Annotated in this window: 29 protein-coding genes and 1 pseudogene; 13 read left to right on the top strand and 17 right to left on the bottom strand. The window is 64.5% G+C overall.

What is annotated here, in order from left to right; translation table 11 throughout:
- Nucleotides 1-1116, bottom strand: a 1116-nt coding sequence (locus ACRECS_RS21870; protein WP_431585078.1) for an epoxide hydrolase family protein, incomplete at its 3' end; no start/stop codon positions are given.
- Between the two features lie 132 nt (nucleotides 1117-1248).
- Between ACRECS_RS21870 and ACRECS_RS21865 the strand changes: the two genes are divergently transcribed.
- The 4 genes from ACRECS_RS21865 (at nucleotide 1249) to ACRECS_RS21850 (ending at nucleotide 4645) form a co-directional block, all read left to right on the top strand.
- Entirely contained in the window at nucleotides 1249-2415 is a 1167-nt protein-coding gene (locus ACRECS_RS21865; protein WP_431585077.1) for a PAS domain-containing sensor histidine kinase, read from the top strand.
- Nucleotides 2415-2804: a response regulator transcription factor gene (locus ACRECS_RS21860; protein ID WP_431585076.1), complete on the top strand. Its 390-nt coding sequence runs from the start codon at nucleotides 2415-2417 to the stop codon at nucleotides 2802-2804. Before ACRECS_RS21865 ends, ACRECS_RS21860 begins: the two co-directional genes overlap by 1 nt.
- Nucleotides 2795-3487 (top strand): response regulator transcription factor, encoded by a 693-nt coding sequence (locus ACRECS_RS21855; protein ID WP_431585075.1) that lies wholly within the window; start codon nucleotides 2795-2797, stop codon nucleotides 3485-3487. Before ACRECS_RS21860 ends, ACRECS_RS21855 begins: the two co-directional genes overlap by 10 nt.
- Nucleotides 3488-3583: 96 nt before the next feature.
- Nucleotides 3584-4645 (top strand): dipeptidase, encoded by a 1062-nt coding sequence (locus ACRECS_RS21850; RefSeq protein ID WP_431585074.1) that lies wholly within the window; start codon nucleotides 3584-3586, stop codon nucleotides 4643-4645.
- 566 nt (nucleotides 4646-5211) lie between these two features.
- Here the strand turns inward: ACRECS_RS21850 and ACRECS_RS21845 are convergent.
- The 7 genes from ACRECS_RS21845 to ACRECS_RS21815 form a co-directional block, all read right to left on the bottom strand.
- Nucleotides 5212-6090, bottom strand: a complete 879-nt coding sequence (locus ACRECS_RS21845; RefSeq protein WP_431585073.1) for an alpha/beta fold hydrolase — start codon at nucleotides 6088-6090, stop codon at nucleotides 5212-5214.
- Between the two features lie 59 nt (nucleotides 6091-6149).
- The gene (locus tag ACRECS_RS21840; RefSeq protein ID WP_431585072.1) at nucleotides 6150-6626 is read right to left on the bottom strand and encodes an antibiotic biosynthesis monooxygenase family protein; all 477 of its coding nucleotides are present in this window, start codon (nucleotides 6624-6626) and stop codon (nucleotides 6150-6152) included.
- 375 nt (nucleotides 6627-7001) lie between these two features.
- Nucleotides 7002-8453 (bottom strand): efflux transporter outer membrane subunit, encoded by a 1452-nt coding sequence (locus ACRECS_RS21835; RefSeq protein ID WP_431585071.1) that lies wholly within the window; start codon nucleotides 8451-8453, stop codon nucleotides 7002-7004.
- A gap of 11 nt (nucleotides 8454-8464) precedes the next feature.
- Nucleotides 8465-11671, bottom strand: a complete 3207-nt coding sequence (locus tag ACRECS_RS21830) for an efflux RND transporter permease subunit (protein WP_431585070.1) — start codon at nucleotides 11669-11671, stop codon at nucleotides 8465-8467.
- A 116-nt stretch (nucleotides 11672-11787) separates the two neighbouring features.
- Nucleotides 11788-13065: an efflux RND transporter periplasmic adaptor subunit gene (locus tag ACRECS_RS21825; protein ID WP_431585069.1), complete on the bottom strand. Its 1278-nt coding sequence runs from the start codon at nucleotides 13063-13065 to the stop codon at nucleotides 11788-11790.
- Nucleotides 13062-13460, bottom strand: a complete 399-nt coding sequence (locus ACRECS_RS21820; protein ID WP_431585068.1) for a hypothetical protein — start codon at nucleotides 13458-13460, stop codon at nucleotides 13062-13064. The genes ACRECS_RS21825 and ACRECS_RS21820 overlap by 4 nt, the downstream gene beginning before the upstream one ends.
- Nucleotides 13461-13764: 304 nt before the next feature.
- Nucleotides 13765-14376: a TetR/AcrR family transcriptional regulator gene (locus tag ACRECS_RS21815; protein ID WP_431585067.1), complete on the bottom strand. Its 612-nt coding sequence runs from the start codon at nucleotides 14374-14376 to the stop codon at nucleotides 13765-13767.
- A 116-nt stretch (nucleotides 14377-14492) separates the two neighbouring features.
- Here ACRECS_RS21815 and ACRECS_RS21810 point away from each other — a divergent pair, with 116 nt between their 5' ends.
- Entirely contained in the window at nucleotides 14493-14798 is a 306-nt protein-coding gene (locus ACRECS_RS21810) for an NIPSNAP family protein (protein WP_431585066.1), read from the top strand.
- A 55-nt stretch (nucleotides 14799-14853) separates the two neighbouring features.
- Here ACRECS_RS21810 and ACRECS_RS21805 read toward each other — a convergent pair whose 3' ends face one another.
- Nucleotides 14854-15819, bottom strand: a complete 966-nt coding sequence (locus ACRECS_RS21805; protein WP_431585065.1) for a hypothetical protein — start codon at nucleotides 15817-15819, stop codon at nucleotides 14854-14856.
- A 144-nt stretch (nucleotides 15820-15963) separates the two neighbouring features.
- Here ACRECS_RS21805 and ACRECS_RS21800 point away from each other — a divergent pair, with 144 nt between their 5' ends.
- From ACRECS_RS21800 to ACRECS_RS21770, 7 genes are all read left to right on the top strand, one after another.
- Nucleotides 15964-16794 carry a phytanoyl-CoA dioxygenase family protein gene (locus ACRECS_RS21800; protein ID WP_431585064.1) on the top strand — a complete coding sequence of 277 codons (831 nt, stop codon included), beginning with the start codon at nucleotides 15964-15966 and terminating at the stop codon, nucleotides 16792-16794.
- 5 nt (nucleotides 16795-16799) lie between these two features.
- On the top strand, nucleotides 16800-17663 hold the full coding sequence (locus ACRECS_RS21795) for a phytanoyl-CoA dioxygenase family protein (protein ID WP_431585079.1): 864 nt from the start codon (nucleotides 16800-16802) through the stop codon (nucleotides 17661-17663).
- Between the two features lie 317 nt (nucleotides 17664-17980).
- The gene (locus tag ACRECS_RS21790; RefSeq protein WP_431585063.1) at nucleotides 17981-20257 is read left to right on the top strand and encodes a TonB-dependent receptor; all 2277 of its coding nucleotides are present in this window, start codon (nucleotides 17981-17983) and stop codon (nucleotides 20255-20257) included.
- Nucleotides 20244-21146: a hypothetical protein gene (locus ACRECS_RS21785; protein WP_431585062.1), complete on the top strand. Its 903-nt coding sequence runs from the start codon at nucleotides 20244-20246 to the stop codon at nucleotides 21144-21146. Before ACRECS_RS21790 ends, ACRECS_RS21785 begins: the two co-directional genes overlap by 14 nt.
- On the top strand, nucleotides 21139-23031 hold the full coding sequence (locus ACRECS_RS21780; protein WP_431585061.1) for a cellulase family glycosylhydrolase: 1893 nt from the start codon (nucleotides 21139-21141) through the stop codon (nucleotides 23029-23031). The genes ACRECS_RS21785 and ACRECS_RS21780 overlap by 8 nt, the downstream gene beginning before the upstream one ends.
- A gap of 93 nt (nucleotides 23032-23124) precedes the next feature.
- The gene (locus ACRECS_RS21775; RefSeq protein ID WP_431585060.1) at nucleotides 23125-23925 is read left to right on the top strand and encodes a GntR family transcriptional regulator; all 801 of its coding nucleotides are present in this window, start codon (nucleotides 23125-23127) and stop codon (nucleotides 23923-23925) included.
- Between the two features lie 103 nt (nucleotides 23926-24028).
- A complete protein-coding gene (locus tag ACRECS_RS21770) occupies nucleotides 24029-25387 on the top strand; it encodes an MFS transporter (RefSeq protein WP_431585059.1) in 1359 nt (452 codons plus the stop codon).
- Nucleotides 25388-25516: 129 nt separating this feature from the next.
- On the opposite strand, the gene ACRECS_RS21765 is transcribed toward ACRECS_RS21770, so the two are convergent.
- From ACRECS_RS21765 to ACRECS_RS21740, 6 genes and pseudogenes are all read right to left on the bottom strand, one after another.
- Entirely contained in the window at nucleotides 25517-27535 is a 2019-nt protein-coding gene (locus ACRECS_RS21765; protein WP_431585058.1) for a glycoside hydrolase family 97 protein, read from the bottom strand.
- Nucleotides 27536-27611: 76 nt separating this feature from the next.
- The gene (locus tag ACRECS_RS21760; RefSeq protein WP_431585057.1) at nucleotides 27612-28610 is read right to left on the bottom strand and encodes a cupin-like domain-containing protein; all 999 of its coding nucleotides are present in this window, start codon (nucleotides 28608-28610) and stop codon (nucleotides 27612-27614) included.
- Nucleotides 28607-30106 (bottom strand): annotated as a pseudogene (locus tag ACRECS_RS21755) (tryptophan 7-halogenase). The gene ACRECS_RS21760 and the pseudogene ACRECS_RS21755 overlap by 4 nt, the downstream one beginning before the upstream one ends.
- Nucleotides 30103-31641, bottom strand: a complete 1539-nt coding sequence (locus ACRECS_RS21750; protein WP_431585056.1) for a tryptophan halogenase family protein — start codon at nucleotides 31639-31641, stop codon at nucleotides 30103-30105. The pseudogene ACRECS_RS21755 and the gene ACRECS_RS21750 overlap by 4 nt, the downstream one beginning before the upstream one ends.
- Nucleotides 31642-31727: 86 nt before the next feature.
- A complete protein-coding gene (locus ACRECS_RS21745; protein ID WP_431585055.1) occupies nucleotides 31728-35159 on the bottom strand; it encodes a TonB-dependent receptor in 3432 nt (1143 codons plus the stop codon).
- Between the two features lie 468 nt (nucleotides 35160-35627).
- Nucleotides 35628-37091, bottom strand: coding sequence for an MFS transporter (locus tag ACRECS_RS21740; protein ID WP_431585054.1), 1464 nt, complete (start codon nucleotides 37089-37091; stop codon nucleotides 35628-35630).
- Nucleotides 37092-37275: 184 nt separating this feature from the next.
- On the opposite strand from ACRECS_RS21740, the gene ACRECS_RS21735 reads away from it, so the two are divergent.
- Nucleotides 37276-38250 carry a LacI family DNA-binding transcriptional regulator gene (locus ACRECS_RS21735; RefSeq protein ID WP_431585053.1) on the top strand — a complete coding sequence of 325 codons (975 nt, stop codon included), beginning with the start codon at nucleotides 37276-37278 and terminating at the stop codon, nucleotides 38248-38250.
- Here the strand turns inward: ACRECS_RS21735 and ACRECS_RS21730 are convergent, their stop codons facing one another.
- The gene (locus tag ACRECS_RS21730) at nucleotides 38251-39789 is read right to left on the bottom strand and encodes an MFS transporter (RefSeq protein ID WP_431585052.1); all 1539 of its coding nucleotides are present in this window, start codon (nucleotides 39787-39789) and stop codon (nucleotides 38251-38253) included.
- Between the two features lie 79 nt (nucleotides 39790-39868).
- Nucleotides 39869-41273, bottom strand: a 1405-nt coding sequence (locus tag ACRECS_RS21725; RefSeq protein WP_431585051.1) for a short-chain fatty acyl-CoA regulator family protein, incomplete at its 5' end; no start/stop codon positions are given.

The following is a 41273-nucleotide window of genomic DNA, read 5'->3' as shown; positions in this document are numbered from 1 at the left end:
CAGGAAGGTCGCAAGACCGATCGGAGAGTCCGCCAAAGCGGCCGATGATTGCGGTCGATCCCCCATCCAGATGGCGTAGGAAACATGCTTGTAGAGGAAGACCAGCCGTTCATAGGCGACCCTCTCCTCCTCTGACAAACCGGCCGGTGCAGGCGCGCCGGAGGCCGATGCCGAGTCGATCTCCGGTGGAATTGCGCCGGGCATGTTCGTGTGAATGCCAAGCAGTTCGGACGGCGCCTGAACCCCAATGAAATCGGTGACCACAGCGCCCCAGTCGCCGCCCTGTGCCACGAACTTCTTGTAGCCGAGGCGCCGCATCAATGTGGTCCAGGCACCGGCGATCCGCTCCGGACCCCAGCCCGTCGACGTCGGCTTGCCCGAGAAACCATAGCCGGGCATCGACGGGATCACGACGTGGAACGCGTCCTCAGCCTTGCCGCCATGGGCCGTCGGGTTGATCAACGGATCGATGATCTTCAACTGCTCGAGGATCGAGCCGGGCCATCCGTGCGTCACGATCACCGGCAGGGCGTTTTCGTGCTTGGACCGCACATGGATGAAGTGAATGTCCAGCCCGTCGATCTCGGTGATGAACTGTGGATAGCTGTTCAGCCGGCTTTCGACTTTCCGCCAGTCATAGCGATCCCGCCAATAGGCAAGAACCTGCTCGATGGTCTTGAGCGGCACACCCTGACTGAAGTCGGCGACGGTTTCCTTTTCGGGAAGCCGTGCGTTCGCCAGGCGTTGCCGCAGGTCGGCAAGTTCGGATTCGGGCACATCGACTCGAAAAGGACGAACGGCGACGCCGTCGTTGCTGAAGGGAGCAGAAATTTCTTGCGAAATATTGTTGGAAGATTGCGAAATCATGGCAGTTCTCCTTTGCGCCTTGGCGCTGGTCAGCGAGTTGTTCGACTGACGAGGAGCATCTTCCGTTAAATAATGTCCGAAAAAAATGGTACCAAAGGGTGCTGCACACCTAAGTATACTGTCCTCTTTGAGAAAATCGCAGCGAGTATACCAAGGGACCATAAACAGATTGCAAGTTTCGTCCGCTCCGCCCTCCACGATCGCCTTGAGGATAAAATGTAAGTCAGTGCTCCGGGGCTCGCACAGCAATTCTGTGCGTCCGCGCGAGCATCCATCGGAGGTGCAAGCGCCGCGTCATTCGGCGAGGGATACCTATGGACCATCGACGGAAGCCGCTCGACGATTGCATTGTGTCACGCTGAAGCCACCACGAGGACCGGAATGGAGATTCAACCCAGCCGTCAATCGGACGACACAGACCTTCGGCGCGCTTACGTCCATTTGTCCGAAGCGCAGCGGCTGAGCCAGACCGGCAGCTTCACCTGGGATTTCGACAGGGGCGAGCTTCTCTGGTCCGAGGAACTCTGTCGTATCTTCGAGTTGGACCCGGCAACCACCATCACCACGGATTTGGTGGCACAGTTCGTCCATCCGGCGGACTTGCCAGCGTTCGCGGCCACGCTTGAGGGTGCCGCAGCCGGGGTGGACGTCGATCTGCCCTATCGGATCGTGACGGCCAGCGGTGTGCTGAAGCATCTGCATGCTGTGGGACACCGCATCGAGCACGCCGCCGAGCGACCCGTGATCATTGGCGCCGTTCAGGACGTGACGGAGCGCAAGGTCGCCGAGGAAGCGTTGAACAAGGCGCGCGCCGAACTTGCTCATGTGGCGCGTGTCGCGACCTTGAGCGCGTTGACCGCGTCGATCGCCCACGAGGTCAATCAGCCGCTTACCTCCCTCGTCACCAACGCCAGCACCTGCCTGCGCATGCTGGCGTCCGATCCCCCGAACCTGGACCTTGCCCAAACCACGGCACAGCGCACCATTCGCGACGCCAATCGCGCGTCCGAGGTGATTTCTCGACTCAGGGCCATGTTCGTCCGGAAGGAACCGGCGGCTGAAGCGGTGGATCTGAATGAGGCGGCAGCAGAAGTTCTCGCCCTATCTTCAAGCGAGCTGCGGAGCGCCCGGGTCGATGTACAAGCCGATTTCGCTCACGCTCTGCCGAGCGTTCGCGGTGATCGTATCCAGCTCCAGCAGGTCATTCTGAATCTGGTCCTCAATGCCAGGGACGCAATGCTCACGGTCGACGGCAGGCCGCGGACTCTCCGGATTAAGACGGCCCCAGGCGAGTCAGGTCAGATCCGTCTCTCGGTTCGGGACGCGGGCAGCGGGATCGCACCTGAGAATTTCGATCGACTGTTCGACACTTTCTACACCACCAAAAGCGAGGGCATGGGCGTCGGGCTCTCGATCAGCCAGTCGATCATTCAAAGCCATGGGGGACGGCTCTGGGCAGCGTCCAATGCGGATGGACCCGGTGCGACATTTTCGTGCTCGATTCCCTGCGACGTCGCGGGCGCCGAAGCAGTCTCGAAGGATGCATGATGGCAAAGCGTAAACTTGTGTCGGTCGTGGATGATGATGAATTCGTCCGCGAGGCCTTGCCCGATTTGCTGAGATCGTTCGGTCTGGAGGCCCAGCCCTTCTCCTCGGCCGCCGAGTTTCTCGCGTCGGAAAGCCTCGATCGCACCGGATGCCTGGTGCTCGACGTGACCATGCCCGGCATGACTGGCCCCGAACTGCAGCTGGAGCTTGCTACGCGCCACCTCGACATCCCCATCGTCTTCATCACCGCCGATTCCGACGAGGCCCTGGGGTCGAAATTATTGCGGCGAGGCGCCGTGGCTTTTTTGAAGAAGCCTTTCACCGAGACCGCGATGATCGAAGCGGTCCATGATGCGCTTGCTTCCGGCAAGGATGTGCTATGCAATTGACCTCCGTCGCAGATCGCCAACAATGGCCCCTTATCATGGCAACAAAATCAGTCCTGCCAGATGACACGCCGACCGTGTTCGTGGTCGATGACGACGAATTCGTGCGCGAGGCGCTCGAGACCTTGATCGAGGTGGCCGGCTGGCGTGCGCGCACGTTCGAATCGGCCGATCTATTTCTGGCATGCCCGCCGGCGACCGGCGCAAACTGTCTCGTCCTCGACGTCAACCTGCCGGGCCTTAACGGCCTCGATCTTCAGATGGCTATCGCTGGCGAGCGGGGCGACATGCCGATCATCTTCATCACCGGCTTCGGCGATATACCGATGTCCGTGCGGGCGATGAAAGCCGGTGCGGTGGAGTTTCTGACCAAACCTTTCGGCGAGCAGGTTATGCTGGATGCCATTAGCGCGGCGCTGGAGCGTAGCCGGGCGGCTGTCGGTGATCAGGCGGCCTTGCAAGCGCTCCGCAACTGCTATGCGGATCTCAGTCCCCGCGAGCGCCAGGTCATGGCCGGAGTTGTCTCGGGCCGTATGAACAAACAGGTGGGCGGCGACCTTGGCATCACCGAGATTACCGTGAAGAAACACCGCGGCCGGGTGATGGAAAAGATGCACGCACGATCATTGGCCGAACTTGTCAACATGAGCGCCAGTCTTGGGCTTTCCTCCTCGGTGAAGGGATAGGCGTCAGGAAATCGCCGGTCGTCCGCTTTCGCGTCGTTTCGCACCTTGCCCCCTCAACCCCACACAGGCACTCTCCCCAAAAAAGGGGGACCCGCCATGAACCGCCGCACCGCGCTGCAACTGATCGCCGCAAGCCCGCTCGCCCTCACACCGTCGATCGCCTTCGCCGCCGGCTATCCCGAAGAGGCATGGCGCAAGGCGATCGTCATCGATGGGCTGGGCGGGCCGTCGGATCCCGATTCCGTCGAGGGGCAGACGCGCTTTTCCGCGCGGGGCCGGGTCGAGCTGCTACGCTCCGGCACCACCGCGTTCAACGTGACGGTCAGTGATCCCGGCAACCTTCCCGATGCGTTCGAAAAGGCCGTGGCCGGCATCGCCGACAATGATCAGCTGATCGCCGACAATGCCGAGTTGCTGGTCAAGGCGACGCGCGCTGCCGACATCGTCGCTGCCAAGCGCGACGGCAAGGTCGCCCTGGTGTTCGGCTTTCAGGACACCAGTGCGATCGGCACGCAGCTTGACCGCATCACGCTGTTCAAGAACCTGGGCGTGCGCATCATCCAGCTGACCTATAACCGCCGCAACCTGTCCGGCGACGGGGCGCTCGAACGCGGCAATGGCGGCATCTCGGCGCTGGGCCGCGAGACCATCGCCGAGGCGATCGCCGCGTCGACGCGGCCGATGACGATCAGCCATACCGGCTGCCGCGACCTGCATGACAATCCGCGCAACGTCTATGATGCGGAAATGAAGGCGGCGGCCGACAAGGGCGGGGTGGTCGGCATCTACTACATGCCGTTCCTGGTGCCCTCGGGCAAACCGACGCGCGACGACCTGATCCGCCATTTCGAGCATGCCGTGAATGTCTGCGGCGAGGATCATGTCTCGATCGGCACCGATGGCGGCTCCAGCGCGCTGGTGATCGACGACAAGGCACGCGCCGAGCAGCGCAAATTCTACGAACAACGCACCGCCCAGGGCATCGCCGCGCCCGGCGAAGGGCCGGACGTGTTCAACTATGTCGCGGATTACAACAGCCCGATGCGCTTCCGCATGCTCGCCGACGATCTCGCGGCGCGCGGCTGGAAAGCGGCGCGGATCGAGAAGCTGCTCGGGGCGAATCTGATGCGGCTGTGGGGCGAGAGCTGGGGCGGGTAGGGTCGGATCGGCAATCGTTTTTGTGGGGGCTCGTCGCCCGCCATGCCGTCACTCCGGACGATGTTCGGTGCTTATCCCCCGCGAGCAAAGATAAGATGGCGCAGGCCGGGGCCCAGTCGGGAAACAGGCGGTAACTGCTGCCGCGCTTCGGTACTTCGACCTTTCCAACTGGGCCCCGGACTGCGCCGGGAAAGCAATAAAGGGTGGTATGTCCGACGGGATAAGCATGACCCGCTCTGAGACTGAATATAAGATTAACTATCTGATATATAACGAATTATATGGGAATCGTGCCAGGCGTCCGCGGGACAAGATATGGCACATCCGGTGTCCCATATCTCCCGCAGCCCGCGGCCTGCTCTCCTCGGCCACGGCGCCGGCAACGATTCAACCATCGCACAGGATCGGGCATATCATTCCTTGCCGGACTGCAACCGGCGCGCTCTTTCTGATTGTCGAAAACAGCATTGCTGCGGCGCTGCCGTAAGCCGCGGCATCGGGCGCGGTGCAGGTCGACATTATCGACAGGGTCGGCAGGTACGGGCGTCTCGTTGCTCCCCATGCGTCTAAGCCCGATCGGCGTTTCGAAAGACTCGCTCCAGAAAGTCTTCGGTCAGCTCGACCGCCTCGACCAGGTTCGTCTCCAGCAGCCAGTGCCCGCCATCCAGCATGTGCAGCTCCGCCTCGGGCAGGTCGCGCAGATACGCGCGACCCGACGCCTCCGGCATATAGCCGTCCTGGGGTCCCCACAGGATTAGCGCCGGCGGCCGGTGCTCGCGCAGATAGGCCTGATAGCGCGCAAACCACGCCACATTGTCCTTCAGGTCGTAGATGATGCGCGCCGCAATCTCGCGCCGCTGCGCCGTCATCAGCGGCCAGTGCAATTCCCACAGATCGGGCGGGATGCGCGTGGCCAGTTCGGGCCGCACATCGTTGAGGAATTCGTCGCGGAAATGCTCGGCGGTAATCGTTTCGAGCAACTTCGCCACACCCGCTTCACGGTCCAGCGTCCAGATCTGTTTCAAACCGGCATATTTGGGGCCGAGCACATCCTCGTAAATGTCGCCATTCTGGATGATCAGCGCGGCGATCCGCGCCGGATCGCGCAACGCCAGCCTCAGCCCGATCTGCGATCCGAAATCGTGCAGATACAGCGCGAAGCGTCCCACCCCCAGCGCATCGGCAAACTGGCCGAGAAAGGTCGCGAACCCGTCAAAATCATAGGCGAAGCTGTCCGGCGTCGCGCTGTACCCGGCGCCCGGAAAATCCGGCGCGAGCAAGCGCCAGCGATCGCCCAGCTGCGCCATGTAGTTGCGGAACTCGAACGACGAACAGGGATAGCCATGCGGGAGCAGCACGACCGGCGCATCGGCGGGGCCGGCCTCGCGATAGAAGATGTCCACGCCGCCGACGGTCGTCCGGCGATGCTGCACGGGAACGGTCATCCTGCTCTCCTCTTCATGGCATATGGCCGGATCGATGTGGCGCGCATCCCGCACCGGGCTCACCGCAACCCCTGCCGATCCTCCAGGATGCGCAGAATCTCGATCCGCTCGGGCAGCTCGATCAGGAACTCCTTGTCGCGGTCCAGATGATGCACCTTGGTCGGATCGCCCTTGGTAAAGGCGGTCATTGCCTGCATGTCCGCCCAATAGGAGATGGTCACGAACCAGGTTTCGTCCTCGCGATCCTCACGGAACAGCTGGACGCCAAGCGCGGTCTTCTCCAGCGGCGGGATGCCCTCGGCGCGCAGATAGGGCTCGTACCGGTCGGCAACGTCGCGCCGGGTGCGCCCGGGCCAGATTCGCGCGATGGTCGGCTTGGTCGGCATGGCAAGCTCCTTCTTGCAGGCGGAGAGGAGGACGAGGCCCGCCAGGGCGATCCCGCCGCGGGCGATCGCGACGCGCCGGTCGATCGTCCTGAAATCATCGCCGCACCGCTCGTCCGGCGGCGGCTCTTGCGGGTCGCGGTCGGTGAGCATTGTCCTGCTCCTGCTCGATTGCGTCCCCACTTCGACGCATGGGCCGGGCGGGGGTTCCGCTGATTCAACCGCCCTGCCGTTCCTGTCATGCTTTCCGACGAAATTAGAGTCGCGCAGCACCGAAAGACGAGCAGATCATGGCACCCCGGACATTTCCCGATTTTCCCGCAGAGCCTCCGCAAAATTCCCGTTCGGCTCCATCAAAATTCCCGCAGGAATTCCCGCAGATTCCCGCAGAACGCCCAAAAAAGCATTTTCCCGCAGCACGTCCCGCAGCTGCGGGAAATCCTGCGGGAAAATGCCGCTCTGTTGGGCGCATCCGGCGCCCGATTCAAAAGGCGCCCGGCGCGTGAGACGCGGCGGGCCTGCCCGGCCTCAGCGGCCCTTGCTGCCGCCCGCCTTCACCGCGGCGGCCGCCGCGACATCGGCCTTGTCCCATCCGCCGCCAAGCGAGCGGAACAGGTCGATCTGCGCGCTGGCGATGCGCGCGCTCGACGCCGCGAGATCCGCCTGGGTGTCGGCAAAGGTGCGCTCGGAATCGAGCACATCGAGAAAGTCGATCTGCCCGGCGCGCTGGCGGGCGCGGGTGATGCGCATTGCCGCTTCGGCGCCGTCGCGCGCCGATCGCAAGGCTGCGTTGCGCTCGATCTCGCGGGCATAGCTCGACAGGGCGTTCTCGGTTTCCTCAAGCGAGCGCAGCACCGTGCCGTCGAACTCGGCCAGCGCCCCGCGGCTGTCCGCTTCGCTCGCCGCGATGCGGGCGCGTGCGGCTTCCTGGTTGGGGAAGGACCAGCTGATCAGCGGGCCGAGCAACCAGCGCAGCGCCCCGCCGGTGAACATGTCGCCGATGCTCGTCGCGGTCGACCCGATCGATCCGCCAAGCGAGATCTGCGGATAGAGTTCCGCCGTGGCGACGCCGATCCGCGCGGTCGAGGCGGCGAGCCGGCGCTCCGCTGCACGGATGTCGGGACGCCGCGCGAGCAGGGCCGCGCCGTCACCGACCGGGATCGCCTGGTCGAGCGTCGGGGTGGTGGTGCGCTCGGCCGCGGCCGCCGGCAGGTCCTGCGGCGTGCGTCCGGTCAGCGTGGCAAGGCGGAACAGGGCAGCCTGCCGGTCGGCCTCGATCGACGGGACAAGGGCGGCGCGCTGGTCGCGCAAGGTGGTGATGCGCACCAGGTCGAGCTTGGCCGCACGGCCCGCCTCGACTCGCTTGCCGGTCAGGCCGGCCGACTTGTCGAGCAGTTCGACGATGCGCTTCGCCACCGCGAGCCGTTCGGCCGAGGAGGCGGCGTCGACATAGGCGCGGGTGGTGGCGGAGACGACCGAGACGCGCACCGCGTCGGCATCGGCGTCGGCCGCCGCGACATCGCCGCGCGCCGCTTCGATGTTGCGCTTGACCCGGCCCGACAGGTCGAGCTCGTACGAAACGCTCAGGCCGACATCGAACGCGCTGTCTTCAGCGGCACTGCCGGGCAGGCGCTGAGTCTCGGGCGACCGGCCATAAGTGCCGCTCGCGCCGATGCTGGTCTGGGGCAGCCGGTCCGACCGGACGCCGCGCAGCGAGGCGCGCGCCTTGTCGAGCCGCGCCACCGCGACGCGGATGTCGGTATTGGCCGCCAGTGCGTCGGCGACCAGGCCGTCAAGCACCGGGTCGCGGTACAGCCGCCACCAGTGATCGTCGGCGGCCGCCGTGGTGAAGGCGGGGTTGGTCGCGCCGATGAACGGGGCCGCCGCCTTGGGAGCGGGGATCGGCGCGACATAGTTGGGGCCGGCGGCGCAGGCGGCAAGTGCCAGCGATGACAGCGTTGCGAAGAGTATCTGTTTCATATCTGCCGCTCCTATTCGGCGGGCTGAAGTGTGGGTGCCGAGCCTTCGGAGGACTGATTTCCCGAGGCCAAACCGTTCCGGCGCTTGCGGCCAAGCCGCAAGGCCAGTGCCCGGCAAACCACATAGAAGGTCGGCGTGAAGAGCAGGCCGAAGCCAGTCACCCCGATCATGCCGAAGAACACCGCGGTGCCCAGCGCCTGGCGGAGCTCGGCGCCCGCGCCGCTTGCCGTCACCAGCGGCACCGTGCCGAGGATGAAGGCAAAGCTGGTCATCAGGATCGGCCGCAACCGGTCCTTGGCCGCACGCACTGCCGCTTCGATCGGCGACAGTCCGTCCTGGTCCTCGGCCTGCTTGGCGAACTCGACCACCAGGATCGCGTTCTTCGCAGCCAGCGCAATCAGCACCACCAGGCCGATCTGGGTCAGGACGTTATTGTCCATCCCGCGCAGGTTCACCCCGGCCATTGCCGCGAGCAGACACATCGGCACGATCAAGACGATCGCCAGCGGCAAAGTGATGCTCTCATACTGCGCCGCGAGGACGAGGAAGACGAACACCACGGCCATCAGGAAGACCAGGCCAGCGGTGCTGCCCGCCGCCTTTTGCTGATAGGCGATGCCGGTCCATTCATGGCTGTAACCGCTGGACAAGGTGGAGTCGGCGAGCTTCTCCATCGCGACCAGCGACTGGCCCGAAGAATAGCCCGGCGCGGTGTCGCCATCGACCTCGACCGCGGGGGCCAGGTTGTACCGCACCACGCGGTACGGCCCGGTCTTGTCCTTGAAGGTCGAGACCGACCCGATCGGCACCATCTGGCCCGAATTGGACCGCGTCTTCAGATTGGCGATATCGGCGGTCGTGTTGCGGAACGGTGCATCGGCCTGTGCGGTGACGCGATAGGTGCGGCCGAGCAGGTTGAAGTCGTTGACGAACGCGGAACCGAGATAGACCTGCAGCGCCTCGAACACCCGCTCCGGCGGCACGCCGAGCATATTGGCCTTGGTCCGGTCGACATCGGCGAACACGCGCGGGGTGGCGGTTTCGAAGAAGGTATAGACCTGGTTCAGCCCCTTGGTGGTGTTGGCCTTGCCGATCAGGTCAGTCGATGTCTTGGCCAGCTGATCATAGCCGCGCCCTTCCTGGTCCTTGACCATCAGGCGATAGCCGCCGGCCGAACCGATGCCCTGGATCAGGGGCGGCGGCACGATCATCAGCCGCGCTTCGGTGATGTCCGCGGTCGCCTTTTGCGCCTGGGCCATGATCTCGGGGAAGCTGACGCCAAGCTTCTTGCGCTCCTCGAAGCTCTTGAGCGGGAAGTATGCGGCGGCGGCATTCGGCGCGAGCGTCTGCGACGGCCCGTCGAACCCAGCGAGCATCACCGCGCCCTTGATGCCGGCACCGGGCAGGATGCGCGCGGCAACCTTGCGCATCACCGCGTCGGTGCGTTCGACCGAGGAACCGGGCGGCAGCTGGATGACGGTCAGGAAGTAACCCTGATCCTGTGCCGGGATGAAGCCGGTCGGCGTCGCCCAGAACACGCCTGCCGTGATCGCGATCAGCGCGGCATAGGCGGTCATCATCTTCTTCGGCGCCGACACCAGCCGCCGGGTGAGGGCGGCATAGCCAATGCTCAGCCGCTCGAACCCGCGGTTGAAGGCGTTGGCGGCGCGACGCAGCAGCCGCGTGAAGCGGTTGCCCTCGCCCTGCTGCGCATTGGGCTTGAGCAGGATTGCGGCAAGCGCCGGGGACAAAGTGAGCGAGAGGATCAGCGAGATCACCGTCGCGGTAGAGATGGTCACCGCGAACTGGCGGTAGAACGCGCCCGACAGGCCGGTGAGGAACACGGTCGGGATGAACACCGCGATCAGCACCAGCACGATCGCGACCAGTGCGCCGGACACTTCGTCCATCGACTTGCGCGCCGCCTCCAGTGGCGACAGGCCATGCTCCAGGTTGCGCTCGACATTCTCGACCACGACGATCGCGTCATCGACCACCACGCCGATCGCCAGCACCAGGCCGAACAGCGACAGGTTGTTGAGCGAATAGCCCATCGCGGCCAGCACCGCGAAGGTGCCGATCAGCGAGACCGGGATCGCGACCACCGGGATGATCGCCGCACGCCATTTCTGCAGGAAGACCAGGATGACGAGCACGACCAGCAGGATTGCCTCAAACAACGTGTCCTTCACTGCGTCGATCGACTGCGAGATGAACTCGGTCGGGTTGTAGATGACGCTATAGGCAAGGCCCTTGGGGAAACGGGCCGACATGTCCTTCATCGCCGCGTTGACGCCTTCGGCCGCGGCCAGCGCGTTCGATCCGGGGCGCTGGAACACGGCGACGATCACGGTCGGCTTGCCGCTGAGATAGGTGTTGGAGCCATAATCCTGCGCGCCGAGTTCGACCCGGGCGACGTCCGATACCTTGACCTGGCGGCCATCGGCGTCGGTGCGGATCACCACATCGGCGAACTGCTTGGGATCAGTCAGGCGGCCTTGCGTCTCGACATTGAGCTGGAACGCATTGCCGGTGGCATAGGGCGGCTGCCCCAGCGTGCCGGCGGCGACCTGGACGTTCTGCGCGCGCAGTGCGGCAACGATCTCGCCCGCGGTCAGGTCGAGCGCGGCGGCACGGCCGGGGTCGATCCACACGCGCATCGAATAGTCGCGGCTGCCGAACAGCTGCACGTCGCCGACGCCGTCGATGCGGCTCAACCGGTCGCGCACCTGAGTCAGCGCATAGTTGGAGATATAGCCGCGATCGAGCGAATCGTCGGGCGAGACCAGATTGACCACCATCAGGAAGTCGGGCGAGGTCTTGCGCGTGACGACGCCGAGGCGCTGTACATCCTCGGGCAGGCGCGGCACGGCGACCGCGACGCGGTTCTGCACCAGCACCTGAGCGGCATCCAGGTCGGTGCCGATCTTGAAGGTGACGGTGATGACCAGCTTGCCGTCACCGGTCGATTGCGACGACTGGTACAGCATGTTGTCGACGCCGTTGATTTCCTGCTCGATTGGCGCGGCGACGGTTTCCGCGACCGTCTCGGCGCTCGCGCCGGGATAGACCGCGCTGACCGTTACGGTCGGCGGGACGATGTCGGGATATTGCGACACCGGCAGGCTGAGATAGGCGATCGCCCCGACCAGGGTGATGACGACCGCAATCACCGCGGCGAAGATCGGCCGCGTGATGAAGAAGCGCGAGAGGCGCATAAGGACTGTCCTTGATGAAGGAATTTGGTTTTCGGGCCGTCAGCGGGTCTCGCCCGCGCCGGGCGTGTCGAGGGGGTGGTTCGACAGGCGCGGCGCGGACGAAGGGCTATCGATCCTTAGCGCGCGCCGAGCGTCGCCTCGCCCGCCACCGGCAACGATACCTGTGGCGCGGGGGCCGACGCTTCACCGGTGATCTTGCCGGCGCGCGGCTGGACCTTGGTTCCGGGCATGGCCATCTGGATCCCGGCGATCACCACCCGGTCGCTGGGCGCAAGGCCCGAGCGGATGATGCGCAGGCCATCCACGACAGGGCCGAGCGTCACCGGCTTGGCGACGACCTGGTCCTTGGCGTCGACGGTCATCACGACCTTGCGCACCTGATCGGTCTGGATCGCGGCGTCCGGCACCAGCAGCGCCTTGGCGCTGCCCGCGGCGGCGAGGCGCATATTGCCGAACATCCCCGGGGTCAGGAAATAGTTCGGATTGCTCAGCACCGCACGGCCACGGATCGTGCCCGAGCGCTGGTCGAGGCCATTGTCGGTAAAGTCGAGCTTGCCCTTCCAGCGATGCTCGCTCTCATCCTGCAACTGGATCTCGACCGCGGCCGGCTCGGCACCCGGTTGACGCGCACGCTGCGTCTTCAGGTACAAAGCTTCCGATCCGTCGAAGCTGAAATAGATCGGGTCGAGCGCGTTGATCGTGGTCAGCACCGTGCCGCCGGTGCCTTCGCCGCCGGCCACTTGGTTGCCGGCATCGACGCGGCGATCGGAGATCCGGCCGGCGATCGGTGCGCGCACCTGAGTGAATTCGACGTCGAGCGACCGGGCCCGGACCCGCGCATTGGCGGCGGCAAGCGCGGCGGTCGCCGCCTGGACGCGCGCGCGCAGCGAATCGATCTCGCCGGCCGAAATGGCCTCGTCATCGATCAGCTTGGTCGCGCGGCCGAGATCGGTCCGTGCGAGAACAAGAGCGCTCGAGGCGCTGGCGGCATTGGCGCGCGCCTCGGCCAGCGCGGCCGCGAACGGACGCGCATCGATGGAGAAGAGCAGCTGGCCCTTCTGCACGATCTCGCCGTCGCGGAAATGGATGCCGGTGACTTCACCCGCGACGCGCGGCCGGATCTCGACCGTGCGGCTGGGCGCGAAGCGGCCGACATAATCGTCCCATTCGCTGACGTCCCGCACCAATGGAGCCGCGACAGTGACGGCGGCGAGGGGGGGAGCCGCCGCCACTGCCGGGGATTGATCGACGAGCCTGGCGCCGGCCGCGCCGATCAAGGCGAGAGGGAGAATGATCAGTGCCCCGCGCTGCCACCGTGGCAGGCGGGAAAAGCCGTCACGCAGCGGACGGACCGGCGTGCTGTTTTCGGTATCGATCGGGGTGACCATATTCATGCGGCAATCCTCCAGGCGAGCTGACCGACTTGTCCGCCGGTGACGCTCGCAACCAATGTCTCGGCCTGGCCCATGGTGAAGCCGGCCTTCAGGAACAGCGCGACCTCGGACGCCGGGAGCGCATAGCCGCGCTTCCAGGCATGAACCGCGAGGCGGCGCAGCGTTTCGAGCCGGGGCTCGGCGAGATGCGATGTTGTGCCCAGCCCGAACAGGCTGCCGAACGCGCGCGACAGGCGGCTCGGCTCGGACAGGCTGCTGATCTTGTCGCGCTTGGCCAGCGCGATCACGCTCCATTCGATCGGCGAGAAGCTGGCCGGTGCGGTTGCCGGGCGGCGCTCAGCGGCGCGACCCATGACCGGGGCGGCCGAGACGTTATTGATGTCCAGATAAGCCATTGGAAATCCCCTTGAATTAGATCGCACAGCACCATCCGCAGAAGAGCTGTCCTCTGCGCCGCACTGGCCATCAGGCAATGATACGCCGCTCGCGAAAGCACCCATCGGTGCCCACGATCGCCGTCTGAAATCGGTGAAGTGCGACAGGCCGAGACCCGCCGCGCTGGAATTAGTTGTTCGTCATCAGGGGTTCTCCCTAGCCGACCGTCGGGCTCACGGGAGAGTCCAACTTCAATACCAAACGGTATATAACTTTATGCCGCAGTGCGTCAAGCACTTTGTGTACCGCTAGGTATGTTTATTTTTAGCGGGTCGGCCAGATCGATAGGCTGGTGTCGACCAGCTGCTGCAACTGAGCGCATGTCGCGCCCGATCCGGCCTGAACCGACAGCCCCTGGAGCAGGGCATAGAGATAGCGGGCGAGCGCATCGGGCTCGAGCGTCTCGGGCAGATCGCCCTCTTGCTTGGCGCGTTCGAAGCGGGCGATCAGCGCTGCCTCGGACGAGACACGGCGCGCGGCGACATCCGCCTTGATCGATTCAGCACCGCCGCACGACACTGAGCTGATCACGCCCATGCACCCTTTCGGGTCGCATGTGCTCATCTGCATCTCGAGCGCCCCGTTCATGAAGCGCTCGGCCACGCCGCGCGCGGTCGGGGCTTCGAGAGCGGCGACGGTATAGGCAAGCTTTTCACGCTCGTAGAGGTCGAGCGCCTTGTGAAACAGGGCTTCCTTATTGCCGAATGCAGCGTAGAGACTGGGCTTGGTAATGCCCATCTCGGCGGTCAGTTCGGCCATCGAGGCGCACTCGTAACCATTGCGCCAGAACACGCGCAGGGCAGCGGCAAGCGCTTCCTCCGTGCAGAATTCCCGGGGCCGCCCTTTGACCGGCGGAGGGGCTAGAGTCTGTTCCATACCGATCGGTATATAGTAACTCCGCAGCGCACGTCCAGTATCTTTTCGATACCGGGAATGGTTGGAGCCTGCCTTCACGGCTATCAGCCGGCGTACAACCGGTGAGGAAGCCGCCCATGATTACCTGCCATGTCCGCTATGTCGTCGATCAGGACAAACTCGCCGAGTTCGAGATCTATTCGCGCATGTGGCTGGCGCTGGTGCCGAAATTTGGCGGGGTGCATCACGGCTATTTCCTGCCCGCGGAAGGGGCGAGCGACGAGGCGTTCTGCCTGTTCAGCTTCGACAGCCTGGCGGCCTATGAGCAGTATCGCATCGCCAGCGCGAGCGATCCCGAGGTGGCGAAGGCACTCGCCTATGCGAAGGAAACGCGCTGCTTCCTGCGCCACGACCGATCCTTCCATCGGCCGCTCCTGCCCTGAAAACGGGCCGGCACGGGAAACCCATACCGGCCCTGCCGTCATCGAATGATTGGCATCACGGCACGTTGCTGAGCACGCTCTGCCAGTTGGCGGTTTCAGTGAAGATCTCGCCGCCTGAGGCCTTGAACGCCTGCTGGCCGTCGGTCGCGCCTTGCAACTGCCACATCATCCATGCGGTCGGATAGCCGAGATAGCCATGCGCGCCATTGGTGCAGAAGCCGAGGCCCGAGGGGCAGTTCGGCGTGCCCTGGATGTCGTTGTGATTGGGTCCTTTCAGGATCGCCTTGACCTTGTTCAGCGCGGCCGGGGTCGCGTTGTAATAAGCGGTGTTGGAATTGAGCTGCGACCCGAACCATTGCGTATCGGGTGAGATCAGACCGTCATTGGATCCGGAGATATAGAAGATCGAGCCGCTGGTCGCGCCGGTCAGGGTCGCGGTCAGCAGGCAGTTGGTGGCCGGATTGCAAAAGGCCTGTTGCGGGGTTTCTATGGCAATCGCGGTGCGGATGAGATTGGTCGTTTTCAGCATGCCGTTGATCGCACCGCCGGCACCCTGCGAATGGCCCATTGCGCCGATCTTGGTCGTGTCGAGCTGATTATAGAAGATGCTGCCCGAATCGGCATTGCGCGCCTTGATGTAATTCGCGCTGTCGATCACCGTCTGGCCTTCGCCGGTGGTGCCGTCGCGCGTCGCGATGACGACAAAGCCCCATGAGGCGAAATGGCGCAGGAAAAAGGCATAGGTGGCGGGCGCGATCGGCGATGCGCCTGATCCATTGGCCCAGACGATGATCGGATGCTTGAATCCGCCCGCGCCGAGATTGGTCGGGTAATAAATGTCGCAGACGCTGCCCTTGGAATCGCAATTGGCGGCGGTCACGGTCTGCGACACGGCCCAGGTCCCATCGGCATAATATTTCTGCTCGATCGGCTTGGTCGGGAGGTTGGGAGCGGCGAGCCCCGCGGATGGAGCGACCATGACCAGAGTCGTGGCAATAATAGCGGCAAACGCCTTCCTCATCTCTCTCTCCTCATTTTGCGTGACGGTCGCGCCTGACGGCGCCGACGGTTGCCCGCCGCCCGAGTTTTCCGCCCGCATTTTTGTGTGGACTCGATAAAAATTGGTCATAAATATAAAAAAAAATCGAATCAAGGAGAAAGAGCCGTGGTTATATCCGTCGAAGACCGGATCAGCACAGGCGCTGTGGATGCACGAAGCGCGGGCTTTTCATGGCAGAATGTCGCCGCCGACCGGCCACTGCGCCGGCTGACTCCGGCCGAGGCCGACGCGTTTGACCGCGACGGTTTCGTGCTGATCAGTGACGCCTTCACGCCGGAGGAAATCGCTGAGGTCACCGCGGCGATCGACCCGATCGAGGAAGCCTATGAGCGCTTCGTCGCGGAGCAGCAGGGCGGTGAATTCCGTCTGACTTCGGCCGGGACGATCACCTTCGCCGCGCATCTCGTCGCGCGCTCTGAGGTACTGCGTGATTTCGCTGCGCATCCGGTGATCCAGGACCTGTGTCACGATCTCTCGGGCGAGCGGGTGCGGCTCTATTGGGACCAGTCGGTGTACAAGAAGACCGGCAAGAAGCAGGAATTCCCCTGGCATCAGGACAATGGCTATACCTTTATCGAGCCGCAGCAATATCTGACCTTCTGGATCCCGCTGGTCGATGTCGATGAGGAAAATGGCTGCCCCTGGATCGCGCCGGGCCAGCACAAGCGCGGCACGCTTGAGCATTGGCCGACCTCGATCGGGCTGAAATGCCTGGAGAAGGTGGAGGATGCGGTGTGCGTTCCGGCGCGTGCGGGCGACATCATCCTGTTCTCCTCGCTCGCGCCGCACCGCACCGGCCCCAATCTGAAGGATGGGACGGTGCGCAAGGCCTATATCCTGCAATATGCGCCCGACGGTGCGCGGACCCTGACGGCGGAGGGCAAGGAAATCCTGCAGGACGACCCCGACCGCCAGTTCCTCATTCTCGGGAACTGAGCGTGATGCGCGTCGGTCTCGAACTCGGGCGCCTGAAAAGCGATTATGCGCGCGACGGCTTCGTTGCCGTGCCGGGCCTGATCAAGCCCGATGAACTGGCCGGCTATGCCGCCGCCGTCGACCAGGCGGTGGCGGTCCGGAAAGCGCGCGACACGCGCTCGCTGCAGGAAAAGTCACGCTACGAACAAAGCTTCCTGCAATGCCAGTATATCTGGGAGGATTTCCCCGCGGTCCGGCCGCTGACCTTCCATCCCGCGGTGTGCGCGGTGGCGGCGCTGCTGGTCGGGTCCGACCGGCTGAGATTGTGGCACGATCAGGCGCTGTACAAGGAACCGGGCGGTGCGCCGACCCAGGCGCATCAGGATCATCCCTATTGGCCGATTGCGGAATATCGCACGGTCACGGCCTGGATTCCATTCGTCGAGGCGAACAACAGCACCGGCGGTATGGGCTATGTGCCGGGATCGCACCGGCAGGATGCGCGCTTCGTCGACATATTTTCCGGGGAAGACGGCGTTGAGGATCTCGCCGCGGATGCGCGTTTCGTGCCGGCCAGCCCGGGCGATGTGATCTTCCATCATGGGCTGACCATGCACATGGCAATGGGCAATGCCTCGGCAGCAATGCGGCGCGTCTATACTGCGATCTACTTCGCTGATGGTTGCACGCGCAGCACGGACGGCAAGCACCATCCCTCGGTCGACCGGAGCGGTATCCTGCCGGGCAGGGTCATCGATGGCGGTGCGACGCCACTCGCCTGGCCGCTGGCGACCGGTGCCTATCCCGATCCCGTGCCCTGGCCGCAGATCGACGACGCGCGGGCACGGCGGGTTGCCGATCTCGGGATCATCCCGGCGCCGCGGGGCTGATCACGGGCGGTTAGCTCGGCCTTTTGCCGGGTAAAGTCCGCTGTGCGTTTCGGGCTGGATTGATCCAACCCGCTCGCCCTGAGCTTGTCGAACGGCATGGGCAGCGCTTTGGCTTCGACAAGCTCAGCCCGAATGGAAGTCAGGGTATTCCGGTTCGCCCGATGACGTTCCAGCCGCGCTTGTCATCGGAGATCGCACCTCTCGTTTCTGATTTTGACGAACGTGCGCGGCTGCATAATTAGATTGAATCGTTGACATCAATTCAAAATTGATAAATTTATTCGACCCAACAACAAAAAAGATTGGGGAGGATAAACATGTCAAAGATCGGATTCTATCGCCTATGCCTGCTGTCCGGCCTGTCGATCGCTGTGCTGGGGATGCCCGTCACCGCCTCGGCGCAGGATGCGCCGGCGCCGAAGCCGAGCGCGCAGGAGGACGGCAACGACATCATCGTCACCGCGCAGCGTCGTGACGAAAATCTGCAGGATGTGCCGCTATCGGTCGCCGTGGTCGGCAATGCGCAGCTGTCCGCGCTCAAGTTCAACGAGACCAGCGACCTGCAATATCTGGTGCCCAGCGTGACCCTGATCAGTGCTGCAGGCCCGCGCAATTTCGGCTTCTTCATTCGCGGCATCGGTACCAGCACTTTCTCGTCCGAGGCGATCGAGGGCAGCACCGCCTATGTGCTCGACGGCGTGGTGCTCGGTCAGTCGGGCGCCTCGGTTACCGATCTGCCGGATGTCGAGCGGATCGAGGTGCTGCGCGGTCCGCAGGGCACCTTGTTCGGCAAGAACGCTTCAGCCGGCGTGGTCAATGTCGTGACCAAACGCCCGTCAAAGGAATTTGAGGGGCGGGCAAGCGTCAGTTGGGCCTGGCCCGACAATGACCGCCGCTTCACTGCCTATGTCTCGGGGCCGATCACTGACACGCTGCGCTTCTCGCTGTCGGGGCGACGCAATGTGCGCGACGGCTATATCCGCAACATCTATGACGGCCGCAAGCTCAACAACCGCGATGAGTTCGGCTTTCGCGGCAAGCTCGAATATGAGCCCTCGTCCGACCTGACCATCACGGCGATCGGCGACTATTTCAAGCGTACCTCGGATTGCTGCATCTGGACCCTGGCCGAGGTGGCAGGGACGCCCTTGGCTATCTCACCCGAGGGGAAAGCACTTGCCGCGGGGATCGTGCCGGGCCGCGGTAATCTCGAACAGAATGTCGATGGCGACGTCTTCTCGAACGCACGCAGCAAGGGTTTCTCGCTGCAGGGCGATTACCGTTTCGGCGATGGCTATACGCTGACCTCGATCACTGCCTGGCGCGCCTGGCAATCGCATGACGGGCTCGATTCCGATTCCTCGCCGGACAATCTGCTCAACGTGAATTTCACCGATTTCAACCAGCACCAGTTCAGCCAGGAACTGCGCCTGGCATCGCCGACCGGCGGCACGATCGACTATGTGCTGGGCGCCTATTATTTCGATTCAGACGTGATCTCGCGCTCGACCCAGGTCTTCACCAGCGTGCCCTTCAACTTCTTCAGTCGCCGGGTGCGGATCGCTGCCGAGACGCGCAACATGGCAGTGTTCGGCCAGGCCAATATCAACCTAGCCGAACGCTTCAAGCTGATCGCCGGCGCGCGCGTGGTCAATGAACGCGTCCATGTCGACAAGGACCGGTTCGACCCGCGCAACAATGTCCGCGACGCCGCCAGCGCCGACAAGGAAACCACCGCACTGGTGTGGCGTGCGGGCGCGCAATATGATTTCAACAAGGACGCCAATGTCTTCGCCACGGTCACGCGCGGCTTCAAAGGCGGCGGCTTCGACACCAATATCGGCAATGGCATATTGCGCGAGGTCGCACCCGAACGGCCGACCAATTACGAACTTGGCCTGCGAACCTATTGGCCCGAACAGCGGCTGACGCTCAACGCCACTTTCTTCTACACCAGGGTCAGCAATTATCAGACCGCTGGCCGCGATCCGATTGCGCAGACCTATCCGATCGTCAGCAGCCAGGCGAAAACCCGCGGTGTCGAGTTCGATGTGGCGTGGCGGCCGCTCGACCCGACCGATCTGACGCTGACCCTGGGCGGCGCCTATGTCGATGCCGAATGGGGCAGATTCCGCAACGCGCCGTGCTTCGGCGGCCAGACGGTCGGTGAAGGATGCGAACTCCTGCCCGGTGCTCCGCCTGGCTCGGCCGGCATACAGCAGGATTTGACCGGAAAGCCGCTGCCCTTCTCCCCGCACTGGCAATTCAATCTCGGTGGGTCCTACGGCGTGGCGTTGTCGGACGATCTGAAGCTGCACTTCGATCTCGGCGCAAGCTATCGTTCTGAGCAGCTGATTGCCTTCCCCAATAATCCGCGCGCACGGCAGGAGGGCTATACCCTGGTCAACGCGGCGATCGCGCTGGCCGGCAAGGACGACCATTGGAAGCTGTCGGTCTACGCCAAGAACCTGCTCGACAAGGACTATGTGGTCGCGATGTTCTCGACCCCGTTCGGCGCTGCGCGCAGCCTCAGCCAGTTCCGCCCCTATGAATCGCGGCGCAGCATCGGATTGTCGCTCGATGTCGGTTTCTGAACCGCCCGGCATCGACACTGGCACCCGCGACGGGACGACGGCAGCGCCGCGTCTCGCCGCCGGTATGAGTTTCATCACCATCGCCGATTTGCCGGACTGGTCGGCGGGACCGAAGGGCGACACGGCGGCGATCTATACGCGGCTGAAACAGGCCGGATATGAAACCATCCAGACGCTCGATCCGGCGGCGGCGCATGTCGCCGGATTGATCCCGACCGGCATTGCCCGCGTCTTTCACGATCCCGCGGAACTGCGCGGCGTCGCGGCGCGCTGGCGCGACGCCGGTTGCGACTGCACCACGGTGCAGCTCGGCACCGGGGTGGAGGATGACGATCAGATGGCGCGGCTCGCCGAGGCATTGCTCGAAGCGGCGGCGCATGAGGGCCATCCGCTGTTCCTCGAAACTCACCGCGCGACGATGACTCAGGATATCCGCCGCACGCTCGACCTGGTCTCACGCTTTCCCGAGTTGCGCTTCAACGGCGATTTCGCGCATTGGTATATCGGCCATGAGCTGACCTATGGCGACATGGAAATGAAGTTCGACGTGATGCGCCCGGTGTTTGCGCGCACCCGCTTCCTGCATCTGCGCGTGTGCTCGAACGCGATGGGTCAGCTCAGCGCGAGCGACCCGGCGGCCGCGAAGCATCTCGATTTCTTCAAACGCATGTGGACCGAAAGCTTTCGCGGCTTCCTCGCCGCTGCACCCCCAGGAGGCTATTTTACCGTCATGCCCGAACTGCTCCCGCCGCGCTCCTTCTATCCCCGTATGGTCACCGGCCCCGACGGCCAGCCGCGTGAGGAGAGCGACCGCTGGGCTGATGCTGCATTCCTGATCGACACGGCGCACGCCTGCTTCGACGCGGCACGGGAAATGGCCGGTGCTTGATGTCCGGGGGACCCGCTTCGTCGATCGGTCGGGCCGCCATGTGCTGCTGCGCGGGGTCAATCTCGGCGGCGACTGCAAACTGCCGGCGTCGGTATCCGGCACGCATCTGCGCGACGATTTCGCCGATCACCGTACCGTCAGCTTTATCGGTCGGCCGTTCCCGCTCGCAGAGGCGGATGCGCATCTTGCCCGGCTGGCGCGCTGGGGGTTCAACGCGCTGCGCCTGCTCACCACCTGGGAAGCAGTGGCGCATGCCGGGCCGGGGATGCGCGACGAGGCGTATCTCGATTATCTCCGCGCTGTCTGCCTGAAGGCGGCGGCCTGCGGCTTTGCCATATTCATCGATTTCCACCAGGACGTGTGGTCGCGCATGACCGGCGGCGACGGCGCGCCCGGCTGGATATTCGAGGCGGTCGGGCTCGACTTCACCCGTTTCGGCGACGCCGATGCCGCGCATCTGATGCAGCAGCGTTACGACGCCGCGCTTGGCGGGCGCCAGGCGGCTTATCCGCAAATGAGCTGGGGCAGCAATTACCGCCTGCCCGCCAATGCGATCATGTGGACCCTGTTCTTCGGCGGCACGCGTTTCCTGCCCGGTTTCAAGCCCGGCGGCATACCGGTGCAGGACCTGCTGCAGGGCGAGTATCTCGCCGCGATGACTGCCGTTGCCGAACGCGTCGCGGACATTCCCGAGGTGATCGGCTTCGACACGCTCAACGAACCCGATACCGGCCTGATCGGCCGGCCGCTGACCTATCGTCACTGCGAGCGCAGCGCCGAGCAGCCCGAGCCGGTACGGCCGGGGCTGGCGATGAGCCCGCTCGATATGCTGCTGATCGCCGATGGTCGGCCATGCGACATTCCACTGGTGGTGCGGACCGGGCAGGGGTTCGATGTCGCGCCGGCCGGATCTCGCATTGCCAATCCGGCTGGCGTGCGGATCTGGCGTGACGGTGTTGCCTGCCCGTTCGCCGAAGCCGGCATTTATGACGGCGAAACTGCGCTGCGCCCGGATCATTTCGACCGCCCCGATGGCGTGGTGGTCGACCCGGAACGTGACCATGTCCTGCCCTTCTTCCACGCCATGGCGACGGCGGTACGGCGGGTGCGACCCGACTGGCTGGTCTTTGCCGAGGTCAATCCGTTCAAGGCGTTCACCGGCATGGGCTTTCCGGGCGACATGCCCGATCGCTGCGTCAATGCCAGCCACTGGTATGATTTCGCGACGCTGGTGACCAAGCAGGTCGAGCCGCGCCGCGCAACCAGCTATGCCGCGCAGCTTGGTGTGATCAAGCGCCTCGGCGATGCGCTGGGCGAGGGCGGCGCACCGACGCTGATCGGTGAGTTCGGCCTGCCCTTCGATCTCGATAAGGGCGCTGCCTATGCGGCGTGGCGGGCAGGCGATACCGCGCCCTGGCGTGACCATGTCTCGGCACTTGGCGCGATGTACGATGCGCTCGATACGCATCTGATGAGCGGGACGCTGTGGAACTATACCGCGTCCAACCGCAACGATGCGGCGCTGGGCGATGGCTGGAACCAGGAGGATCTGTCGATCTTCAGCCTCGACCAGGCGACGCATGACGGCGATCCCGACAGCGGCGGGCGTGCGGTGCAGGGCTTTGCGCGGCCCTATGCCCGCGCGGTGCAGGGCGTGCTGACCGAACAGAATTTCGACGCAGCGAGCGGCGTGTTCAGGATCGCCTTCGATGCCGATCCGGCGATCGCTGTGCCGACCGAGATCGTGCTGCCGGTGGCGCATTTTCCCGGGGGCGCGGCGATCGAGGCCATGGGGTGTGAACGGCTCGCCGATCCGGCGCCGGGCGTGATTGCCGTGCGTGCGCTGGCGGGCGGCCCGTTGCTGGTTGTCGCGACCGCCCTGTAACCCATGGCTGGCGTGTCACAGGAACATCCGGTTCTGCGGCAAAGGGCGCGTGCGTCGGTTGCAAGGCCGCACAGCCTGTTTACTATGATGCGGGTGCCGACAGATCTTCCCTCAGTAGCCACATTCACCGCGCCCGCGCTCAGCGGGTTCGTCGATGTAGAGCGCAACCCCACCCAGGCGGTCCATTACTGGCTCCGCCGCGACATCGTGCGCGGCGTGTTCAGGCCGATGGAACGGCTCAAGATCGCCGAACTGGTCGATTTCTACAAGGTAGGGCACAGCCCGGTGCGCGAGGCGATCCTGCTCCTCACCACCGGCGGCCTGGTGGTGCATGAACATCAAAAGGGCCACCGCGTCGCGCCGGTCTCGCTCGCCGATTATGCCGATCTGGTCGGAGTTTATCGCCGCATCTACCGGCTGATGCTGAAAATGGCGCTCGACCATGGCGATGACGCCTGGGAAGAGGCCGTGGTGGTGCAGCTCCACCGCTCGCTCAAGGTGCCGAAACTGTTTGACAGCCCGGAGCATCGTGAGACCTGGCAGCTCGCTTATGGCGGATTGCATCATACCCTGCTCTCGGGCTGCGGCTCACCGCTGCTGATGCGGATCTGGACTGATCTCGGCAACCGGATCGAGCGCTATATCAACCTGTTCGCCGATTATGAGGTTGACTTGGCGCTCGACCATCACAGCAAGCATCGCGAGATCGTCGATGCGCTGGTCAAGCGCGATGCGCCGCGGCTCGAGACGCTGGTGCGGGATTTCTTCGAGATGGGAACCTCGTTCCACCAGACCGTCACCAACACGCTTGCCGGGGTTGAGCAGGAGGATGTCGAGGATGCCGATGAGGCGGTCGCTTCTGCCCCGAAGCGCGGGCGGCCGCGCAAGAAATAGCCCGAGGCTGCACGGTCGGCGCGGATATTCTCAAGATTCGATATTTTATTTGGATAATTCGCGATAATTTATCTAGTCTCGCAGAAAATGCGGGAGAGAGACATTGGCGGATTCGGTTGCACCCCGGCTGGGCGTGAAGGGCCTGCTTGGCTTCACGGTCGGCGATTTCGCCTTCAATCTCTACTGGCAGAGCATCTCGCTCTTCCTGCTGTTCTTCTACACCGATGTGGTCGGGCTGAGCGCCGCGGTCGCCGGACTGATCTATATGATTGCCTCGATCTTCGACGCCGCGATCGATCCGGTGATGGGCGCGATCGCGGATCGCACGCGCACGCGCTGGGGCCGGTATCGGCCCTATATCCTGTTCGGCACGCCGTTCGTCGGCATCGCCTTCGTGCTGCTCTATTACCAGCCGCCCATTACCGGGCCCGGGCTGGCCGCCTGGATGCTCGCGACGCACATCCTGTTCCGCATCGCCTATACCGTGGTGTCGATCCCCTACACATCGATGACCGCGCGCATCACCTCAAGCTCGGCGGAGCGCGGCACCATCGCCGGCGGGCGGATCATCTTCGCCACGCTCGCCGGGATCGTCATCGCCGTCTCGACTCAGCCGCTCGCCGCAAAGTTCGGTGCGGGCAATCTGTCGCACGGCTTCCTGCTCGCCGCGGCGATCTTCGCGGTCGTCGCCACGTTGGTGCTGCCGATCGTGTTCTTCTCCACGCGCGAACCGGAAGAGAGCGGTGAGGCCGAGCCGCCGCTGCTGGCCGGCGATTACTGGCGCGCGCTGCGCGACAATCGCGCACTCTGGTCGATCCTGCTGGCGATCTGCGCCGGCGTGGTCTGCTCGACCGCGATCGGCAAATCGATCCTCTATTATTTCAAATATTACCTCGCGGACGAGGCCGGCGGCCGCACCACCCTGACCCTCGTCGCTGTATCGGGCCTGATCGTCGTGCCGATCTGGGTGGCGATCTCGCGTGCGATCGGCAAGCGCAACGCCTGGTTCGCGGCGATCGTCTGGGGGCTGGCCGGGCTCATCTGGTTCGCGCTCAACGATGTCCGCACCCCGGCCGTGGCGACGGGCTTCTTCTTGTGGATGCAGGTCACTGGCCTTGGCCTGGCGCTCGGCTTCTGGTCGATGCTGCCCGACACGGTGGAATTCGGCGAATGGCGCACCGGGCGCCGGACGGAATCGCTGATCTTCGGGCTCGGGCAATTCTTCCTCAAGGTCGCGCTTGGCCTGGGTGCCGGCCTGTTCGGCTGGCTGCTCGACCGGATCGGCTATCATGCCAATGCCGCACAGACCCCGGAGACGCTGGCCAATATGAAACTGCTGATCATCGTCCTGCCGTCGATCGGGCTGGTGCTCGCCGGACTGGCGATGCTGCTCTACCCGCTGCACGGCCGCCGCCACGACGAGATTGTCGAGGAACTGGCGGCGCGGCGGGGTCAAGGTTGATGATATCTATATAAGCAGTTGATATATTTAGATATTGATGGAAATTAGCCCGGGCGGCGACGGAAAAGATATGGCACAACCGGTGTCCCATATCTCCCGCGGCTCATACTTCGAAGCTTGTGCCCAGCCTCATGGCAGCAGCTTGAAGCGCACCGCCGCGCCGCCGCCCGGCGCCATGTCCAGCGCCAGGCTGTCCTTGCTGGTGACGGTCCGCCGCTCGACCACCAGCGCGCCCGGGTTGGTGCGGTAATCCGCACCCGGGCCGTCGCGGTAGATCTGCGCTTCGTACCGCTTGCCCGGCGCCAGGAACGACAGCGGCTGGTCGAGCTTGCGCGCGGTTTCATTGGTCAGTGCGCCCATGAACCAATCCTGCCCGCCGCGCGGCTGGCGCGCGACGATGATATAGTCGCCGATCTCACCGGCCAATGTGCGCGAGGTTTCCCAATCGGTCGGCACGTCGCGGATGAACTGGAACGCGTCGGGCCGCGCCTCGTAATTTTCCGGCAGGTCGGCCGCCATCTGCACTGGCGAATAAAGCACGACATATTCGGCCAGCTGCGTCGCCAGCGTCGATTGCACGCGGTGCGTGAGCTCAGTGCCGCTGCGCGCGATGTCGAAAATGCCCGGCGTGAAGTCCATCGGTCCGCCCAGCATCCGCGTGAAAGGCAGGATCACGACATGCTCGGGCGGGTTGGTCGGCCGGCCCCAGGCGTTGAACTCCTGCCCGCGCGCGCCCTCGCGGCTGATCATGTTGGGCCAGGTGCGGCGCAGCCCGGTATCCTTGACCGGCTCATGCGCGTCGATCGCGATATGATGCGCCGCGGCAACCTGCGCGACATGGAGGTTGTGACGGACCATATATTGCCCCGCGAACCATTGCTTGGTGCCATCGGCGGCGATGATGTCGCCGCTGTGGCGGACATAGCCGGTCTTGACCTCCGACACGCCGACCGACTGATAGAGCTTCATTGCGGCGTCGAGCTGCGCTTCGTAATTGACCACTGCGCCGCCGGTCTCGTTATGGCCGATCAGCTTGACGCCCTTGGCCTTGCCGTACGCGGTAACTGCCTGAAGATCGAAATCGGGATAGCTTTTGGTGAAACTGAACTTGTCGCCATTGGCGATCCAGTCGCCGTCCCAGCCCTGGTTCCAGCCTTCGACCAGCACGCCGTCAAAGCCATATTTGGCCGCGAAATCCATATAGGCCTTCACATTGGCGGTTGTCGCGCCGTGCCGCCGCCCGCTGCCCCAGGTGGTCTTGTCGAGATGCATTTCCCACCACACGCCGACATATTTGCCTGGCTTGAACCACGAGATGTCGGCGAGCTTGCTCGGTTCGTTGAGATTGAGCTCGATCCGGCTGTCGGCGAGCGCCCCCGCGCTGGTGCCGACCAGCACCGTGCGCCACGGCGTGGTGAAGGGGCCGGTCTTGTACGCCAGCGTACCGTCCGGCCAGGGCATCAGCCGCGCGGTCAGCGTGCCCGCCCCATTGCCGGCCAGCAGCATGCTGGGAAAATCGACCAGCGCGGCTTCATGAAAGGAAAGATACAGGCCGTTATCGCCCTTCAGCGTCAGCGGTGTCTCGGCCAAGGTGATACGGCGCGCATCGGTCCTGGTGTAGAGATATTCGTCGCGCTCCTGGCCGAGCGCGTCGTACCACCAGGCCTGATAGGCGCCGACGGTATGGAACTCGGTGCGGTCGGCGGTGACCGACACGGCCTTGCCAGCGGGGATCGCGCCATAGCCATAGCGAAAGCCGATTCCGTCATCGAACAGGCGGAAAGTGACATCGAACGACGCGTTCAGCGGCGTGTCGCCGGTCAGCGATACGGTCAGCTCGCTATGATTGTCGCGGATGACGCGCTGCTCGCCCCAGGGCTGTTCCCAGGTCGTGTCCGACGCGCTGCGCCGCGCCGCGGTGATTGCGGTATAGCGCGCGTCGGGCTCGCCGGCGAAGCTCAGGCCGAGCGCGGAGGGGGCGAGCACCGGCTTGCCCTCCCGGCTCACCGTATAGAGCGCGCGGCCGCCCTCGACCGTGACGCAGACCTCGATCACCTTTGCCGGAGACTGGGCGCATTCGCGCGTTGCGGCCGAAGCAGCGGCCGGTACGCCGAGTGCGGCAAGGACGAGGGCAGGGCGAAGGATCATGGGGAGGAGTCTTTCGTGATACGCGACTGGAAATAGGGTCATGACGATTTGAGAAAGGCCATTTTGAGCTGCTGCTTCAGCGCCGCGCGGACCGCGGGGCGCATCGCCCGAGCGCGCCGCGCTGGTCGACCGGGATATGGTCGACCGCGCCGTCGCTGCCGAAGACATGCAGGTCGAACATCGCCTTCCAGTAAGCGCGCTCCGATGGCGGCAAGTCGCGCAACGCGAGCAACGCGGTCAGGAACACGTCATTGGCGCGCTCCAGCCCGGTGGCGGTGTCGCCCCACCAGTAATTGACCATCGCATTGTACGGATCGCGCGAGGTGACATGATGCCACCAATATTTCGGCATGAGGAGCGCATCGCCCGGCGCGAGATGCGCCACGCGCGCGGCGGCGATCGCCTCGGCATAGCGTGGAAAGCGCGCCAGGTCGGGCGCCTCCGGATCGACCAGCGACAGTGGCGGGGGATTGTCGAGCGGCCCGACATAGAGATTGCCGACTTGCTCGGGCGGGAACAGCACGAAGCGGCGATGCCCGGCGATCACACAGGCGAGATTATGGTCGCGGTCATTATGCGTCTGGGTCCGCACCGGCCCGCCGAGCCACAGGCGCGGACCAACCGTCGGCAGCAACGGCATCGCATTGTCGCGCACGAAATCGGGCAAATGGCTGGCGAGCGGCAGCATCTGGATCGCGACGAACGGGGCGTCAGCGGTGCCAAGCAGGCGTTCGATCCGGTCGAGCGCTTCGGGGATCGACCGCTGGCGCTTGGAAAAGCTGAACTCGCGCAGGTCGGCGGCATAGCCGAAACGCCCGCCGCTGCTCGCCGGCGCTTCCATCACCGGGCCGGCCATGCCGCGATCCATCGCCTTCAGATAGGCGTTGAGCCGCGCCGGCGACTGGCGGCCGGCGGCAAGCGCGGGCCAGGCATCGAACAGGCCGGTCAGCACCACCGGCACGCCGTCGGCGATCAGTGCATCGAGGTCGACCGACGATGCCGCCCGCACCTCGACCGGCGGTAGCTGGTCCAGCGGGTCGCCGTCGGTCCGTCGTTGTACCGCACCGGCGCTCATGCTGCCTCGCTCCGGCAGAAACTGTCGAGATACAGCTCATGCGTCGGCTGCTTCAGCACCTGCTCTCCGACGAAGGCGAGGATGCGACGGAATTCCTGCTTCATCCGCTCGGGCGGGGTGCGGTCGATCGCCGGCGGCCAGCTTTCGGGCATTAGGCCAAGCCCGACGAACAGCGCCCGCCAGCTGTCGAACGAGAAGCTCTCATCTTCCATCGGCGCGATATCGCCGCGCGCCTGAAAGGTTGCGATCTTGTGCGCGAGCGCCTCCGGCAGGGCGGCCTCCCGCGCCTGGGTCCAGAACGGGGAGTCGCCATAGCGGTTGAGAGCATACCAGGCCGACTGGAAGTCGCGGATACGCTCCAGCGAGGACTGCATCAGGCGGTTATATTCGGCGCGCTCGGCGGCGAAGTCCGTGGCTACTGGGAAAAGCTGCAGCAAATGCACCAGGCCGAGCTGGATTGCGTGGAGATCGACACCATGGACCGGGTCGAGCGTGCAGGCGGCCTCGCCGATCGCAACGCAATTGCCTTGCCAGGCGAGATGCCGTCGGCCCGGATCGATCGCGCTAAGGGTGGCGTCCGACACGTTCAGCCCGGACACGGCCGCCATCGCGCGCAGGGCGTCGTCGTCGCTGCTACAGGCGCTGGAATAATGCTGCACGACATGCGTCGCGACCTGACTGGGAAACAGGCCGAGCCAGCCGTCACGCCAGGCGCGGATCTCGCCGTAAGCCGGGACCGACAGGAAGCGCGATGCCTGCGCGCTCAGCCGGCGGTCGATGCCGAACTGCGGCCGCCACTCGTCGCGCCCGACGCCCAGCACCTCGCCAATCAGCAACGCCTCGGGCCCCGTGGCATCGATGAACAGGGTGCCGCCGATCCGGCGCCCGTCGTCGAGCGTGATCGCGTGGATACCGCGTTCGTCATGCTCGGCCGCCACCGTCGCGCTATGGTGAATGACCACGCCGAGGCGCGCCGCCAAGGTCTTCAACATGGCGACATAGGGCAGGGCGGGCAGGTGATAGCCATAGTCGGTGCGGCCGAAAATCTCGGTCGTCTCATCGGGCAGCATCATCCGCCCCTGTTTCGCGGCCGCGGCGGTCAGGCAGAAATCCTCAAGCGCGACGTCGAGCCCGAAGCCGCGCGCCTTGACTCAATAGGGAAAGAAATCATTGCCATCGATCGGCGCGCCATAAGCGCCGCTGGCGTGCATGAAGGACGGTGTCGCGCCGGAAGAGTCGACGAAATTCTGCCCGAACGAAAAACTGCCGCCGGTCGTTCTGAGCAAGGCGGCCTCGTCGAGCCGCAGCTGGTTGTGCAGCGCCTCGATCGCAGGTTGCGTGACGATGACCTCGCCAGGCCGCAGCCGTGTCGGCAGCTCGATCGCCTCGACCGTAACCCCGGCCGGGCCAAGCGCGCGCTGGATCACGCTTGCCGACAACCACAGCGCGGCATCGCGGCCGGCGATCACCACGCGATCGGGGCGCGTGTCGCTCATGACGGGATCCCCGCCCGATCGGCGCCGGCGCAATAGCTTCCCACGAAGTCGCTGTGCGACGGCATCGCCGCCGTGCTGGTCGCGATCCTTCCGGCGAGGTCGGCCAGCCGGGTGTCGAGCGTGTCGAGGTCGAGCGCATCGGCGAGCCGGTTATAGCCGGTCGGCATGATGCGCTGCCCGATCAGCACCGACAGCCAGCTCTCGCGCGAAAACAGGCCATATTGATAATTGGGCGCGGTCGCGCGCGAGCGGAACAGGTCGATCTTGTGCGCCAGGCTATCGGGCAGCGCCATCGCCCGGACATAATCCCAGAGCGGCTCGCCCACGCGCTCATTGGCGACATAGTGCAGCACCAGAAAGTCGCGCACGCGCTCATATTGGAGCTCGGACAGGCGATTGAACTCGCGCGCCAGCCGCGGGTCGATGTTGCCGCGCGCGGTGGCGGGCGGCATCACGTTGATCAGGTCGATGACCGCTGCCTGGACCAGGAAGATGCTGGTCGATTCCAGCGGCTCGAGGAACCCGCTCGCCAGACCTATTGCGATGCAATTGCCCGCCCAGGTGCGCACCCGGCGACCCGGTGAGAAGCGCAGCAGTCGTGGCTCGGCCTGCGCTGCGCCGTCGAGCTGCGCGAGCAACGTCTCGCGCGCGTCATCGACCTCGATGAAGCGGCTCGAAAAGACATAGCCATTGCCAGTGCGATGCTGCAGCGGGATGCGCCAGATCCAGCCGGCCTGCTGCGCGGTGGACCTGGTATAGGGCGTGAAATCACCCGCCCGGTCGCATGGCACCGCAAGCGCGCGGTCGCATGGCAGCCAGTGCGTCCAGTCCTCCCATTCGACCTCGAAAATGCCGCCGAGCAGCAGCGAGCGGAACCCGGTGCAGTCAATGAACAGGTCGCCCTCGATCCGCTCGCCCGATTTGAGCGTAAGCGCGGTGATATCGCCCGACTGCGCATCGCGCGCGATGTGGTTGACCATGCCTTCGATACGGTGCGCGCCGCGCGCCACCGTCCAGCGGCGCAGGAATTGGGCGTAGAGGCTCGCGTCGAAGTGATAGGCATAGGCATAGGTCGAGCGGATCGATTTCGGGTCCTCATTGGGAAATTCGAACGCGTTCCGCTGTGCCGCCGTGACCGCGTAGGAATAGGCATTGAGCGGCGCGACGTCGCGGCCGGCCTGGCGAGCGCGAACCCAGTGATGCTGGAAATCGACCCCGCCCCAGGGCTCGCCGAACACCCCGAACGGATGGATGTAGGAATCGCCCGGCCGGTGCCAGTTGCGGAACTGAATGCCGAGTTTGAAGGTCGCCTGGGTCTCGCGCATGAATTCGGCTTCGTCGATGCCGAGCATGTCGTTGAAGGTCTTGATGTGCGGCAGCGTCGCCTCGCCCACACCGACCGTGCCGATCTCGTCGGACTCGATCAGCGTCACTGCATAATCCGCCAGGTCGAGCCGCCCGATCAGGCCCGCGGCGCACATCCAGCCCGCCGTGCCGCCGCCGACGATGACGATCTTGAACGGGGGCGGGGGCATGATTGCGTCTCCCTGCATGCGCGTGTGTTACCCGACCCTATCGACAAGGAGGCGCCGCCGCCGGGTGCGGCGACGCCTGGGAAAGGTCAGAATTTGAACCGCGCGCCGAACTGGAAGCGCCGGTCGACACGGCCCCAGTTCGAGTCGAGATAGACTGGCTTGGCGCCCGGTGTCTTCACCGTGTCGCCGAAGATCTGCTGCTGGTACACGGTGGTCGTGTTGAGCAGGTTCGATCCCTCGACCGACAATTCGACATATTTGTTGACCGAGAAACGGATCGATCCGTCGAGGAAGCCGGCCGCTTTCTGGAACACCGGCAGGCCGATGCAGCAGTCGAGATTGTTGGTCAGGAACCGCGACCGCCAGTTATAGGCAAGGCGCACGCCGACCGGGCCATATTCGTACAGGCCGACCACGTTGAATGTGTGATCGGAGATACCCGCCAGCCGGTGCGAGTCGATCACCGGACCGCGGCCGCCGCTCACATCGAGCCCGGCGCCCTGGCCGCCGGTGCCGCCGGCATCAAGCGCGCCCACCGCGATCAGGTTCGAGTTGTTGATCCCCGATTGTTTGACCAGAGTGTAGTTAACCTGAGCGCCCAGGCCCTTGAGCGCGCCGGGCAGGAAGTCGAAAAAGGTCTGGTACGCAACCTCGAAGCCATAGAGCTTGCCGCCGCCCTTTTCGTTGCGAGGGCCGCGCAACAATATTGTCTGGGTCGAACCATTGTTGGTGAGTTCGCGCTGGAAGTCACCATAGGCGATGCTGTTGCGGAGCTTCTTGAAAAACGCGCCAAAGGTGAATGAGCTGCTCCTGCCCATATAGCGTTCATAGGTGAGGTCGAACTGATCGGCGAGCACTGGCTTCAGTCCGGCAAACCCCGATTCCGCGCGGAACACGAAATTATATCCGGTGATATTCCCGCCAGCGTCGCGCACGATATAGGGGGAAGTTGCTGTGCCGTCGTACACCGGTGCCTGAATGGCCACGAAATTGCGCAACAGGCCGAAATCCGGACGAGACATGGCGCGTGATGCGGCGAACCGGATGAACTGCTTGCTGTCGAGGCCGAGCCGCACATTCAAGGTCGGCAGGACATTGGTGTAGTCCGTCTTGTAGTTGTTGGGGTCGCTTCCGCCGTTTGCAAAGGCTTGGACCGTGGGTGTCAGAAAGCAGCTCGGATTCATGACCCAATTGACAGGCTTGGGTCCCGAACAGGGCGTCACATTGTTGAAAGTATTCGAATCCGGGAAGCCGATACGGCCTTCGCTGTCGATGCTGGTTCTGATCACGCGGACGCCGATATTGCCCTGGACGCCAATGCCGCCGAAGATCGTCTTGTCGTCCCCGCCGAAGCGCAGCATCGCATAGGCTGCTTTAGTCTTTTCCTTAACCCGCATCACTTCCTGCGGCAGGAAACAGCTATCCGCGATCAGGCCGCTCCGGTCGCAGATCGGCGACCAGCCGGGTGACAGTGGTGAGTTGGTGTTCGGGCCGCTCAGCGACGAGACGAGCTTGTCGAAATTCCTGAGCGTCGGGCGGTTCAGATAAACCAGGTCGCCATTGTCATAGACATCGCCGTTGTAGAAGCCGCTGCCCAGGCTGGTCGATTCCCAGATGCCCGCGCCATAGCCTTTGAAATCGGCATGTGGCTGCGCGCAGGCGGGATAAGCGGCCGGCGTGGTGTTGTCGATGTTGAAGCCCGGGCCGTTGCAGTTCCAGGGGGCGGCGATCGGCGACCAGTTGAAGGTCGAATAGCGCACCGTCTGGTTGCGATCGGCATAGCGCACACCGACCTTGAGTGAATTGAGCCAGCCACCGTCGCCGAATTCATATTCGACATCGCCGCGCAGCGCGAATTCGTCCGCGTCATTGTCTTCCACATGGCCCTGGATGAACGGCAGCCAGTAATTGTGCGGATTGGCGAGACCGCCGGCCGCATAATTGACGTTGGAGCCCGGCAGCAGCTTGACCGTCGGCGTGCCGTCGCGGTTCACACTATAGTCCATGTTCGCCATCGAACCGGTGGCGACCAGGATGTCGTTGTTGTTGGTATGCGCCCAGATCTTCTGCACATCGAGATTGAGGTGTAGCCGGTCATTCACATCCCATTTGATGTTGCCCGAAAGATCCTGGGTCCGCTCGCTGTGGTCGAAGTTGCGGGCCTCGTTCTGGAAATAGAGGCCGTCGCGCAGCGAGGTGCAGGATGAGCCTGCGCCGCAGAAATTAACGAACGGCATACCGGGAACGGCCGAACCGGTGTCGATCGCCGCCTGGACACTGTCGAAACTGCCGCGCCAGCTGCCATGGCCTTGGGTCAGCGTGCCGGACTGCAGCATGCCGTTCGGCCCGAAGACCAGGGCGGGTGTACCGGGCGCCGGGCCGAGGATGGTTGATGCGCGCGGATTGAAGGCGGGCGTGCCGTAATAATTGCCGTCGAAAACCGTGTGCGAGGCGCGTTCGAGCCAGGCGTTGCGATATTTGGAATCATTATATTGAACGCTGGCGCGGAAATCGCCGGTCGGATCCTCATATTGCGCGGCGAGCGCGATACCGCGCCGGGTGCGATCATAATCGACCTGCGAATAGCGGATGCCGTCAGGCGCATAGGCCCAGCCGGTGCCGCCGAACGGATTGGCGGTGCAGCCGATCGTGCCGTCGGCGCTGATGATCGCCTTGCCCTGGGCATCGACTGCGCCGGCCGAGCAATAGGTGTCGATCTTGTCCATGATCACGCTCTCGGTGCGCGTCACGACATGCGAATGGGCATAGTTGGCGAGCAGGCCAAACTTGCCCGCCGCGGTGTCTGCCGAATAGCTCAGGATGCCGGAATATTCATAGTTCCAGTCCTTGGACCGGTCGCCATAGGTCGCCTTGACGTTGCCCGCGACAAGCAGGCCATCGCTGTCGAGCGGCAGGCGGGTGCGCAGATTGACCGTGCCGGCGATGCCGCCCTCGATCATCTCCGCGGTCTGGTTCTTGTACGCGTCGACCCCAGCCATCAGCTCGGGTGAGACGTCGTTGAAGTTGAGCCCGCGCGCCGCGTCGGCCGAGAAGCTGTCGCGACCGTTGAACTCAGTGCGAACCTGCGGCAGGCCGCGGATCAGGACGCCGGCGGGCTCGCCCGAGGGATGAGTGCTGTCGTCGCTCGACTGGAGGCGCGAGACGGTGATGCCGGGCACGCGCTGCAGCGCGGCGGCCACGGACTTGTCCGGAAAGGCGCCGATATCGGTTGCCGAGATCGAGTCGACCACCGTGTCGGCATTCTTCTTGGTGCTTTGCGCGGAAGCAAGTGCCTCACGTACGCCGACCACGACGATGTCGTCGCTCCGGTCCTCGGCTGCGGCATCCGCGACCGGCGCGCTGCCCGATGAGGATTGCGTCTGGGCGGGCGTGTCGGCCACCGCATTGGCGGTCTGGGCCTGAGCGGTGCCCGTCGCCCCCATCATTGCCAGGGCCAGCAACGATACGCCGCCGTGCAGCACAATGCCGCGGGCATGGCCCGAAAACGCGTTCTTCATGACATACTCCCCTGTAGTCCCGCCCCTGTCGGCGCTGTTCGATCAGTCGATAGTGCGTGCGGTTGCGGCCATGGGCTCGATGCGAGCCGCCGGGTTTCGGCGCAGCCGGACGTCAAGGATCCAGGGCGCACCGGCCCGCCCGCGACATGGCGCGACGGCGTGTTCCGGCCATTCGATTGTGCGCGATTTTGCATGCGCTTTCATCATCCCCCTGTCGGATGCGGCGCTTCAGTGGAGCCGTCATCGTCGATTTGCGTAAATTTGCGTAATTTGCGAAGGGATGCAAGCGATTTTTTCGGACGCATCATTTGTTAGAAAATGACTGAAGTCTGGGATTTTTAGTTCAAAATTGCGGAACATCGGTGATTGGCGTCAATTGAGAGAGGCCTGCAAATTTTGCTGTAAAGCGAGTCTATGCAAAAATTTGCATAGATTTTCGAGCGGCTTTTGGATCTCGCGCACGCTGGGTCAGGCTACGAGTCGCCGATCGCCTTCGATGTCGGGGATGGTCACCGCAATGGCCGCACCGATGACCAGCGCGACCGCCGCCAGGCCAAGCGCGAAGATCGATTGCCCGCCGAAAACCTGTTCGACCAGCAGGCCCAGTATCGCTGAGGCGACGAGTTGCGGCAGGACGAGGAAGATGTTGTGAATGCCCATATAGACGCCCATCTTGTCGGCGGGCACGGCACTGGCGACCATGGCATAGGGGGCCGACAGGATCGACGCCCAGGCGCAGCCGATGCCGAGGATCGGGATCCACAGCAGCGAAGGATCGTCGATCAGCAGGAAGCCGGCCAGCCCGACGGCGCCGAGCGTCAGGCACAGGGCATGGCTGTTGCGCCGGCCGATCAGGCGCTCGAGCCGCGGCAAAGTGAGCGCGACCACCGCCGCCACGCCGTTATAGCCGGCAAAGAGAATGCCGACGAGATCGGCGCTCTCGCCATAAGCGGCCGAGCCGACATCGTTGGTGTCGAAATGATGCGCCGCGACGGCCGGAATCGCGTAGACCCACATCGCGAACATGCCGAACCAGGTGAAGAACTGGACGATCGCGAGCCGCCGCAGCACGCCGGGCATCAGCACGATATCGTCGACGATCTGCAGCAGGCCCTGCGGCGCACGTCCCTGTCGCCGCAACCAGGCCGCGGCGAGCTGTGCCAGGCCGAACAAGGCTGCGATGGCGGCGAGCAGGAATACCTCGCGCCGATATCCCTCGATCGCGGTGACCAAGCCGATCACCGATCCGCCAAGCGTCCAGCCGGCGCCCCGCCACGCCATCGCGCCGCCACTGGCCATGGGTATCGTGCTCCGCGACGGCCGGCGCGCCATGTCTGCCATCAGGCTTGCCGGCGGGCGTTCGGAGGTGGTGAAGACAGTCCAGGTCACGGCCGCGATCAGCGTGATGGCGCCGATATAGAAAGCGAAGCGGACCGAGGGTGGGAGGACGCCCGGCGGCGCGTGTCCGGCGACGCCGAACCAGTGCGTCAACATCCAGGGCAAGGCGGAGGCAAACACGGCACCCACGCCGATGAAGAACACCTGCATGGCGAAACCCGCATCGCGCTGTTCCTCGGGCAGCGTGTCGGCGACGAAGGAGCGGAACGGCTCCATCGCTATATTGACCGATGCGGTCAGCACCCACAGCATCACGCTGGCCGACCACAGGGTGGTCGCGTTGGGCATGGCGAACAGTGCCAGCGCGGTGAGCAGGGCGCCGCCGAACAGATAGGGACGCCGCCGCCCGAGCGGGCCCCAGGTGCGGTCGCTCAAATGCCCGACGATCGGCTGCACCAGCAGGCCGGTAATGGGGGCGGCGATCCACAGGATCGGCAGCTGGTCGACATCCGCGCCGAGCGTCTGGAAGATGCGGCTGGTGTTGACGTTCTGCAGGCCCCAGACGATCTGCACGCCGAACAGGCCGAAGCACATGTTCCAGATCTGAAAAAGCGAAAGATGCGGCCTTCCGGCCGGTCTGGCGGGCGCCGCGCCGCTTACCGGTACTGGGTCAGTCGCTTGCAAAGACCCTCTTTCAATGCATTAAGGCGGCGGGAATGCCCCCTCGAATTCCGGTGCGATGGCCAGCGATAGCAACAAAATAACCACCCTGGAAGATTTGGCCAAGCTCGCCGGAGTCTCGGTATCCACGGTGTCGCGCGCGCTGAACGATCAGCCCTTGATCAGCACGCGCACCAAGCAGCGTATCTGGGCGCTGGCGCGCGAGCACCAATATCCGTTCCGGCGATCGATGCCGGCCGGGCCGATCGGTGCGGAAGGATCGATCGCGATCGTGACGCCGCATATGCGCGGCCGGGCGCTGCCGCTGTCGCACCCCTTCTTCCTCGAACTGCTCGCCAATATCGGCGAAGCGGCACGCGCCCGTGACTGCGACTTCACCGTCAGCCATACCGCGCCGGCCAGCTATGACGACCTCGTCCTGACCACAACGACCAGCCGGGCGAGTGGCGTGATCTTTCTCGGCCAGAGCATGTTGCACGAAGCGTTCAACCAGCTGGTCGATACGCCCGCGCGCTTCGTGGTGTGGGGCGCGCAATTGCCGGGCCAGAAATACCGCTCGATCGGGTCGGATAATCTGCTCGGCGGCAGACGGGCGACGCTCCATCTCGCACGGCTCGGTCGGCGCTCGATCGTGTTCCTTGGCGGCAGCGATCCCGAGGCGCTGCAGCGCCGCCGCGGCTATCACGAAGCGCTGAAGGAAGGCGGGATCGAGGCCGATCCGGCGCTGGTGATCCAGGTTGAGTTCGAGCTCGAATCCGCCGATGCGGCGATCAGCCGGTTCCTGCAGCGCGGCATCAAGTTCGATGGCATCGTTGCGTCGAGCGACCTGATCGCGCTGGGTGCGATCCGCGCCCTGCGCCGCGTTGGCCTGTCGGTGCCGCAGGATGTGTCGGTGGTCGGCTATGACGATATGCTGCTCAGCCGGCTGAGCACGCCGACGCTCAGCACGATCCGCCAGGACACGCAGGAAGCGGGACGGCTGCTGGTGTCGAGCATCCTCGACGACAGCCCGAGCCATCATTCGGAGCGATTGCCGACCGACCTGATCGTGCGCGAATCCTGCGGCGGCTGATCAGGGCGCTTCTTCCAGGTCGCGCAAGTCGCCGCCACGCGTTTCGCGCCCGAAGCGCACGATCAGCAGCAATCCGGCCATCGCCGGCACGGTGATCGCCGCGGCGACCGTCGCCATGCTCGGCACCAGCGCATTGATGCTCAACAACTGTGCGAGCAGGCCGCCGCCCTTGGTGCAGGCGGCGACCAGGCCAGTGGTCCGCCCGCGCATGCGCAAGGGAAAGGATTCCGCGGCATAAGGCAGCAGGATCGCGATGATCCCGTTCGATCCGATGATCAGCAATGCGACCGGCAGGACCGGGCTCCCGCTGCCGACCGATTCCAGATGGAACACACCGATCAGACCCGCCACCGTGACAAGGATCATCGCGACCAGTGCCCATTTCGTGCTCCACTGGCTGTACAGGAAAGCGGCGACGCCGATCGTTGGAAACGCGATCAGCGCCGATTGGGCAAGCAGCCCGCTCGACACGCCGACCGAATAGCCCCTGGCGACGAAATCGGCGGGCAGCCACAGCAGCAGCCCGAAATTGACCAGGCCCCAGGCGATCGCGACGATGCACAGCGCCCATAATTTCCCCGCCATCTTGAGTTTGATCGCAGGACGTGGCGCGGCGGTCGGTTCACTGGTCGTGGTCATCACTGCGCCGAAGCGCCGCATCACCTGCTCGGCCTCCGCTCGCCGACCGCGCGCGATGAGGAATTTGGCCGATTCCGGGATCATTCGGCCGAGCAGCAACAGGATCAGCCCGGTCGGCAAGTTCGCCAGCCAGAGAATGCGCCAGCCGAAGATCGGCTGAAGCAGTGCCGACAGGCCGCTTGCCGCGAAATAACCGCCCGCAGCACCAAGCCCGCCGACCAGCACCAGGCTCCAGCCGCGATGGCGGTTGGGCATCATCTCGGCGAGCAGCGCATAGGTCACTGGAAGCATGCCGCCGGCCGCTGCGCCCATCATGAAGCACATGCCGATATTCCAGGCGAGCGACGGCATTGCACCGCAGATCGAGGTGCCGACGAACATCACGGCGGACAGCAGGATCGAGGCCTTGCGGCCATAGATATCGGCGATGATCCCCCACAGCACCGACCCGACCACGGTCCCCATCAAGGCGAAGAATGGGACCAGCGACACGGTTGCTTTGGGCACGCCATATTCGGCAACCATTCCCGGGACGGTGAAGCCGAGCGAGGCGGGTTTCATCACATCGATCACCAGCGCCACGACCAGCACTGCCATCAGCCGCCAATGCGCGGCACTCAGTGGCGCATCCTCCGGCGCGGCGATTTCGATATGCGCGCTGGCCGCGCGCTGCGCGACGAGATTGCGCGGCAACAGGCCATAGGCCGCGACCACCACGCCGATGACGATCAGCACCATGCCGCCGATCATCGTCATGTCCATCGGCATGCCCGACAGGCGATAGCCCATCGACCGTCCCATCAGGAACATTGGCAGATGCAGGACGACGCCGATGGTCACCGCACAGCAACCGAGCATGAATGCCCACACCGCCTGCCGATCGGACAATGTGCTGCCCATGATTGATGTCGCCCCCGCTACCCTGGGCCATCTCGTATCAGAGCGCGATGCTTTGGGATATCGCTGGCACCAGATGTGATCAGGTCACCGGATAGGGGGTGAGCGCGCTGCGATTCTGGTCGATCGCCAGGGCATGGCCGATCGGCGGGAAGGCGCGTTGTGCGCAGGCGGGGCGTTCGCACACCTTGCACCCCGCGCCGATCGGGGTTGCCGCATCCGGATCAGACAGGTCGAGCCCCTTGCCATAGACCAGCCGGCCGGCATGGCGGACGTCGCAGCCCAGGCCGATGGCAAAGGTCTTGCCCGGAATGCCGAAACCGCCATTGCCGCGCCCGACCGTGCGCGCGATCCACAAATAGGTGCGCCCGTCCGGCATACGCGCCAGCTGAGTGAGTACCTGGCCCGGCCGGGCGAACGCCTCATAGACATTCCATAACGGGCACGAGCCACCGACGCGGGAGAAATGGAAATCGGTGGCGGATTGCCGCTTCGAGATATTCCCCGCGCGGTCGACCCGGATGAAGAAGAAGGGCACGCCGCGCGCATCGGGGCGCTGCAGGGTCGACAGGCGGTGGCAGACTGTCTCGAACCCGACGCCGAAATGCCGGCTCAGTCGCTCGATATCGTAGCGCGCCTCCTCCGCCGCGCGGAGGAAATCTCCGTACGGCAGCATCAGCGCGCCGGCGAAATAATTGGCCAGCCCGATCCGCGCCAATGTGCGGGCTTCTTCTCCTCGCAGCGCGGGATCGTCGGTCAGTCGGTCGATCAGGTCGCCCAGTTCGAGCAAGGCAAGTTGAGTCGCCATCTGGAATGCCTGCTGGCCCTGTTTGAGATCGGGCGAGAGATGCAGCGTGCGGCTCACCGGGTCGAAGCGGCGCTGCGCCTGATCGCCATCGTCGAACACCAGTCGCACGTCATGGCGCGTCGTCAGCCAGGCGGACAGGCCGGCATGGACGGTACGCGGGGCCAGGCCGGCATCGGCATAGAGCTGCTCCGCCGCGTCATCGAGCGCGGGGATGTGATTGTGGCGCGCGTAGAAGAAATCGCGGACCTGCTCGAACGGCATGCGCGCCGGCGCATCGCCGATCCACTCATCGCCCAGCCGCGCGGCCATCGCTTCGTTACGCTCGACGCCGTCTCGGTGCCGACGGTGCAGCGACACGAGCGTGCGCGCGACCGCCGGCATGCTCGTCGCCAGCTCGCGCATCTCGGCAATCGACACCGTCTCGGTCTGCGCGCCGTCCGACAATGCCTCGCGCAGATCGGTGACGAGCCGGGCTTCGTCATCGTCCGAGAAGATCTGCACATCGACCCCGAACGAGGCGTTGAGCCGCAGCAGCACCGGCACGGTGAGCGGACGCTGATTTTGTTCGAGTTGGCTCAGATAACTGGTCGAGATATCGAGCGTCTGGGCAAGCGCCGCCTGAGTCAGCTTGCGTTCCTCGCGCAGCCGCCGCAGCCGCACGCCCATAAAGGCCTTGCTC

Origin of the sequence: Sphingomonas sp. (assembly GCF_050725575.1) — a bacterium.
Classification (GTDB): Bacteria; Pseudomonadota; Alphaproteobacteria; order Sphingomonadales; family Sphingomonadaceae; genus Sphingomonas.
Note: the sequence above shows the minus strand (reverse complement) of the source record. Positions and strands in the feature narration are given on the sequence as shown.

What these genes read in the sequence shown, in the direction of transcription:
- ACRECS_RS21765 (WP_431585058.1), bottom strand. Translation starts at nt 27,535, where the DNA reads ATGATCCTTCGCCCTGCCCTCGTCCTTGCCGCACTCGGCGTACCGGCC.
- ACRECS_RS21795 (WP_431585079.1), top strand. Translation starts at nt 16,800, where the DNA reads ATGCGCGTCGGTCTCGAACTCGGGCGCCTGAAAAGCGATTATGCGCGC.
- ACRECS_RS21845 (WP_431585073.1), bottom strand. Translation starts at nt 6,090, where the DNA reads ATGACCGTTCCCGTGCAGCATCGCCGGACGACCGTCGGCGGCGTGGAC.
- ACRECS_RS21730 (WP_431585052.1), bottom strand. Translation starts at nt 39,789, where the DNA reads ATGGGCAGCACATTGTCCGATCGGCAGGCGGTGTGGGCATTCATGCTC.
- ACRECS_RS21855 (WP_431585075.1), top strand. Translation starts at nt 2,795, where the DNA reads ATGCAATTGACCTCCGTCGCAGATCGCCAACAATGGCCCCTTATCATG.
- ACRECS_RS21750 (WP_431585056.1), bottom strand. Translation starts at nt 31,641, where the DNA reads ATGCCCCCGCCCCCGTTCAAGATCGTCATCGTCGGCGGCGGCACGGCG.
- ACRECS_RS21865 (WP_431585077.1), top strand. Translation starts at nt 1,249, where the DNA reads ATGGAGATTCAACCCAGCCGTCAATCGGACGACACAGACCTTCGGCGC.
- ACRECS_RS21810 (WP_431585066.1), top strand. Translation starts at nt 14,493, where the DNA reads ATGATTACCTGCCATGTCCGCTATGTCGTCGATCAGGACAAACTCGCC.
- ACRECS_RS21745 (WP_431585055.1), bottom strand. Translation starts at nt 35,159, where the DNA reads ATGAAGAACGCGTTTTCGGGCCATGCCCGCGGCATTGTGCTGCACGGC.
- ACRECS_RS21740 (WP_431585054.1), bottom strand. Translation starts at nt 37,091, where the DNA reads ATGTGCTTCGGCCTGTTCGGCGTGCAGATCGTCTGGGGCCTGCAGAAC.
- ACRECS_RS21850 (WP_431585074.1), top strand. Translation starts at nt 3,584, where the DNA reads ATGAACCGCCGCACCGCGCTGCAACTGATCGCCGCAAGCCCGCTCGCC.
- ACRECS_RS21825 (WP_431585069.1), bottom strand. Translation starts at nt 13,065, where the DNA reads ATGAATATGGTCACCCCGATCGATACCGAAAACAGCACGCCGGTCCGT.
- ACRECS_RS21805 (WP_431585065.1), bottom strand. Translation starts at nt 15,819, where the DNA reads ATGAGGAAGGCGTTTGCCGCTATTATTGCCACGACTCTGGTCATGGTC.
- ACRECS_RS21785 (WP_431585062.1), top strand. Translation starts at nt 20,244, where the DNA reads ATGTCGGTTTCTGAACCGCCCGGCATCGACACTGGCACCCGCGACGGG.
- ACRECS_RS21760 (WP_431585057.1), bottom strand. Translation starts at nt 28,610, where the DNA reads ATGAGCGCCGGTGCGGTACAACGACGGACCGACGGCGACCCGCTGGAC.
- ACRECS_RS21840 (WP_431585072.1), bottom strand. Translation starts at nt 6,626, where the DNA reads ATGCTCACCGACCGCGACCCGCAAGAGCCGCCGCCGGACGAGCGGTGC.
- ACRECS_RS21790 (WP_431585063.1), top strand. Translation starts at nt 17,981, where the DNA reads ATGTCAAAGATCGGATTCTATCGCCTATGCCTGCTGTCCGGCCTGTCG.
- ACRECS_RS21860 (WP_431585076.1), top strand. Translation starts at nt 2,415, where the DNA reads ATGGCAAAGCGTAAACTTGTGTCGGTCGTGGATGATGATGAATTCGTC.
- ACRECS_RS21820 (WP_431585068.1), bottom strand. Translation starts at nt 13,460, where the DNA reads ATGGCTTATCTGGACATCAATAACGTCTCGGCCGCCCCGGTCATGGGT.
- ACRECS_RS21835 (WP_431585071.1), bottom strand. Translation starts at nt 8,453, where the DNA reads ATGAAACAGATACTCTTCGCAACGCTGTCATCGCTGGCACTTGCCGCC.
- ACRECS_RS21815 (WP_431585067.1), bottom strand. Translation starts at nt 14,376, where the DNA reads ATGGAACAGACTCTAGCCCCTCCGCCGGTCAAAGGGCGGCCCCGGGAA.
- ACRECS_RS21830 (WP_431585070.1), bottom strand. Translation starts at nt 11,671, where the DNA reads ATGCGCCTCTCGCGCTTCTTCATCACGCGGCCGATCTTCGCCGCGGTG.